Raw genomic sequence first — 55,108 nt, 5'->3', positions numbered from 1 at the left:
CGGCACCTCCTGGACGCACAGCACGTCGGGGGCCACGGCACGGACGATGCGTGCGGCCGCCGCTCGGTCGTCGCGCAGGTCGTGGAGGTTGTAGCTCATCACCCGCAGCGTGTGCGGGTGCCGGCTCGGCCCCACCGGTCAGTGACCGGCGCGGGCCAGCTCGGCCGCGCCGATCAGGCCGGCGTCGCTGCCGAGCACCGCTCGCACGATGCGCGCCTCGGGACGGTAGCCGCGCCCGGGCAGCTGCCGGCGGAAGGCCTCGCGGGCGGGGCCGATGAGCATCTCGTCGGCCGCGCTGACGCCGCCGCCGATGACGAACAGGCCGGGGTCGAACGCCGATGCGAGGTTGGCCAGGCCCACCCCGAGCCACTCGCCGATGTCGGCCAGCAGCTCCCGGGCGGTGGGGTCACCGTCGCGGGCCGCCTCGGTGATGAACGGACCGGTGAGGCCGCTCGAGTCACCGCCGAGCCGGGCGAGCAGGTCCGCGACGACCGGGGACCCGGCCTCGATCATGGCCCGGGCCTCCCGCACGAGGGCGTTGCCGCTCGCGTACTGCTCCCAGCACCCGCGGTTGCCGCACTCGCAGCGCACACCGCCCGGCATGATCTGCATGTGGCCGAACTCGCCGGCGATGCCGTGGCGGCCCCGCTGCACCCGGCCGTCGATGATGAGGGCGCCGCCGATGCCGGTGCCGAGCGTGATCACGACGACGTGCGACTCCCCCCGAGCGGCACCGAAGGTCGCCTCGGCCCAGGCCGCGGCGTTCGCGTCGTTGTCGACCGTGATCGGCAGGTCGATGCGCTGGGACAGGGCTGCGCGCAGGGGCTCCTTGCGCCACGAGAGGTGCGGCGCGAAGACGACGGTGGCCCGGTCCTCCGCGACGAAGCCGGCCGCGCCGATGCCGACGGCCACGACGTCGCTGGGCTCCACCCGGTGCAGCAGCTCCTGCACCGACTCGACGATGGTGTCCTCGACCACCGACGGCGAGGTCGAGCGGTGCGGGGTGTCCCGGCGGGTGCGATGGAGGATGGTCCCCGACTCGTCGACGACCCCGCCGGCGACCTTGGTGCCGCCGATGTCGATGCCGATGGCCAGCCGCCTGCTCATGCCCCGCCCTCCGGTCCTGCGCCGTCGTCCCCGTCCTTGGCCGCCTGGCGCTCGCGCTGCGCCGTCGCGAGGTCGTGCAGCGCGGTGGCCGCGAACCCGACGAGGTCGGCGACCTTCTCGATGGTGTCCGGGTTGACCTGTTGCACGAACGCGACGAGCTGGCACACCGGGCAGACCCGGCAGGCGCTCGGCGTCGTCCCGCCGCAGGTGCACGGTCGCGTCGCGCCGGGCTTCCCGTCCTGGCCGCGGTCGTCGCGGTCATTCCGGCGGTCCTCGCGGTGGTCGCCACCGCGCTCGTCACGGTGGTCGTGGTCGGCAGAGCTCGCGTGGGGGCCCGAGTCGGCGGCCGGCATACCCGGGAGGCCCGACCAGCCGCCGCGGGAGAGCAGGTCGACGAGCAGCGCCGCCTCCTGCGCGACGCTCCCGACCGGAGGCGCGTCAGGTCCTCCGGCCGGAGCAGGCGGGTGCTCGGAGGGGTCGATGGGCGTCACGCGCGGTCGGAGGCCTCGACGCGCTTCTTCAGCTCCTTGAGCGCGGTGTCGACGATGACCTTCTCGGCCCTGCGCTTGAGCAGGCCGATCATCGGGATCTTCACGTCGACGGCGAGCCGGTAGGTCACCTTCGTGCCCGTGCCGTCGCCCACCAGGGTGTAGGAGCCGTTCATCGTCTTGAGCACCTGCGCCGAGACCAGTGACCACGACACGACGCCCGTGCCGTCCTCGACGACGTCCCAGTCGTAGTCGAGGACGTAGGTGTCCTTGATGGCGCCTGCGTCGAGCGTGAACTGGACCTGGTCGGCCCAGCCGTCACCCTCCTCGGCGAGCACCGTCACGTCCTTGACCTCGCCCGCCCACTCGGGGTAGGCCTCGAAGTCCGCGATGACGTCGAGCACCTCGCCGGGGGGTGCGTCGATGACGATGGAGGACTCCGTGCGATCGGCCATGCGCGGAAGGCTATCGCGTCGTCCCCGGCCGCACCGGTCCCGCCGCCGGCGTGCCCCGTCGCCGCCACCGCGGCTGCGCTGCGTGACAGGATGGCAGGACGGCAGCCGGAACCGACGGACCTCGTCCGCACCTGACCCGCCTGTGACCATGCTGACGTACCACGCACGGTTACCCGTCGGTATGGTGCAGCCCAGGTTCCCGCCCCCACGAGGAGTGACAGTTGAAGGACAACGTCGTCGCACCACTCGCCCCTGTCACAACCGAGGGCAGCCTCGCGGACCTGCCCGGTCGCAACGCGGCCGAGTCGCCCGCCGAGACGGCGTTCTCCCGCAAGACGCCCTCCGGTGGGTGGACGCACCTGACCTGGTCGCAGTTCGCCGACGACGTCACGGCCGTCGCCAAGGGCCTCGTCGCCGAGGGCGTCGCCCCCGGCGACCGGATCGCCCTCATGTCGCGCACCCGCTACGAGTGGACCCTGCTCGACTTCGCCGCCTGGACGGCCGGGGCCGTGCTGGTGCCCGTCTACGAGACCTCCTCCCCCGAACAGGTCCAGTGGATCCTCTCCGACTCCGATGCCCGGCTGGTCGTCGTCGAGACGCCCTCGCACCGGGGCGTGGTCGACCAGCTGCGCGGAGACCTCCCCTCGCTGGGCCCCGTGGTCACCATCGAGGAGGGCGGTCTCGACGCGCTGCGGGGCAAGGGCTCGGAGGTGTCCGACGACGAGCTCAGCGCACGCCGGGCCGGCCTCGACCGCCGCTCCGTCGCCACGATCATCTACACCTCCGGCACGACCGGGCGGCCCAAGGGCTGCGAGCTGACGCACGGCAACTTCCTCGACCTGGCCGAGAACGCCATCCAGAAGCTCGGCCCGGTCGTGCTGACCGACAACGCCTCCACGCTGCTCTTCCTGCCCCTCGCGCACGTCTTCGCGCGTTTCATCGAGGTGCTGTGCGTGGCCGGCAAGGCGCGGATGGGTCACTCGGCCGACATCAAGACGCTCCTCGACGACTTCGCCGGCTTCCAGCCGACCTTCGTGCTCGCCGTGCCCCGCGTCTTCGAGAAGATCTTCAACTCCGCCGAGGCCAAGGCGTCGGCGGAGGGCAAGGGCAAGATCTTCCTGCGGGCCGCGACGGTGGCCATCGCCTACAGCGAGGCCCTCGACGCGGGAGGCCCCGGGCTGGGCCTGCGCCTGCAGCACGCCGTCTTCGACCGCCTGGTCTACGGCAAGCTCCGGGCCGCCATGGGTGGCAACGTGCGCTACGCCGTCTCCGGCGGCGCTCCCCTCGGCACCCGGCTCGGGCACTTCTACCGCGGCATCGGCGTGGTCATCCTCGAGGGCTACGGCCTCACCGAGACCACCGCACCCGTCGCGGTAAACACCCCGGACAAGATCAAGATCGGCACCGTCGGACCGCCACTGCCCGGCACCGGCATCCGAATCGCCGAGGACGGCGAGGTCCTGCTCAAGGGAGTCGGTGTCTTCACCAGCTACCACGGCAACCCCGCCGCGACTGCCGACGCAATCGTCGACGGCTGGTTCCACACCGGCGACGTCGGTGAGCTCGACGACGACGGCTACCTGCGCATCACCGGCCGCAAGAAGGAGATCCTCGTGACGGCCGGTGGAAAGAACGTCGCACCCGCCGTGCTGGAGGACCGGCTGCGTGCCCACCCGCTCGTCTCGCAGTGCATCGTCGTCGGTGACCAGAAGCCGTTCGTCGGTGTGCTCCTCACCCTGGACGAGGAGATGTGGCCGCTGTGGTCCAAGAGCCACGGTTTGGAGGGCGTCAGCCTCGAGCAGGCCCGCACCCATCCGAAGGTGCTCGAGGCGCTGCAGGAGGCGGTCGACCGCGCCAACGAGGCAGTGTCCAAGGCGGAGTCGATCCGCAAGTTCGCGGTGCTCGCCGGCGACTTCACCGAGGCGAACGGCTACCTCACCCCGTCGCTGAAGCTGAAGCGCAACGTCGTCATGAAGGACTTCGGCGACGAGGTCGAGAAGCTCTACGCCTGAGCCTCAGCGCAGCAGCCGGGCGATGCGCGCCTGCCACGCGCGGACGACGGCGGCACGGTCGGTGTGCAGCACGGCCTGCAGCGCGTCGTCCACGGCCGCCTCGCCGTCACCGACCCGGTCGGTCCGCACGTCGAGGCCGCCGGCCGCAGCTTGGTAGAGGCGTACGACGGCGGCCGTCCCATGGGCATCCGCCAGGGTCCGCAGCGCGAGCAGTGAGAGGCCGTATGCCGACGGCAGCGAGGCGGTGCCCGGCTCGAAGTCGGCGTCGGCCGGGAACATACGCGGAAGTCCGGCAGACCTCGCGTGCCGCAGGGCTGGGGCGACGATCTTCCCCTCGGGCAGGTCGATCGGTGCGTACGCGACCAGCTCCGCAAAGCCCTCGGACAGCCAGAGGGGGACGGCCTGCGTCGTCGCTGCTCGCACGGTCACGTGGGTCAGCTCGTGCGTCATGACGACGTCGCGTCCGGCAGGCTGCAGCGACGTCCAGGCGCCCGGGACCAGGACGATGCGGTCGGCGCCGGCGTGCTGTCCGGGGGTCAGCGGGCCTTCCGTGGCCGCGGCCACCTCTCCGAGATCGGCGGAGGTCCGACCGAGCAGGCGGGCGGCATCCGCGTCCGTGGCAGGAGCCACCCACACCGCGGGCCGGGCCGATCCCCAGACAGCCGCGACGCGTGCGGCGGCGGTCGCGGCTCGTGCGGCGACCTCGTCGACCCGGGCCGGGGAGCCGACGGCCAGCACCATCGCACTCGGGGACCGTCGCACGACCAGGCCGTCGAGGTCCCACGGCTGTGGTCGCCCGGAGGGGGCCCACCCGGACACCACGAGCCGCGTCGGAGCACCGGGACCGGCCTTGAAGGTGAGGTCGAGGTCGAAGGCCCGTGGCGCCGTGTCGAACCCGCGCAGCCGGTACGTGAGGCTGGCCCGCGCGTCCCACTCGACCGGGACGGTCCGGGGCGCAGGAACCGGCGGGGTGCTCTCCTCCAGGTCGGTCACGACGAAGTCGCCGGCGCCCATCCGGGTCATCCGGTCGAAGACGGCGGCCTGCGTGCGGCGAAGGGAATCGTCCGCGGCGCCGTCGAGTGCAGCGAGCCAACCGGTGCGGTCGGAGTGTTCGAGGGCAGCGAGGCGTCGGCGGACGAGGTCGGCGACTGCGCTCTGTCGGGCAGCCGCCCACTGCGAGGGGTCGATGTCGCCGCCTGACGTGGACGCGGTTTCCGTCGGCGGGGCCGCGGCGCTCGCAGTGCCGACGGCTGACGTGGTGGCGGTGGGTGCCGGGGCGTCAGGAGATACCGACCACGAGGTGCACGCCGTCAGCGACAGGATGAGCGCGGAGACCACTGCGATTGACCGCCCGGACCGAGGACGACAGGTGTCACTCCGCATCGCGTCATGGTGTCACGGCGTCCGGCCTGGGTCGCGCCGCACAGCGTGCACTGGGCTCGCCGCGCCCTCACACCGCCCGACGGGTGGCGTGACCGGCGGCGTGACCCGCTGACGTGACCTCGGCTCGCGCGGCGTTGGCAACGGCCGTGGTGACGAGTCCTGCCGCCAGGAACGCGGAGACGGCGCGCCGCTCGGCCCGGTCGAGCGGCACCGTGCGGGTGTCGAACCGATCTCCTTCGTGAGGGTCGGGTCCGGACGCACTGGCGCCGGGGCGCATGGGAATCGCCGTCAGCGCGGTGACCATGCAGTCCGCGCAGTGGACGTCCCGCACGGGGCAGGTCTGGCAGTCGACGAGCATCCTGGTCCACCTTTCGTCTCTCCTTGCGATCTGTCAGGAGAGACGCTAGGTCCAGCCACCGACAGCCCCCGCGGGGACGACCCGCTGCCCCGAGAGGGCGGTGGACGAGGATGCCTGCAGCGCAGTGCCGCCCGGCCGCGCCTTCACGCCGTTGTCGGTGGCCCGGCATACGGTCCAGGGCATGCAGGCGATCCAGTCCACGTTCGACGACCTCGGCACCTCCCTGGCCGACGTCACCTTCGTCGTCGTGGACCTCGAGACCACCGGCGGCACGCCGGCACAGTGCGGCATCACCGAGATCGGCGCCGTCAAGGTCCGGGCCGGTGAGGTGCTCGGCGAGTTCCAGACCCTGGTCAACCCGTCGGAGCCCATCCCGGCGTTCATCTCGGTCCTCACGGGCATCACCGACGCGATGGTGCGGGACGCGCCACGCATCGACAGCGCCCTGCCCGCGTTCCTCGAGTTCGCCGCCGGCAGCGTGCTGGTGGCCCACAACGCCGGCTTCGACATCGGCTTCCTCAAGGCGGCTGCGGCACGCGTGGGGGCCGCCTGGCCGGGCTTTCCCGTGCTCGACACGCTGCAGCTGGCGCGGCAGCTCGTCGTGCGCGACGAGTCCCCCAACCACCGGCTCTCCTCCCTCGCCCAGGTCTTCGGCTCGCCGACCACGCCCGACCACCGTGCACTCCACGACGCGCGGGCCACCGTCGACGTCCTCCACGGGCTCATCGAGCGGGTGGGCAACCTCGGGGTGCACACGTTCGAGGAGCTCTCGAGCTACAGCTCACGGGTGACACCGTCCCAGCGCCGCAAGCGGTTCCTGGCCGACCCGCTGCCGAGCGCCCCGGGCGTCTACCTCTTCAAGGACGGCAACGACCGGGTCCTCTACGTCGGGACGAGCAAGGACATCCGCGCGCGGGTGCGCACCTACTTCACCGCCTCCGAGCAGCGCAGCCGCATGGCCGAGATGGTGCGGCTGGCCCAGGTGGTGCACCCGGTCGTCTGCCAGACCGCACTCGAGGCGCAGGTCCGCGAGCTGCGCCTCATCGACGAGCACAAGCCGCGGTTCAACCGCCGCTCCAAGCACGGCCAGTCCGGGGTCTGGGTCAGGCTGACGCACGAGCGCTTCCCACGGCTGTCCATCGTCAAGAGGGTCAGCGACGACGGCGCCCACCACATCGGGCCGTTCAGGTCCCGCGCCACCGCCCAGGCTGCGATCGACGCCGTCCACGAGGTGGTGCCCCTGCGCCAGTGCACCGGGCGGCTCACCGGTCGCGGCACCGCCTGTGCGCTCGCCGACATGGGGCGGTGCGGCGCTCCGTGCACCGGCGCCCAGAGCGAGGGCGACTACGCCGTGGTCGTCGACGACTGCCGCGCCATCTTCGCGGGCGACGCCCGCCCCACGGCCGAGCTGCTGCAGGGCCGTCTCGAGGAGCTCGCCTCGCAGGAGCGCTTCGAGGACGCCTCCCGCGTGCGCGACAGGTTTCTACAGCTCGTGCGCGGGGCTGCCCGGGCGCAGCGGCTCGCCCCGCTCGTCCGCTCCCCCGAGGTCGTCGCGGCACGCCGCAGCGACCTCGGCGGCTGGGAGCTGGTGAGCATCCGCCACGGCAGGCTCGCCGGCACTGCCGTGAGCCCGCGCGGGGCCGACCCCATGCCCTACATCGATGCCATGCAGGCCACCGCCGAGGTCGTGCCCACCCCGCGACCCGGTCACCCGCCGGCCCTGACCGAGGAGACCGAGATCCTCCTGCGCTGGCTCGAGTCTCCGGGAGTGCGCATCGTCGAGCTCGACGGGTCGTGGACCTGCCCGGTCGGAGGCGCGGGCCTGATCCGCAGCCGGCTCGAGCCCGCTGTGGCCTCCGCGCACGACGCCATCGGGTTCGACAACGACGTGCCGGCCGCGAGCGCAGGACCCCGCCGGCACGGCGCACGCGCACACCGGACCGGCAGCGCCCTGCGCCGGGCGGTCTAGCCCCGGCTAGGGTGGCTCCCGTGATCACCGCCATCGTCATGATCAGCTGCGAGGTCGACCGCATCCCCGAGGTCGCCGAGGCCGTCGCGGACATCCCCGCCGTCTCGGAGGTCTACTCGGTCACCGGCGACGCGGACCTCATCGCCATGGTGCGGGTCAAGGCCCACGAGGAGTTCGCCGACGTCATCGCCGATCGCCTCAACAAGGTCCAGGGCATCGTCGGCACGTCGACGCACATCGCCTTCCGCACCTACTCCTCGCACGACCTCGAGGCGGCGTTCAGCCTCGGCCTCGAGGAGTAGCCCGCACGCCGAGGGGCGGGGCCCGTCTCGGAGGCCTTCCCTCCTCCCGCCGCCTGCGTTCGGGAGCGCTGCGGCCCGGCTGCGCTCAGCTTCGGGTCGCCGCGACCCAGCGGTCGAGCAGCGCGGCCGCGGCCCCGCTGTCGATGGCCTGGGCGGCGACATCCATGCCAGCGCGCACGTCGGCCTCGAAGTCGGTCTGGGCCGGCCCGGAGTCGGGTCGGGTCAGCGCGAGCGCGATGCCGGCGTTGAGCAGCACCGCGTCACGCACCGCGCCGGACGCACCCGAGAAGACGTCGCGGACGACCCCAGCGTTGTGAGCCGCGTCGCCGCCGCGCAGCGCCTCGATCGGGTGCAGCGCCAGGCCGAGACGGGTCGGGTCGAGCGAGCGCTCCGTCACGACGCCCTCCCGCACCCACCAGACGTGCGTCGTCGTCGAGACCGTGACCTCGTCGAGGCCGTCGTCACCGCGGAACACGGCAGCATCCTTGCCGCGATCCGCGAAGACGCCAGCCAGCAGCGGCGCCATGCGGGCGTCAGCGCAGCCCACAGCCGCATACGTCGGCTGCGCCGGGTTGGTCAGCGGGCCCAGGAAGTTGAAGGCGGTGCCGATGCCCAGGTCCCGTCGCGCCACGGCGGTGTGACGGAAGGATGGGTGGAAGGTCTGCGCGAAGCAGAACGTGATGCCCGCCTCGGACGCCACCTCGACCACGCGCTCGGGCGGGAGCGACAGGTCGACCCCCAGTGCCTCCAGGACGTCGGCCGAGCCCGAGGACGAGGACGCTGCCCGGTTGCCGTGCTTGACGAGGCGCACCCCGGCGGCAGCCACCACCATCGAGGCCATGGTGGAGATGTTGACCGTGTGCGCCCGGTCGCCACCGGTGCCGACGATGTCGAGGCTCGGGCCGGGCACCTCGATGCGCCGCGCGTGCGCGAGCATCTGCTCGGCCAGACCGAGCATCTCCTCGACGCTCTCGCCCTTGGCGCGCAGAGCCACGAGGAAGCCGGCGACCTGGGACGGTGACGCCTCCCCCGTCATGATCTGGGACATCGCCCACTCGGTGGTCGCCCGGTCGAGGTCGTGGCCGGCGATCAGGGCGCTGAGGAGGGCAGGCCAGGTCGCGGGAGCGTCTGCCGGCATGCTCAGGCCGTCGGCACGCCCGGTCGGGCGAGCGTGGCAACAGCCGACGTCAGCGCGATCGGATCGAGAGGGTGCGGGACGGCGAGGTCGGCCTGCGACCAGGCGGCGAGCCAGCTGTCCTGCGGGCGACCCGTCAGCACGATGATCGGGGGGCACCGGAAGATCTCGTTCTTCAGCTGCCGAGCCAGGCCCAGGCCGCCCACCTTGGCGGCCTCACCGTCGAGGATGAGGATGTCGAACCGGTCGTTGTCGACCGCGCTGATCACGGCGTCGGCCGTGGCGCACTCGTGCCAGCGCACGACCTCCACGTCACGCGCAGGACGGCGACCGACCGCGGCCCGCACGGCGTCGCGGGTCGTGATGTCGTCGCTGTAGAGGAGCACGCTGACCTGGGCCACCGGGCGGCTCGAGCCGGTCGAGCCGGTCGTCGCGACGGTGTTGGACGTGCCCTGCGCTGCGCTGTCGTTCGAGGCGGTCATGCGCCCGATGCTACCGGGACCCCGAACACCTCCCTCACGCACCTCGCCGCGCCGATCGCGTGCCTCCTCCGGGGGTCCCGGCGCACCCGGAACAAGCGGTCACACCTTGAAGGTGGCACCTGTTCGAAACCCTCGCGCGGGGCATGGGAGGGTAGGCACCGGACGGCCTCGGCGGCTGTTCAGGGTTCGTGTCGAAACGGTCACGAACCCTCTACACCTGCGCGACCAGGCGTTCCCTTCGGGGGGGCGCTCGCGTAGCCGGACCTGAATGTGGGAATAATGTCCAACGTGGCGACAGCATCGGCAGTTCCTTCAAGCACCGTGGCGAATTCGGCCCATCACGGGCCCGCGACCCGGCCCAACATGGTCGCCGTCGGCACCATCGTGTGGCTCTCCAGCGAGCTCATGTTCTTCGCGGGCCTCTTCGCCGTGTACTTCCAGCTGAAGTCGGTCCGCGGCGACCTCTGGGCGACCCACACCGAGAAGCTCAACGTGACCTTCGCGAGCATCAACACGCTCGTGCTCGTCATCTCCTCGGTGTGGTGCCAGCTGGGTGTCTGGAAGGCCGAGCGCGGCCAGAAGGCCCGCACCGGCCGGCTGCTCGACCTGCGCGGCTGGGGCATGCGCGAGTGGTACGTCCTGACCTACCTCTTCGGCGCCTTCTTCATCTCCGGCCAGGTCATGGAGTACTCCGAGCTGACCCGCGACAACATCACGCTGAGCTCCGACGCCTACGGCTCCGTCTTCTACATGGCGACCGGCTTCCACGGTCTGCACGTGACCGGCGGCCTGATCGCGTTCCTGCTCATCATCGCCCGCACCTTCACCACGCGGCGCTACACCCACGCCAACGCCACCGGCGCTGTCGTGACCTCCTACTACTGGCACTTCGTCGACGTCGTGTGGATCGCCCTCTTCGCGACGATCTACATCCTGCGCTGAGCCGGCGCATGAGCACGCAGACGATCTCGAACACCCTCTCCACGGACGACAGGAACCAACAGTGAACGCCTTGGCCGCCCGACGCCGACACCCCGCCGCGATCGCGGTGCTGCTGCTGCTGGGCCTGCTCGTCACCGGTGGCGCCTACTCCTTCTTCGCCCCGAAGGACGCCAACGCCGCGGCTCCCACGGCCGACGTGACGGCCCAGGGCAAGGACCTCTTCGTCGCCAACTGCGCCACGTGCCACGGTGTGCAGGCCCAGGGCACGAAGTCCGGCCCCTCGCTCGTCGGTGTCGGCGCCGCCTCCGTCGACTTCCAGGTCGGCACCGGCCGTATGCCGCTGCCCGGCCCGAACGTGCAGGCGCCGGTCAACAAGGTGAAGTTCGACGACCAGCAGATCGCCGCACTCGCCGCCTACGTCTCCTCGCTCGGCCCCGGCCCCTCGGTCCCGGACTCGAAGTACACGACGGTGATCCAGCCCGGCACGCCGGAGAACAACAAGGCGATCGCCGAGGGCGGCCAGATCTTCCGCGTCAACTGCGCCATGTGCCACAACTTCGCGGGTGCCGGCGGCGCCCTGACGCGCGGCAAGTACGCCCCGTCGCTGCAGAACACCTCGCCGAAGCACATCTACGAGGCCATGGTCACCGGACCGCAGTCGATGCCGGTCTTCAACGACATGAACATCTCGCCCGAGGCGAAGCAGAAGGTCATCTCCTACCTCAAGGCGCAGGAGTCCGAGACCAACGTCGGCGGCCTCACGCTCGGCAACCTCGGTCCGGTCTCCGAGGGCCTGTTCGCCTGGGTGTTCGGCCTGGGCATCCTCATCGGCTGCGCCGTCTGGCTCGGCAAGAAGGCCGCATGAGCCCCCGCCGCGACGGCTCGCTCACGAACGACGACAGGACCACTTCCCGATGAACGACCACGAGACCACGGAACCCGCACCGGGCGCCTCCCTCGTCCCGGCGAGCAGCCACGAGAGCGACGTCCTCCCGGCGTACCTCATCCCCGACCAGGACCGGTTCGAGAACCCCGGCCTGCCGCCGCACGTGCACCGCGCCGCGGACGACGACCCGGCGGCCGCCAAGCGCGCCGAGCGCCAGGTCGCCACGATGTTCGGCCTGTCCATGGTGGCCACCCTCGTCTTCCTCGTGAGCTACTTCGCGATCCCCGACGAGGCGACCTTCTTCTTCCCCGGCATCGGCCTGGCCAAGACGCAGAACGTCGTCCTGGGCCTCTCCCTCGGCGTCGCGATCTTCCTCATCGGCATCGGGGCGGTCCACTGGGCCAAGACCCTGATGTCCGACGTCGAGATGGTCGAGGAGCGTCACGAGCAGGCCTCGACGCCCGAGCAGCGCGCCAAGGCGGTCGCCACGGTCAGCGAGGGCGTCGCCTCGACGCAGATCTCGCGTCGACCGCTCATCAAGTACTCCCTGGGCGGTGCCCTGGGCCTGTTCGCACTCCCCCTCGGCCTGCAGGTCGTCGGCTCCCTCGGACCGGTCAACGTCGGGGAGCTCAAGGAGACGATCTGGGATCCCAAGTACAACGACGGCAAGCCGATCCGGCTCATGCGTGACCCGGAGATGACGCCGATCCGCCTCGAGGAGGTCACGAACGGCTCCGTCTTCCACGTGATGCCCGAGACCCTCCAGAAGTACCTCGACGAGGGCAAGGACGTCCTCGAGGAGAAGGCCAAGGCCGCCGTCATCCTGATGCGCCTCGACCCGGACCTCATCACGGTGCAGAAGGCCAAGGACTGGGGCGTCGACGGCACCGTCGCCTACTCAAAGATCTGCACGCACGTCGGTTGCGCCGTGGGCCTCTACGAGCAGACCACGCACCACCTGCTCTGCCCGTGCCACCAGTCGACCTTCGACGTCACGGAGGACTGCAAGGTCATCTTCGGCCCGGCCCGTCGGCCGCTGCCGCAACTCAAGATCACCGTCGACGACGCGGGCTACCTCGTCGCCCCCCAGGGCTTCCTGGAGCCCGTGGGACCGAGTTTCTGGGAGCGTGCCCGATGAGCACCATTCACGAGTCCCGTCCCGCCGACGCCCTGCGCGCCGGCGACCGTCAGGCCGACGAACGAGCTGCCGCCGAGAAGCCTCTGGGAGGCATCGCCGGCTGGATGGACGACCGCCTCGGCGCCGCCAAGGGCGTCTCGTTCCTGGCCAAGAAGGTCTTCCCCGACCACTGGTCGTTCATGCTCGGCGAGATCGCGATGTACTCGATGATCATCTGCCTGCTGACCGGGGCGTTCCTGACGTTCTGGTTCGTGCCGAGCGCCAGCCCTGTCGTCTACGACGGTTCCTACGTCCCGCTGCAGGGCGTGACCGTCTCCGACGCGTACCGCTCCACCCTGGGTATCTCGTTCGACATCCGTGGTGGTCTGCTGATCCGGCAGATCCACCACTGGGCCGCCCTGATCTTCATCGTCTCGGTCTTCGTGCACATGGCCCGCGTTTTCTTCACCGGTGCCTTCCGCAAGCCGCGCGAGATCAACTGGGTCTTCGGCACGATCCTGTCGATGCTCGCCTGCATCGAGGGCTTCGCCGGCTACTCACTGCCTGACGACCTGCTCTCCGGCACCGGTATCCGCGCCATGAACGGCTTCGTCCAGTCGGTGCCCGTCATCGGCTCCTACATGGCCTACTTCATCTTCGGGGGCGCCTTCCCCGGCGAGGCGATCATCCCGCGCCTCTACTCGGCACACGTGCTGCTGATCCCCGCCATCCTCGTGGGCCTCTTCACGGCGCACATCCTGCTGGTCTTCGTGCACAAGCACACCCAGTTCCCCGGACCGGGCCGCACCAACCGCAACGTGGTCGGCTACCCGCTGCTCCCCGTCTACATCGCCAAGGCCGGTGGGTTCTTCTTCATCGTGTTCGGCGTGATCGCGCTGATCTCCGCCGTCGTGACGATCAACCCGATCTGGGCCTACGGGCCGTACGACCCCTCGGCGATCACCGCCGGATCCCAGCCCGACTGGTACATGGGCTTCGCGGACGGCGCGCTGCGCCTGCTCCCGGGCTGGCTCGAGTTCGAGACGTTCGGCTTCACCTGGAGCATGAACATCTTCCCCGGCTCGATCCTGCTCCTGCCGATCATGTGGGGCATCATCGGCGCCTACCCGTTCGTCGAGGCCTGGGTCACCGGCGACAAGCGTGAGCACCACCTGCTCGACCGCCCGCGCAACGCGCCCACCCGCACCGCGATCGGCGTCGCCGGCATCTCGATGTACGTCGTGCTCTTCATGGCGGCCGGCAACGACCTCATGGCCATCAAGCTGCACCTGTCGATCAACGACATCACGCAGATGCTGCGCCTGCTCTTCTTCATCGCACCGCCGATCAGCTTCTGGATCACCAAGCGCATCTGCCTCAGCCTGCAGCGCGCCGACCGCCAGAAGGTCCTCCACGGCCGCGAGACCGGCACGATCTGGCGCTACGCCGACGGTCGCTTCGAGGAGATCCACGCCCCGCTGACGCCCGAGGAGCGCTGGGCCCTCGTGCAGCACGAGGCCCCTGCTCCCCTGCAGCTGGCCGCCGCCACCGACGCGAACGGCGTCGACAACCCGGTGGCCCGCAAGCAGCGTCTGCGCGCGAAGTTCTCGAGGTTCTACTTCAAGGACCGGGTGCCGCCCGCCACCCCGGCCGAGCTCGAGGCCGCCCACCACGAGCACGACCACGCAGCCGCTCTCACCGGAGAGCACGAGGCGATCGAGGCTGCAGGTGCCGGCCAGGAGCGCGAGACCATCAAGGCCGACAAGCACCGCGGCTGAGGCCTCACCGCTCACGCACGGCCAACACGAGAGGGACCTCCCCAGGGAGGTCCCTCTCGTCGTGTCAGCGGGGACAACATACCGCTTGGGGCCGGCAGGCTCCCCCGCCCGTCCCCCGCCCGTCCCCCGCCCGCCACGGACCGGCCTGAGGGCCACGGACCTGCACCAGCCCTCCAGCCGCCTCGTGACAGACTCGGCCCATGCACCACCTGTCCGACGAGCAGTTCGAGGAGGCCGTGGGCGATGCCCTCGACGCCATCCCCGTGGAGCTCGCGCAGGCGATGAACAACGTGGTGGTCCTCGTCGAGCCCGAGCCGCCTGCGGACGACCCCGACCTGCTCGGGGTGTACGACGGCACGCCCCTGACCGAGCGCGGCAGCTGGTGGGACGCGGGGGCCCTGCCCGACCGCATCACGATCTTCCAGGGACCGCTGGAGCGAATGTGCTCCACCCCTGAGGAGCTGCGGGAGGAGATCGCCGTCACGGTCGTCCACGAAATCGCTCACCACTTCGGCATCGACGACGCCCACCTGCACGAGCTCGGCTGGGGCTGAGCGCCCGGTCGTCTCCCATCGGGGACACTTTCGACACTCGGCTGGGCCGGACTCTTCCCATCGGCACCCCTCGGGGCTACCGTCGAGGAACCGTCAACCGATCGGATGGAGGTGCGCGACGAAGATGGTGTCTCCCACACGATCGCACTGCGAGCCGCTCGGCCCGTGAAGGTTCACGACTGATCGAAGGGGAAGGCCCTAACGGCCTTCCCCTTCGCGCGTCCCCGCCCCCGGCCCCCGACAGTCCTGCGGCTAGGGTGCAGGAATGACGAGCTCCCCCGACAAGGTCGTGGTGACCGGCGCTGCCGGCAAGGCCGGCCGAGCCGCCGTCGCCGAGCTGCGCGCGCACGGCTATGACGTCTGCGCCACCGACGTGGTCCCGGCCCCGCACGGCCTCGATGTCCCTTTCGTCCGCGCCGACCTGACCGACCAGGGCCAGGTGGTCGACGTGCTGAGCGGCGCCGATGCCGTCGTGCACCTGGCCAACATCCCCGCACCAGGGCTGCGGCCGGCGGCGCGGACGCTGACCGAGAACACGACGATGAATGCCCACGTCTTCCTCGCGGCGCAGACTCTCGGTCTGGCCAAGGTCGTGTGGGCCTCCAGCGAGACCACGCTCGGCCTGGCGTTCGGTCCTGACACTCCCCCGCGATACGCCCCCGTCGACGAGGAGCACTACCCGCACCCGGAGTCGACGTACGCGTTGTCGAAGGTGCTCTCGGAGACCATGGCCGAGCACATCAGCGCCTGGAGCGGCATCCCCTTCGTCGGGCTCCGGTTCAGCAACATCTTCACCGACGAGGACTACCGCGCGGTGCCCTCGTTCCAGCACGACCCCACCGGCCGGATGTGGAACCTCTGGGGCTACATCGACGTGAGGGACGCCGCGGCGTCGTGCCGCAACGCCCTCGAGGCGGAGACGACCGGATCGGTGAACGTGATCATCGCGAACGACGACACGATCATGGAACGCCCCAGCGCCGAGCTTCTCGCTGAGGTGTTCCCCGACGTCGAGGTCAGGGCAGCTCTCACCGGACGCGAGACCCTGCTCTCCAACGCCTTGGCGCGACGCCTCATCGGGTTCGAGCCAAGGCACGGCTGGCACCGGGAGATCCAGGCCTGAGACACGCCAGAGGGCCCCGGTCGACGACCGGGGCCCTCTGCGCTCGTGGTGGGCCCGAGGCGGGCTCACGGCCGCGACAGGACGCTCAGATGGAGTACTCGCCGGAGAAGGACTCGAACACCCAGAGGCAGACGGCGACGATGGCGAAGAAGGCGCCGATGATGAACAGCCACCACCCCACGGCCAGTCCGGCGAACATGATCGCGCCGGAACCTGCGACCCACAGCGGGGTCCACGAGCTGGCCACGAAGTAGCCGTAGTTGCCCTCGGCGTCCTCGATCTCACCGGCGGCATTGTCCTCGGGACGCAGCGGCAGCTTCTTGCCGGTCATCCAGAGGTAGAAGCCGGTGAGGGCGAAGAGCAGCGCGCTCAGCGTCAGGGCCGTGGTGCCGATCGGCTCCCACTTGGACCAGAAGCCGTAGATCAGCGTCACCGGGATGAAGAAGCCGACCAGGTAGAGGAAGAGCTTGGTCTCGATGCGCATCGGTCAGTGCTCCCGGTTCTCGGTCTCGGTGGTGCCGCTGTGCGCACCGGGTGCCTCGTGCCCACCGTGCACGTCGGCCGGACCCATAACCTGCACGAGCGTGCCCTGGTCGGCGATCGGTGCGTGGCCCGCAGCAACCTCGGGGTGGTGCAGGTCGAAGGCGGGACGCTCGGAGCGGATCCGCGGCAGCGACGTGAAGTTGTGCCGCGGCGGCGGGCAGGAGGTGGCCCACTCGAGGGAGGCGCCGTAGCCCCACGGGTCGTCGGACTCCACGAGCGGGGCGTGACGCCACGTCTTCCAGACGTTGTAGATGAACGGGATCATCGAGGCGCCCAGCAGGAAGGCACCGAGGCTCGAGACGATGTTGGCCGCCTGGAACCCCTCCTCCGGCAGGTAGTCGGCGTAGCGACGGGCCATGCCCTCGACACCGAGCCAGTGCTGGATGAGGAAGGTGGTGTGGAACCCGATGAACAGCATCCAGAAGTGGATCTTGCCGAGCGTCTCGTCGAGCATCCGGCCGGTCAGCTTGGGCCACCAGAAGTAGAAGCCCGAGAACATCGCGAACACCACGGTGCCGAAGACGGTGTAGTGGAAGTGTGCGACGACGAAGTAGCTGTCGTTGAGGTGGAAGTCGAGCGCCGGGCTCGACAGGATGATGCCGGTCAGGCCGCCGAAGAGGAACGTCACGAGGAAGCCGATGGCCCAGATCATCGGGGTGGCGAGGACGACCTTGCCGCCCCACATCGTGCCGATCCAGTTGAAGAACTTCACGCCGGTGGGCACCGCGATCAACATCGTCATGACCGCGAAGAAGGGTAGGAGCACCTGCCCTGTCGCGTACATGTGGTGCGCCCAGACACTCGCCGACAGCGCGGCGATCGCGATGGTCGCGAAGACCAGGGTCTTGTAGCCGAAGATGGGCTTGCGGGAGAAGACCGGCATGACCTCGCTGATGATGCCGAAGAACGGCAGGGCGATGATGTAGACCTCGGGGTGACCGAAGAACCAGAACATGTGCTGCCACAGCATCGCCCCGTTGTTCTGCGGGTCGAAGATGTGCATCCCGAACCGACGGTCGCCACCGAGCGCGAAGAGCGCAGCGGCGAGGATCGGGAAGACGAGGATCGCCAGCAGCGAGGTGACCAGGACGGTCCACGTGAACACCGGCATCCGGAACATCGTCATGCCGGGAGCGCGCAGGCAGATGATCGTGGTGATGAAGTTGACCGCACCGAGGATGGTGCCGAAGCCGGCGAGGGCCAGGCCGAAGACCCACAGGTCACCGCCGAGTCCTGGCGTGTAGCTGGCGTCGGACAGCGGTGCGTAGGCGTACCACCCGAAGGACGCGGCGCCCTGCGGCGTCAGGAAGCCCGCCGAGGCGATGAGGCCACCGAAGAGGTAGAGCCAGTAGGCGAACATGTTGAGGCGCGGGAACGCGACGTCGGGGGCACCGATCTGCAGCGGCATCACGGCGTTGGCGAAGCCGGCGAAGAGCGGCGTCGCGAAGAGCAGCAGCATGATCGTGCCGTGCATCGTGAAGAGCTGGTTGTACTGGTCGACGTTGTCGACGACCTGCAGCCCCGGCGCCATCAACTCGGCGCGGATGAGCAGGGCCAGCACGCCACCGAAGAGGAAGAAGATGAACGACGTGATGAAGTAGAGGTTGCCGATGACCTTGTGGTCGGTCGTCGTCACCCACTTGACGAACGTCTGCCCCTTGGACAGGCGCGGCCGGGCGGCCCTCACGCCCGTGACGGGGGCCTCGCGGTTGAGCGTTGCTGAAGTCATCGGTTGCTCTCAGTCCGGGCAGGTGCAGGGATCTTCTGGATGTCGCCGGAGACCATGGACTCGCGGCTGACGTCGACGGGGATGAGGCCCTCGTTGCCGATGGACTTCAGGCGAGCCATCTCCTGGTCGTACTCGTTCTGCGGGACGACCTTGACCATGAACAGCATCTGCGAGTGGTAGGCGCCGCAGAACTCGGCGCACTTGCCCTGGAACGTGCCGACCTCGGTGGGCGTGACCTGGAAGCCGTTGGTCTTGCCCGGGATGATGTCCATCTTCATGATGAACGCGGGGATCCAGAAGCTGTGGACCACGTCGCGGGAGTTGAGCACGAACTGGACGCGCTTGTTGACCGGCAGGTAGAGCACCGGCATCTCGGCGCGCTTGCCGGTGGTGCCGTCGAGCTCGGTGTGGACGCCGGTCTCGTGGACGTCGGAGTCGACGTAGTTGAAGTCCCAGCTCCACTGCTTGGCGACGACGCTGATCGTCAGGTCCTTCTTGGTGCTCGTGTCGACGAGGGCCGACTCGTCGCGGGCCGTGTAGTAGAAGAAGACGGCGATCATGAACACCGGGATGACGGTGTAGAGGATCTCGAGCGGCACGTTGTAGCGCAGCTGCACCGGCAGGCTGCCGTCGTCGTCCTTGCGACGGCGGTAGCGGATGGCGGCGTAGAGGATCAGACCCCACGTGATGGCACCGACGGCCAGCACGGCGATCCAGCTGGGGATCCACAGGTCCGTCACGCGCCGGGCGGTGTCGGAGGCCGCCGGCGGCAGGAAGCCGTCGGAGACCTGCGTGTTGCAGCCGCCGAGGGCGAGCGCCGCGAGCCCCGCGATGCCGGCAGTGCCGACCAGGCGTCGGCGCCCGGTCCTCGCCACCACCGACGTCACCACGGGAGTGGCCGCTGGGGTGTCTTCGTGCTCAGGCACCAGGTGCACCTTTCGTTCAAGTACATGGGCGCGCGTCGCGCGCGTCGAGCTAGTTCGCGTCAATCCATAGGGCCAGCAGGACCCACGGCGCAACCCTACCGCCCCATTCGTCACGCCGTCCGGAGGGGGCGGCTAACGTTGCGGGGTGGCTAGTCACGATCCGGGCACGAACCCTGGACCCGATGCGTCGGCCTCCATGCAGACCCCCTTACCCACGCCCCAGCCGCCGTCCCGAGCCCGCGACGACGGGCCCGTCCCACCGCCTCGGCGGCTGCTCGACGCGGCCGCCGGCCCCCTCCACCCCGTGGCCCGCGAGACGCTCCGGGCAGCGGTCGAGGTCGGCTGGGCGGACCCCGACCGGCTGCACGCCGAGGGACGCCGGGCGCGTGCCCTGCTCGACCGTTCGCGCGAGGTGCTGGCCGCGGGCCTGGGGGTGCGACCGGCCGAGGTGAGCTTCCTGCCCAGCGGCCCCGCCGCCCTGGCCCGGGCGGTCGACGGGCTGGCGTATGCCGGCCGCCGGCGTGGTGCGCGCACCGTGGCCTCCGCGGTCGAGCACTCCGCGGTGCTCGTTCCTGCTCGCGCGAGGGCGGCCGCGGCTGACGACCGGTCACTGCTCGACGAGGTGGCCGTGGACGGTGCCGGGCGCGTGGACCTCGGGGCCTGGCGGGACGCGGTGGCCGCCCCCGGGACGGTGGTGGCGGCCCTGCAGAGCGCCAACGGCGAGGTGGGCACGCGCCAGCCGCTGGGCGCGGCTCGGGATCTCGCCGCAGCACACGGCGTACCCCTCGTCGTCGACGCCATGGCGGGCCTGGGCCGCGACGACGTTCCTGTCGACTGGGACGTGCTCGTCGGTGATGCCCGGTCGTGGGGCGGACCTCCCCTCGGCCTGCTCGTCGTGCGTGAGGGCGTGCGGTGGCAGTGGGCCGACGCCCGCGCCGACGTGGAGCACGGCCGAGCCGAGGTCACCCCCTGGGTGCCGCTGGCACTGGCTGCGGCCGAGGCCTGGCAGCAGAGCGCCTCGACCCGCTCCGAGGACGAGCGCACGACGCGCTCCCTCGTCGCACGGATCCGCGCCGCCGCGGCCGAGGTGCCCGATACCGAGGTCGTCGGCGACCCGGAGGACCGGCTGCCGCACGTGGTGACCTTCTCCAGCCTCTACGTCGACGGCGAGGCCGTGGTCGGGGCCTTCGACCGCGCCGGTTTCGCCGTCGCGAGCGGGTCGGCGTGCACCTCCAGCACCCTCGAGCCCAGCCACGTCCTCGCCGCCATGGGCGTGCTGACCCACGGCAACGTCCGCGTCACCCTGCCACTGCCCGCCGCCTCCCCCGCCGTCGCGGACGACGTCGAGGCCTTCACGGCCGCTCTGGCGCCCACCGTCGCGGCCGTGCGGGCCGAGCTGGGCGTGGCGGGCCTGTGACGGCCGAGACGGTGCTCGATGCCCGCGGCGAGCGCTGCCCGCTGCCGGTCATCCGCCTGGCCACGCTCGTGCGCGAGAGCCCGGACGTGGCTGTGGTCGTGCTGCTCGCAACCGATCCCGCGGCGGCTCACGACGTGCCCGCCTGGTGTCGGATGCGGGGGCACCGCTACGTCGGCGCGCGCCCGCAGGCCGACCACACGGCATACGTCGTCGAGGTGGTCAGGCCCAACACGGTGGCAGCGGGGCACTGAGCACGGTCGGCAGGACCGCGAGGTACTCCTCGCGCGGCACCTCCCGCACGCCGAGCGTGGCCAGGTGCGGCGTCTGCCACTGGACGTCGACGAGGCGCCGCGGGTCCCCGTCGGCCAGGAGCAGGTCGCGCAGGCCCACGAGGGCCACCTTGGAGGCGTCGCGCTCGTGGTGGAACATCGACTCACCGGCGAAGAGACCGCCGATCGCGACGCCGTAGAGCCCACCGACGAGCCGGCCGTCCTGCCACGCCTCGACGGAGTGCGCCCACCCGGCCTCGTGCAGCTCGACGTAGGCTTCGATGACCGACGGGGTGATCCATCGGCCGTCCCGGTCGGGGGCCGCGCACGCCTCGACGACGCCGAGGAAGTCGGTGTCGACCCGGACCTCGAAGTGCGGCAGCGCCTTGCGCAGCGAGCGGCTCACCCTCAGCTCACGGGGGCGCAGCACGCCCCGCGGGTCGGGCGACCACCACCCGATCGGCTCGGCCCCGTGGTCACCGATGCCCATCGGGAACACGCCGACGGAGTACGCCTCGTAGAGCGTCGCCACCTCCAGGTCGGCGCCGATGCCCACCAGGTCCTCGCCGGCCGGCACGCGGTCGAGCCCGAAGTCCCAGGAGGTCGACGGTGGTGGCGTGGGCACGGCCGTGGCGTCAGGGGCGGGGGCAGGAGATGTGGGGCTCGATCTCGTCCGCGCAGTCCTGGCCGTACGCCTCGGCCATCCTCTCGAGGAAGCGCTTCTTGCCGAGGGCGTACTCCTGCGTGCCGACCGTCTCGATGACGTAGGTGGCCAGCATCGAGCCGAGCTCCGCGCAGCGCTGGACCGGCAGCTGCACGGCGAGCCCGGTGAGGAAGCCGGCGCGGAAGGCGTCACCGACACCCGTCGGGTCGGCCCGGCGCACCTCGCGGGCCACCTTGACCTCGACCGGCTCCTCGCCGCGGACCCGGACGGTGACGCCGTCCTTGCCGCGGGTCTTGACCTGCACCCGGACGCGCTCGGCGAGCTCGTCCTCGCTCCAGCCGGTCTTCTGGCAGGCGAGGTGGCTCTCGTACTCGTTCGTGAAGAGGTACTCGGCACCGTCGATGAGGCGCTCGATCGTCGGGCCGTCGCAGAAGGCGAGCTGCTGCGACGGGTCGGCGGCGAACGGGATGCCCCGGGAGCGGCACTCGTCGGTGTGGCGCAGCATCGCCTCGGGGTCGTTGGCGCCGATGACGACGAGGTCGAGGCCGCCGACGCGCTGGGCCACCGGGGCCAGCTCGATGTCGCGGGCCTCGGTCATGGCGCCGGCGTAGAAGGTGGCGATCTGGGCCATGTCACGGTCGGTCGTGCAGATGAACCGGGCGGTGTGCTGCGACTCGGAGTAGTGCACGGCGTCGCAGTCGACGCCGTGTCGCTCGAGCCAGCTGCGGTAGTCGGTGAAGTCCTCCCCGACGGCGCCGACGAGCAGCGGTCGCTGGCCGAGGTTGGCCATGCCGAAGGCGATGTTGGCGGCCACCCCTCCGCGACGCACCTGAAGGTCCGAGGTGAGGAACGACAGGGAGATCTTGTCGAGCTGCTCGACGACGAGCGAGTCGGCGAAGAGACCGTCGAAGGTCATCAGGTGGTCGGTGGCAATGGAACCGGTGATCGCGATCTGCACGGGACGAACCTACCCGGCCCGGGGGTCGCCCCGACCATCGCGCGACGATCGCGCGACCACCCGCCCTCGCCGCCCGGGTATGCGGAAGGGCCCGACCGTGGCGGTCGGGCCCTTCCGTCAGGTGCTGCCTGCAGGCGAGCGGCGCGGGCCGCTCAGCTGAAGGAGTCGCCGCACGCGCAGCTGCTGCCGGCGTTGGGGTTGTCGATCGTGAAGCCCTGCTTCTCGATCGTGTCGGCGAAGTCGATCGTGGCGCCCTCCAGGTAGGGGGAGCTCATCCGGTCGACGACGACCTCGACACCGTCGAAATCGCGGACGAGGTCGCCGTCGAGGCTGCGCTCGTCGAAGTAGAGCTGGTAGATCAGGCCGGAGCAGCCGCCGGGCTGCACGCCCACGCGCAGGCGCAGGTCGTCACGGCCCTCCTGCTCGAGCAGGCTCTTGACCTTCGAGGCCGCGACGTCCGTCAGGACGACGCCGTGGGCGGGAGCCTCGGTCTGGGCTCCCGTCTGAGCCTCGGCGGGAGATGCGTTCGTCTCGACACTCATGTGTTGGTCCTTCACGTCGTGGAGCACGGGTCTGGAGTGACAACCCGTGCAGCGCCGGATGTGTTCCCGGGCGCCTTCCCACCATACGTCCGGCACGAGGGCAAAGAGTGCAGCTCCCCCACCGGAGGCGCCCCGCTGCTCAGGAGGCGGACGAGGGCGACCACGTCCGGGCGACCCTGGCGGTGCGGTCGGAGAGCCGGGCGGCGGGGTCGGCAAGCGCGGCGGCCACCTGGTCGGGACGCTCCGCGACGGCATACACGCCCGACAGGCCGGCAGACATGGACTCGCGGCGGCCGACGAGCGACTGACCGGGGACGGCGACGACCGGGACCCCGACGCGTGCCGCCGCCTCGGCCACCCCCACGACGACCTTGCCGCGCAGCGACTGCCAGTCGAAGGTGCCCTCCCCCGTGACCACGAGGTCGGCGGAGGCGACGAGGTCGGTGAAGCCGACGGCGTCGAGCACCGCCTCGACGCCCGAGACCCGCCGGGCCCCGAGCAGGTGCAGGGCGTAGCCCAGACCGCCGGCCGCGCCGGCGCCGGGCTCCCGCTCGGGCTTCAGGAGCGCTCCGGTGAGCAGGTCCTTCGCGGGCGGCCGCACCCGGGCGACGACGCTCGCGAAGTGGCCGAGCGCGTTCTCGAGCCGCTGGGCGTCCTCCTCGGAGGCTCCCTTCTGCGGCCCGAAGACGGCGCTCGCACCCTTGAGGCCGAGCATCGGCGAGTCCACGTCGCTCGCGATGACCAGGTCGATTCCGCGCAGGCGGTCCCGGGCGGCGTCGAGCCCGGCGACGTCCTCCGGGCCCGTCGCGCCGAGGGCGAGGCCGCCGCGGCCGAGCCGCTCGACGGGTCCGACCCCGAGGGCGGCGAGCAGACCGGCTCCCGCGTCGTTCGTGCCGGAGCCGCCGAGCCCTACGACGACGCGCCGGGCCCCGGCGTCCAGCGCGGCGAGCACGAGCGTGCCCACTCCCGTGGTCGTCGTCCGCGTCGGGTCCCGCTCGTCCAGGGCGAGCAGGTGCAGGCCCGAAGCCTGCGCCGACTCCACGTATGCCGTCCGCCCGCCGGCGCCGGTCGTCAGCAGGATCGAGCCGGGCACCTCGCGTCCGAGCGGGTCGGTGGTCACCACCGCGTGCACCTCGCCGGAGAGGGACTGGGCGAGGACGTCGACGAAGCCTGGGCCACCGTCGGAGAGCGGCATGAGCGTGAGCCGGTCGGTCGGGGCGCTTCGGCTCCAGCCCTCGGCGATGGCCGCAGCGGCCTGGCTCGCAGTCAGGGTGCCGGTGTAGCTGTCGGGGGCGATGATGACGTGCACGGGCGCATCCTCCCACTGGCGGTCCGGGCGGTCGGCGCGGCGGCATACGATCTGACCATGACCAGCGACACGGCCACGGCCGCGGCACCGGGCACGGCACCCGCTCCGCTCCCCCTCCTCGTGCTCGGCCACGGCAGCGACCTGCACACCGAGCGCGGCGTCGAGTGTCCGGGCGAGCTGCCCTCCCCCTCGGACCCCGACCTCGTCGAGCGCGCGCGGGCCGCCAAGGCCGCCCTCGGCGACCGTGTCTTCGTCCTCGGACACCACTACCAGCGCGACGAGGTCATCGAGTTCGCCGACGTCACCGGCGACTCGTTCAAGCTCGCCCGCGACGCCGCCGCGCGTCCCGACGCGCCGTTCATCGTCTTCTGCGGCGTTCACTTCATGGCGGAGTCGGCCGACATCCTCACGAGCGACGAGCAGACGGTCATCCTGCCCGACCTCGCCGCCGGCTGCTCCATGGCCGACATGGCCGCCATCGCCCAGGTCGAGGACTGCTGGGAGCAGCTGGCCGCCGCGGGTGTCGCCGAGGCGACCATCCCCGTGACCTACATGAACTCCTCCGCCGCCATCAAGGCGTTCACCGGCCGCCACGGCGGCACCATCTGCACCAGCTCCAACGCCGCCACGGCCCTCGAGTGGGCGTTCGAGCAGGTCGGCGGCGTGGACGGCACGGGCAAGGTGCTCTTCCTGCCCGACCAGCACCTCGGCCGCAACACCGCGGTGCGCGAGCTCGGCCTCTCCCTCGACGACTGCGTCATCTGGGACCCGCACCGGCCCAACGGGGGTCTCACCCGGGACCAGCTCGAACGGGCCCGGATGATCCTGTGGCGCGGGCACTGCTCCGTGCACGGACGCTTCTCCGTCGACGCGGTCGAGACCGCGCGTCGCGAGATCCCGGGCGTCAAGGTGATCGTGCACCCCGAGTGCCGCTACGAGGTCGTCGAGCTCGCCGACGAGGTGGGGTCGACCGAGAAGATCATCCAGACGATCGCCGCCGCACCGCCCGGCACCTCCTGGGTCGTCGGCACCGAGCTCAACCTCGTGCGACGGCTCGCCCGGCAGTTCCCCGACCAGCGCATCGCCTTCCTCGAGAAGAACGTCTGCTACTGCTCGACGATGAACCGCATCGACCTGCCGCACCTCGTCTGGGCCCTCGAGTCGCTCGTCGAGGGACGCGTGGTCAACCCGATCCGCGTCGACGCCACGGTGGCCGCCGAGGCCCGCGCGGCCCTCGACCGGATGCTCGCCCTGCCCGGCAAGACGCACAAGGACTGACCGGGTGGCGTACCCCGGTCGTCCACCGCGCGGCACGGAGCGCGTGGCCGTCGTCTCGGACGTCCACGGCAACGTCTCCGCGCTGCGGGCCGTGCTGGCCGACATCGAGGCCTGCGGCATCGGGCGAGTGGTCAACCTCGGCGATGTCGTCGGCAAGGGCCCGCGCGGCGCCGAGTCGGTCAAGCTCTGCCGCGAGGCGTGCGAGGCCACCGTCCGCGGCAACTGGGACACGTTCATCTCGGCGAAGGACCGACAGCCGTGGGAGCACGGCCAGTGGGTCCGCGACGAGCTCGGCGACGACGAGATCGCCTGGCTCTCCGGGCTGCCCAACACCTACGAGCTGGTCATGAGTGGGCGCCGCATCCGGCTGTTCCATGCCTCCCAGACGAGCGAGTTCCACCGCGTTCACGTCCGCCACACGCAGGAGCAGTTCCGCGGGATGTTCACCAACACGCAGTTCACGGGCGAGTTCACGGCAGGCGGTGCGTCGCCGGCGAGCGCTCCCGACGTCGTCGGCTACGGCGACATCCACAGCGCCTACCTCGAGGTCGACGAGGGCCTGACGCTCTTCAACGCTGGGGCCGTCGGCAACCACCTCGACGCCCCGAGCGCGCCCTACGCGATCCTCGAGGGAGTCCCGGACTTGCTCGAGCCGGCGCCGTTCTCGGTGTCGTTCCGCCGGGTGCCCTACGACATCGAGGCGGAGATCGCGGTCGCCCTCGAGCTCGGCATGCCGGAGGCCGACGCCTACGCTCTCGAGCTGCGCGACGGCATCTTCCGTGGGTCGGCACGCACGGCCGACTGACGCGTGGGGGTGGGGTGACGGCATACGGAAGCGCCCGGGGGCCGGTACGGCTCCCGGGCGCTCGCGTGCGTACGCGCTCGCCTCAGCGGGTGGGTCGCAGCGCTCCCAGCCGGGCGAGGAAGACGGCCTCGGCCACGCAGACCTTCTCGAACTCCCCGAGGTGCAGCGACTCGTTGGCGCCGTGGGCGCGGGTGTCGGGGTCCTCGACTCCGGTCACGATGATGGAGGCGTCGGGGAAGCGGGCCACGAAGTCGGAGATGAACGGGATGGACCCGCCGACGCCCATGTCGACCGGCTCGGTGCCCCAGGCGTCGGCGAAGGACGCGCGCGCCTCGTCGTAGATCGGGCCGTCGGCGTCGGCGGCGAAGCCAGAGCCGTGCTCCTCGAGCTCGACCGTGACCTTGGCGCCCCACGGGGCGTGCTCGAGCAGGTGCTGCTTGAGCAGCTCGAACGCCGCGGCCGGGTCCTGGGTCGGGGCCAGGCGCATCGAGACCTTGGCCGCGGCCTTGGCGGCCAGCGTGTTCGACGCCTTGTCGACCGACGTGACGTCCATGCCGATGGTCGTGATGGACGGCTTGTTCCACAGGCGGGTCAGGATCGAGCCGGTGCCGATGAGGTCGACGCCGTCGAGCAGCCCGGACTCCTCACGGAAGCGCGCCTCGTCGTAGTCGAGCTCGGCCGCGGTGCCCTCGTCGAGGCCTCCGACGGCGACGTCGCCCTTCTCGTCGTGGAGCGAGGACAACAGCCGGATCAGGGCCGTGACGGCGTCGGGCGCCGCGCCGCCGTACATCCCCGAGTGCACCGAGTGGTCGAGGGTCTGCACGCGCACCACCGCGCGCACACCGCCGCGCAGCGTCGTCGTGAGGGCCGGCTCGCCGATGGCCCAGTTGCCGGAGTCGGCGATGACGATGGCGTCGGCGGACAGGCGGTGCCCGTGCTTCTCGAGGATCTGGGGCAGGGAGGCCGAGCCGTACTCCTCCTCCCCCTCGACGAAGACGGTGACCCCGACGGGCAGGTTGCCGGCGTGGGCCCGCAGGGCCGCGACGTGCGCCATGACGCCGGCCTTGTCGTCGGCGGCGCCGCGACCGTAGAGCCGGCCGTCACGCTCGGTGGGCTCGAAGGGCGGGGTGTCCCAGTCGGCGTCGTCGCCGGGCGGCTGCACGTCGTGGTGGGCGTAGAGGGTGACGGTGGGCGCGCCCTCCGGTCCGTCGATGTGCCCGATGACGGCAGGGCGGCCGCCCTCGACGACGATCTCGACGTCGAGGCCCTCCCGGCGGAGCAGCTCGGCGACGGCCTCCGCGCTGCGGGCGACCTGGCTCTGGTCGAACGAGGACGCCGAGACACTGGGGATGCGCACCAGCGCCTCGAGGTCGGCGCGGACCTCTGGCATCAGGCCTGCCACACGGTCGCGGATCTGCTGGATCTGGTCGGGGGTGAGCACGTCGTCAGTCACCTGCCCGACCCTACCCACGAGCAGGCCGGTGCCGTCGCCGGTCTGATCACCCGCGTCGCGGGTCCGCCTTGGGTAGGTTCGCCGGGTGGGAGACAACACCTTCCTTGCGGGGCAGCAGCACTGGCTCGAGCGGCTCGGCAACCTGCGCAACGTCGTGCGCCAGGAGCTGGTGGCGCGCCAGCTGTCCGCCCACCTGTCCGCCCGGCCGCTCACGGTCCTCGACGTCGGGGCGGGCCAGGGCACCCAGGCACTGCGCCTCGCGCGGGCCGGCCACGTCGTGACGGCGGTGGAGCCGGACCCGCGCATGCGGGCCGTCTTCACCGAGGACGCCGCGGCCCTGGACGAGGAGGACCGCGCCCGGGTGTCGCTGGTGGACGCCGACCTCGCGGGGCTGTCGGACGCGACGCGCGGGACGGCATACGACGTCGTGCTCTGCCACGGGGTGCTGATGTACCTGCCCGAGAGCAGGGCCGCCGTGGCGGCGCTCGCGGCACGGCTCGCCCCCGGCGGGCTGCTCTCGATCGTCACCCGCAACGGCGACGCGATGGCCTGGCGCCCGGCCGTGCGGCACGACTGGCCGGCGGCGCAGGCGATGCTCGACGAGCAGCGCCGCGCGGCGCAGGAGGGGCGGGATGCCCTCTACCGCAACGAGATCGGGGTGGACGCCCGGGCGGACAGCCTCGCGTCGTTGCATCGCAACCTCGAAGCGGCCGGTCTGCACGTCGACGCGTGGTACGGCATCCGCGTCGCGAGCGACGACGTCCCGCTGGACGCCGCGACCCCAGGCCCCGAGGAGCTGTCGGTGCTGCTCGAGGTCGAGGAGCGTCTGGGCTCGACCGACCCGTACCGGGCGCTCGGGACGCTGGTGCACGTCCTCGCCCGCGCCCCACGCCGAACCCCGTAGGGCAGCGGCTGACGCGGGCGCTCGGGCGTGCTTGCATCGGGTGGTGGACGGAGACGACCGCGTCACCCAGGCCCTCGATGCCGTCCCCCGTGAGGCGTTCCTGCCACCCGGGGCACGCTCGCGGGCGCGGGACGACGTGGCGATCCTCATCGGGCAGGGGCAGACGTGCTCGCAGCCGAGCACCGTCTCGGCGATGCTGCACCTGCTCGACGTGCGACCGGGCCAACGCGTGCTGGACATCGGTTCCGGCTCGGGGTGGACCACGGCCCTGCTCGCGCACCTGACCGGCTCCGGTGGCAGGGTGCTCGGTGTCGAGCTGGAGCCCGAGCTCGTCCGCTGGGGCGCTGCCAATCTCGCTCGCTGCCGTATGCCGTGGGCCTCCATCCGCCCGGCCCTGCCGGGTGTGCTCGGCGACCCCGACCACGGCCCGTGGGACCGCATCCTGGTCTCCGCCGCAGCGCCTGCGCTTCCGCAGTCGCTCGTAGACCAGCTCGTCGAGCGCGGCCGGATGGTGGTGCCGGTCGCCGGGACGCTGACCCTGGTCGTGCGCGAAGGCGGCTCGTTGACCACCAGCTCGCACGGGCACTACCGCTTCGTGCCCCTTCGCGGCGTTCCGCCCGGCGGCTGAGGGCCGGGCAGCCGCGACGGCCTTGCGCGATGCGGGGCCTGGGCGCCCTTCGGCTTAGAGTGTCCCCGTGTTCGGACGCAAGAAGACCCTCAACGACGAGCTCGCCCCCACGGCGCCGGCCGACCCGGCCCGCCCGGGCGCGAAGAACCGGCCCACGCCCAAGCGGCGCGAGCAGGAGGCCCTCAACAAGCGTCCGCTCATCGTGACCGACCGCAAGGCGGCCGGCGCGCGCGACAAGACCGCGCGCCGCGAGGCGATGGCCAAGCAGCGCGCCGGCATGATGACCGGCGACGAGCGCTACCTGCCCGCCCGCGACAAGGGCCCGCGCCGGCGCTTCATCCGCGACTCGGTCGACTCCCGGTGGAACATCGGCGAGTTCATGCTCCCCGTCATGCTCATCGTGCTGCTGCTCAGCTTCGTGCGCCAGAGCTGGGCCCTGCTGCTCGTCTTCGTCCTGGTCTACGGCCTCATCCTCGTGGCCATCGGCGACGCCCTGCTGATGTGGCGCCGCACCCGACGCAAGATCGAGGACAAGTTCGGCTCGGCCGAGCGCGGCGACGCGTGGTACGCGATCATGCGCGCCTTCCAGATGCGGCGCACCCGGATGCCGAAGCCGCAGGTCGACCGCGGCCAGCGCCCCGCCTGACGGTCCGCCTCAAGCCGCCCAGACACACGCCCCGGACGCCGGGCAGCCCCCTGCAGGGCTGCCCGGCGTCCGACGTCTGCCGCGCGGTCAGGCCTGCAGGTCGGCGAACGCGAGCGGTGCCCGCGTGACGGCATACGTCGCGAAGTAGAGCTTGTCGACCGATCCGTCCGCGGCCCGCACGACCTCGAGCAGCTCGCCGCGCTCGCGGCCGTCCACGGCTCGGAAGCGGTCGGTGCCGTCGGCGGCGTACCGCGTCTCGGACAGCGGGTCGTCGTCGGCGAGGCGCGACCACAGCTGCCCGTCACGGACGAAGAACGTGATCGGCGAGCCCTCGGACCACCAGAGGCCGAGGAGGGGCTCGAACTCGGGCCGGGGCGCTTCGGGGACCCACGCGGCCGCGAGCGACGGCTCGGCGTCGAGGACCGCCTCCACGAGGTCGGTGGCGAGCTTCAGCGTCAGCGCACCCGACGTGGCGTTGGCGAACACGACCGCCCCGACGCCCTCCTTTCGGCGCACTCGCAGGCCGGTCAGGAAGCCCGGCATCGCGCCGCCGTGGCCGACGTAGACCCGGTCGCCGCGGCGGCCCATGCCGAAGCCCAGGCCGTAGGCGCCGCTCCACCAGTCGACGTCGGTCATGATGATCGGCCGGCACATCTCCTCGACCGTCTCGGGCCGGACCACCCGGTCGTCGGGTGCGGCGACATAGGCGGCGTAACGGCTCAGGTCGGCGACCGTCGACCAGAGCCCACCGAAGGGAGCCGTCGCGCCCAGGGGGAAGAGCGGCTCCTCGCGGACCGTCCCGGCGTAGGGGTCGACCTGGTAGCCGAGAGCCCGGTCGTCGGCGGGTGTCAGGCCGGTGCGCGTCATGCCGAGCGGGTCGATCACGCGTTCGCGCACGACGTCCTCCCAGTCGCCCCCGGCGACCCGCTCGACCACCTGGCCCAGCAGCCCGTAGGCGAGGTTGGAGTAGTGGAACGCGTGGTGCGGCGGGAGCACCTGCTCGGCCTGCTCGACCCCCGCGAGGAACTCCTCGCGCTCCGGGGCGGTGAGGCTCTCCCAGATGTTGCCGACCGGCTCACGCTGCAAGCCCGAGGCGTGGGCCAGCATCTGCCGCAAGGGGACCCGGGCGTGCCGGGTGCCGGGCAGGTAGGTGTCCAGGGTGTCGTCGAGCGAGAGCAGACCCTCGTCTCGCAGCGACATGACGGCCAGGGCCGTGAACGTCTTGGTGACCGAGCCGATCATGAACTGCGTGTCGTCGTCGGCGGGCACGGTCTCGGCCCCGAGCCGAGCGGAGCCGACGTGCGCCGACCAGACGAGGTGACCGTCGCGGACCACGCCGACGCTCACGCCGGGGGCGCGCCACGAGCGTTGCGCGGCCACGACGCGACCGAGGAGGTCGCGCTCCAGCCCGTCCGACAGCGTCTCGCTGGAAGAGGCGGTCACTCCGCTGCCCTCAGGCTCATCGGGCCGTAGACGACGGTGTCGCCCTCGCGCAGGGTCACGGCCTCCACCCCCGCCTCGAGCAGCTCGCGCCACGACTCCCCGAGGTAGCTCTCGGCGTCGCTCTGCGTGGGAAAGCCCGCGGTCGCGAGCCCCTCCCCCTGCATCGGGTTGCCGTGGGCGTCGAGGAACAGCCAGGACCAGTCAGCGCTCATGCCCGCCACCCTAGTTGGCGGCCCGTTTGACGCGGCGAGGGCTCGCGTGCGACGGTTCGCCCTACCGAAGGACGATGGGGCAAGCCGGTGGGAATCCGGCGCTGACCCGCAACCGTTACTCCGCCCCGTGCCGCCTGCCGGCTCGGGCGGACAGCCGGAAAACCCACGTCCGAACGGCTCCTTTGTCAGTCTGTCGTGGAATGCGGACCGGAGTCACCCCGCCGGGCCGGCTCCAGCCAGCGACCCGACATGGTGTCCGACCGCGAGGAGGGAACCATGTCCACCATTCGTCGCGCCCCCATCCGGGTGCTGCTCGCCGCCGTCGTCGCGGCCTGCCTCTCTGCCCTCACGCTGGCGCCGGCCCAGGCCGCCGCCTACCGCTACTGGGGCTTCTTCCAGCTCGAGAAGGGCACCTGGGCCTACGCCCAGAAGGGCCCGGACCAGACGGTCCCCAAGGACGGCGCCGTCGACGGCTGGCGGTTCGCCGTCGCCGACGAGTCGGCGACCCGCTTCCCGCGCGCCGAGCTCACGTTCGACCAGCTGTGCGGCACGACGCCGGCCCAGAGCGGCAAGAAGCGGGTGGGTCTCGTCCTCGACTTCGGCCGTCCCGCGGACGCCCCGGAGGGCGCCACCCCGCCGCAGCCCAAGGCGTCGTGCGCCGTCGTGCCCACCGACGCGACCAGCGCGGCCGTCCTTGCGACGGCCGGCGACGTGCGCGCCGAGAAGGGCCTGGTCTGTGGCGTCGACGGCTACCCCGCGAGTGACTGCGGAGGCGCGGTGAAGGACGTCAGCGCCGCGGCGAAGGCCAAGGACGAGCCGGTCACCATCGCCGCACCGTCCGCAGCCTCGTCGGCGGGCGCGTCGCCCGGCGCGCCCGCCTCGTCGAAGGCCTCGGACGTGGCATCGGCGCCGACGTCGGGCACCTCCGGCGGGACGGTCGCGGCATACGTCGTCGTGGCGCTCCTGCTGCTCGCCCTCGTCGCCTACCTGCTCGTGCGCTCACGTAGCCGCCGGAACGTCTGAGAGGCGGCGTCAGCGTGCACCCGCGCCGTGCGAGGCTCCAGCACCCCGCAGCCTGGTGGCTGTGGGGGCTGGGCCTTGCCACGGCGGCGTCGCGCACGACCAACCCGCTGCTGCTGGTGCTGGTCATCGGCGTGTGCGTCCTCGTGGTCAGCGAGCGCCGGGACCCGGCCACACCCAACCCCCTGCCGGCCTTCCTGGCGATCGGCGGGGTCGTCATCGCCTTCCGGGTCGTCGTGACGGCCGTACTCGGCAACGGCGTCACGGGCACCACGGTGGTCGTGACGCTGCCGAGCGTGCCGCTGCCGGAGTGGGCCGCCGGCATCCGCCTCGGCGGGCCGGTGACGCTCGAGTCCCTGCTGTATGCCGCCTACGACGCCCTGCGCCTGGCTGCCGTCCTCGCGTGCCTCGGCGCCGCGAACGCCCTCGCGAGCCCGCGACGACTGCTGCGCTACCTGCCGGCGACGCTCTACGACGTCGGCACCGCCGTGGTCGTCGGGCTCACCTTCGCGCCCCAGCTGCTCTCCGACGCCCGGGAGGTCCGCGCGGCCCGCACGCTGCGTGGCCGCGACGGCCGAGGGCTGCGTGAGATGGGGCGCCTCGCGGTCCCCGTGCTCGAGACCGCCTTCGAGCGCTCCCTCGGTCTCGCCGCCTCCATGGAGTCGCGTGGATACGGTCGTGCGGTGACCTCGACCGCGACCAGCCGTCGCACCGCCACCGGACTGGCCCTCGCCGGCCTGGTCGGCGTCCTCGCCGGGCTCTACGGGCTGCTCGACGCGTCCGCCGGCGGCGTCCTCGGGCTGCCGGTGCTCGTGCTCGGCATGCTCCTCGCCGCGGCGAGCCTGCTCGTGGGCGCCTCCCGCGACCCGCGGTCGGGACATCGACGCGACCGCTGGACGTGGACCGAGACCGTCACCGCGCTCGCCGGGACACTCCCGGCTGCGGTGCTCGTCGTGGCGTCGGCCCGCGGCTGGTCGGGCGTCACCCCGAGCCAGCAGGCGCAGCTGCCCGCGGTCCCCCTGCTCGCCGTCCTCGCCTTGCTCGTCGCGGCCGTCCCCGCCTGGGTCACGCCGCCCCCCAGGGAGGCCACCGCATGATCACCTTCGAGCACGTGTCGGTGCAGTATGCCGGCGCCCCGGCTCCCAGCCTGCACGACGTCACCCTCGAGATCCCCGAGGGCGAGCTCGTCCTCGTCGTCGGGCCCACCGGCAGTGGCAAGTCGACGCTGCTGCGCACCATCAACGGCCTCGTCCCCCACTTCAGCGGCGGCACGCTCACCGGACGCGTCAGCGTCGACGGGCTCGACACCGCGGAGCACCGTCCTCGCGACCTGGCCACCGTAGTCGGGCTCGTCGAGCAGAACCCCTCGTCCACCTTCGTCACCGACGTCGTCGAGGACGAGGTCGCGTACGGCATGGAGACGATGGGGCTGGACCCCACGACGATCCGCCGACGGGTCGAGGAGACGCTCGACCTGTTCGGCCTCACCCCGCTTCGTGCCCGGTCGCTGCGGGCCCTGTCGGGGGGCCAGCAGCAGCGCGTGGCCATCGCGGCGATGTTCGCGGCCGGGTCGCGAGTGCTCGTCCTCGACGAGCCGACCTCCGCGCTGGACCCGGTGGCGGCCGAGGAGGTGCTCGCGTCACTGCACCGCATCGTGCACGACCTCGGGGTCACGGTCGTGCTCGCCGAGCACCGGCTCGAGCGCGTCGTGCACCACGCCGACCGCGTCCTGCTCATCGACGCGGGCCACGTGTCCGAGCTGCTCGACCCTGCCGAGGCCATGCTGCGCTCGCAGATCTACCCGCCCGTCGTGGGCCTCTCCCGGCTCGCCGGGTGGTCGCCCACCCCCCTGTCGATCCGCGACGCCCGGCGCCGGGCCGCGACGCTGCGCGAGGCGCTCGTCGACACCGCTCCCAGCGCCGTGACCGACCGCCGGGCCACCGGGCCGGGCGATGCCCTCAGCCTGACCGGCGTGCGCGTGTCGCGCGGGAGCCGGGTCGTGCTCGAGGGCCTGGACCTGGCGGTCGCCCGCGGCTCGGTGACGATGCTGATGGGCCGCAACGGCGCCGGCAAGTCGACGCTGCTCGGTGCGGTCGCCGCCCAGCACGGGCTCGCCGGGGGCAGCGTGCGCGTCGGGGCGACGCGGCGCGACCCGCACGCGCTGTCCGCCCGCGAGCGCATCCACGCCGTCGGGCTGGTGCCACAGCAGCCGGAGCTGCTCCTCTACACCGACTCCGTTGCTGCCGAGTGCGAGGCGGCCGACGCAGACTTCGGCGCGACTCCGGGCACGGCGTGGGCCCTGCTCGACCGCATCTCCGGCGGCATCTCCCCCGACACCCATCCGCGGGACCTCTCCGAGGGGCAGCGCCTCGAGCTCGCGCTCGCCGTCATCCTGGCCGGGTCGCCCGAGCTCCTCCTCCTCGACGAGCCCACCCGCGGGCTGGACTACGGCGCGAAGAAGCGGCTCGGGGAGGTGCTCACCGGCCTCGCCGAGCGAGGCACCACGGTCGTGCTGGCGACCCACGACGTCGAGCTGGCCGCCGAGGTGGCCGACCGCGTGGTCATCCTCGCCGACGGCGAGGTCGTGACCGACGGCCCCGCACGCGAGGTGCTCGCGTCGTCACCGGCCTTCGCCCCCCAGGTGACGAAGGTGCTGCTGCCCCAGACGTGGCTGACCGTCGCCGAGGTCGCAGGCGCCCTGGCGAGGATCGCATGACCGGCCGGCGGGTCATCCCGCTGCGCTGGCCGGCCGCAGCGGCCGTGTGCCTGGCCGGCCTCGTCGGCCTGGTCGCCTTCACCTGGCCCTTCTTCGTCAGCAGCGACGTCGCGCGCGACCACGGCCACGACGCCCCCTGGTTCTTCGCCGTCCTGCTCGGCCTGCTCGCCGTCGTCTGCCTCGCCGAGGTGACGGCCGGCCGGCTCGAGCCCAAGACCATCGCCGTGCTCGGGGTGGCCGCCGCAGCCGGCGGTGGGCTGCGCCTGCTCAGCGCCGGCACCGCAGGTCTCGAGCCGATGTTCTTCGTCGTCATCGTCGCCGGCTGCGTCCTCGGACCCGGCGTCGGCTTCGTCGCCGGCGCGCTCGCCGTCACCACGGGGGCACTGCTGACGGGTGGGGTCGGACCCTGGCTGCCCTTCCAGATGATCTGCGCCGGCGGCATCGGGCTCGGCGCCGGGCTGCTGCCGGTACGGGCCGGGAGCCGCGCCGAGCGATGGGTCCTCGCCGCCTACGCCCTCGTGACGGGGCTGGCCTTCGGGGCCTTCATGAACCTGTGGTTCTGGCCGTTCGTCGGCGCCGGCGGACCGGCCGGGATGAGCTTCGTGCCGGGCGCCCCGCTGTCGGAGAACCTGGCGCACTACGCCGTCTTCTACCTGGCCACCTCGCTCGGCTGGGACCTTCCCCGTGGCGTGCTCAACGCCCTGCTGGTCCTGCTCGCCGGGCCGGCGCTGCTGCGGGTCTTCCGCCGCGGTGCCCGGCGCGCGGCGTTCGGCGTGCCGGTGCACTTCGAGCCCACGGTCCCGACAGGCACCTCGGCCACCTCGCCCACCTCGGCCACCCCGACCGACGCTGCCGCTTCCGCCGCCTCTGTGGCCTCGACGCCCTCGGACTCCACGGGCTCCACCGCCTCCACAGCCCACACGGAGTCGCGAGGCCTGGCATGAGCCGGCACGAGGTCTCAGGCCTGCCCGGCACCGCCCGGGCGTGGACCACGACGCTCGTGACCGGCCCGGTCCGCAGCGGCAAGAGCCGGCACGCCGAGGACCTGCTCTCCCACCGGTCGGGCGTCACCTACGTCGCGACCGGGCAGCCGGTTGCCGACTCCGGCACGTCGGGGCCTGCAGGACCGGACGATGCGGAGTGGCGTCGCCGGGTCGAGGGTCACCGGCAGCGCCGCCCGTCCTCGTGGCGGACGCTCGAGACCACCGACGTGGCCGGCGCCGTCTCCGCCGCGACAGGGCCCGTCCTCGTGGACTGCCTGGGCACCTGGCTCACCGCCGTGGTCGACGAAGTGGGCTGGGACGACCTCGAGGCAGCTGCGGCGGCCGTCCGGCAGGAGGAGGACCGCCTGGTCGAGTCCCTCTGCGCGGCAACGCTGCCCGTCGTGGTGGTCACGAACGAGGTCGGCTGGTCACTCGTGCCGACGACGGCTTCGGGCCGGTTCTTCCAGGACGAGCTCGGGCGCCTCAACGCCCGCGTCTCCTCGGTGGCGCGCCACGTGCACCTCGTCGTCGCCGGCCGCGTCCTCGACCTCAGCGACTCGCCCGTCGTCCCCGTCGTCCCCGTCGTGCCCATCACGCCCGGTGACCCCGACGTTCGAGGCGAGACCCGCGACCACGCGTCCGGCACGCGCGATGCGTGACGCCTGGCGCTTCGCCGTCGGCACGTTCACGGCGCTGCCGGTCCGTGCGCCGGAGCACGTCGACCGTCGTGTCACGGGTCTCGCCATGCTGCTCGCACCGGCGACGACCGTGGGCGCCGGTCTCGCCTGGGTCGTGCTCGCCCTCGTCGTGGGCACGGGCCTGCTGCCTGCGGCAGTCGCAGCCACCCTCGCGCTGACCGTGACCACACTGCAGTCCCGGGCCCTGCACCTCGACGGCCTCGCCGACCTGGCCGACGGCCTGACGTCCGGCCACGACCGGGAGCGCTCCCTCGCGGTGATGCGGCGGGGCGACACCGGACCGGCCGGGGCCGCCGCCCTCGTGCTGGTGCTGCTCCTCGACGCCGCCTGCCTCACGACCCTTCTGCGTGACCCCGTGGGGACCGCGCTGGCGGTCGTGGCGCTCGCCGCAAGCCGGCTCGCGTGCGCCGTGTGCGCGCGGGACGGCATACCCCCCGCTCGTCCGGAGGGTCTCGGCCAAGGGGTGGCCGGCACGGTCGGCCGCGCCCAGCTGGTCGCTGCGTCGGTCGGCGTGGCGACCCTTGCGGCCCTTGCCGGCCTGCTCGCGGCCCACCTGGCGCGCCACGGCTCGAGCACCTGGTGGCTCGGCGCGGCCCTGTCCGCGGCGGTCGTGGTGGCCGCGGTGGGTGGCGCGCTCGCGACGCGCCGCCATGCCGTGCGCCGCCTCGGCGGTATCACCGGCGACGTCATCGGTGCAGCCATCGAGGTGTCCCTGGCCGTGGGCCTCGTCGCGGCCACGATCGCGCTGTCGCTCGCCTGAGCGGCGAGCCAGAGGCCGAGCGTCGGCCCCGGCGCGGCCTGCGCGCCGGGGCCGCTCGTCGATCAGGCCTGGCGGGTCTGCACCTGCACGAACGGCGGCTTGACCACCGTCGCCGGCAGCGTCCGGCCGCGCACGTCGATCTCGACCGTCGCCCCGTCGGCGATGCCCGGGGCGAGCAGCGCCAGGGCAATGCCCTGCTTCAGCGTGGGAGAGAACGTGCCGGAGGTGACCTCGCCCGCGGCGGCGCCCTCGAAGGACACGGTGCAGTGGGCCCGCGGGATGCCGCGTCCCGTGACGAGCAGGCCGCGCATCAGACGCGTCGGGTCGGCGCGCTCGGACTCCAGCGCCGGCTTGCCCCAGAAGGTGTCCTTCTTCCAGCCGACGGCCCAACCGGCCCGCGCCTGCACGGGCGAGATCTGCAGCGAGAGGTCCTGGCCGTGGAGGGGGTAGCCCATCTCGGTCCGCAGGGTGTCGCGGGCGCCCAGCCCGCAGGGCTTGCCGTCGAAGGGGGTCATCGCCTCGAGGAGGGCGTCCCAGAGCGCCGGCGCGTCGTCCCAGCGCGGGACGAGCTCGTAGCCGCGCTCGCCGGTGTAGCCGGTGCGGCACACGATGACGGGCCGGCCCTGCCAGTCGGCCTCGACGAAGGACATGTAGTCGTGCCCGGTGGGCAGCCCGAGCGACTGCAGCACCTCGTCGCTCTCCCGCCCCTGGACGGCGATGACGCCGTAGTCGCGGTGCAGGTTGGTGACGGTGATGCCCTCCGGCGCGGCTGCCTGCAGACGGCGGACGACCTCGGCCGTGTTGGCGGCGTTGGGGATGAGGAAGACGTCGTCGTCGGACTTCAGGTAGACGATGAGGTCGTCGACGACACCGCCCGACTCGTCGCAGCAGAGGGTGTACTGCGCCGAGCCCGGCTGGATGCGGCGCACGTCGTTGGTGAAGCAGGAGTTGACGAAGTCGGCGGCCCCCGGACCGGTCACCGACGCCTTGCCGAGGTGGCTGACGTCGAAGACCCCCACGCGCTCGCGCACCGCGGTGTGCTCGGCGACGACGCCGCCGCCGGGGTACTCGATCGGCATGTCCCAGCCGCCGAAGTCGGCCATCTTGGCGCCGAGGGCGACGTGGCGGTCGTGCAGGGGTGAGGTCAGCGGGGAGGTCGTCCCCGACGTCGCTGTCGTCATGGGCGTCAACCTACCGCCACCGGGTATGCCGTCCGCGCTCGTTACTATCGAACGCTGCCACTCGCACCACCCGCCCCGAGGACGCGCTGCGACGTGCGCCCGGAAGCACCTGACACCAAAGGAGTCCTTCGTGGCCAACCTCACCATCTCGAACCGCTCGGCGGCCGACACCGCAGCCGACGCCCTCGTCGTCGCGCTGGTCGCCGCCGACCCGTCCGGGGAGGGCACCGCCGCCCTGGCGCCCGGTCACGACCTCCCCCGCAAGGCGCTCTCGCACCTGACCTCGGTCGTCGCCGACCTCGGACTCGCAGGCAAGGTCGGCGAGGTCACCACCCTCGCCGCCGTGCCCGACGTCTCCGCGCGTCTCGTCGTGCTGGCCGGCATCGGCCAGCTGAAGGCCGACTCCACGCCGGACCCGACGGCTCTCGAGGACGTGCGCAAGGGGATCGGTGCGGCGATCCGGTCGCTCAGCAAGAAGGAGAAGGTCGCCGTCGTCGTGCCGGGCACGTCGGTCGAGCTCGTGTCGGCCGTGGCCGACGGTGCGGCGCTCGGGGCATACGCCGTCTCCAAGGCCGGCACGACGAGCACCGACGCCGTCGAGACGGTCACCCTGGTCGGGCCGGCCGACTCGACCTCGCGCAAGGTGGTCAAGCGGGCCGCTGCCATCGGTGAGGCGGTCGCCTACACCCGCGACCTCGTCAACCTGCCCCCGAACCTGCTCTACCCCGAGACGTTCGTGGACTCCCTCGCCGAGAAGTTCAAGGGCACCAAGGTCAAGCTCAAGTCCTACGACATGAAGGCGCTGCGCGCGGGCGGCTTCGGCGGGACGGTCGGCGTCGGCCAGGGCTCGGCCAATGACCCGCGGATCGCCGTCCTCAGCTACAGCCCGTCCCGCCCGAAGGCCTCGATCGCCTTCGTCGGCAAGGGAATCACCTTCGACTCCGGCGGCCTGTGCATCAAGCCGGCGAACGGCATGCTGACGATGAAGTGCGACCTGGCCGGTGCCGCTGCCGTCGCCGGTGCCGTCCTCGCCATCGCCGAGCTCGGCCTGCCCATTGCCATCACCGGCTACCTCGGCCTCGCCGAGAACATGCCGAGCGCCACGGCGCAGCGCCCCAGCGACGTCGTGACGATGCGCGGCGGCAAGACGGTCGAGGTGCTCAACACCGACGCCGAGGGCCGCATGGTCCTCGGCGACTGCATCGCCCTGGCCTCCGAGTCCTCGCCCGACGCCATCGTCGACATCGCGACGCTCACCGGGGCCCAGGTCGTGGCACTCGCCAACACCGCTGCCGTGATGGGCAACGACGACGCGTTCCGCACCCGGGTGCTCGACGCGGCCACGGCCGTCGGCGAGGCGATGTGGCCGATGCCGCTCCCGAAGGAGCTGCGACCGGCCCTCGAGTCGATCAACGCCGACATCGCCCACAAGGGCGGGGCCGAGGGCGGCATGCTCACGGCCGGGATCTTCCTCAACGAGTTCGTCGGCGAGGGCATCCCGTGGAGCCACCTCGACATCGCCGGGCCCGCCTTCAACGACAAGGCGCCCACCGGCTACTGGCCCAAGGGCGGCACCGGCTTCGGCGTGCGCACCCTGGTCGGGCTCGCCGAGTCCTACGTCTGAGGACCCCCGTACGCCGAGAGGCCACGTTCCCGCCGGAACGTGGCCTCTCGTGTGTGCGGCCTGCCGTCAGCCGCCGGACTTGCGGCGGAACATCTGCTGCGCCTTGGCCGGGCCGTGGCCGCCGCCGTGCACCTTGGTGCGGTCGTGGTCGTCGGAGACGTCCTTGCCGCCGTGGGCGTGCTTCTTGTCGAGGGCGGCCCGGAACTTGGCCTTCATCTCCTCGCTCGGTCCGCTGGGCGCATCGTCCTGCTTCGCCATGTCGAGAACCTCCTGTGTCGCTGTGGCGCCGTATCCGGCCGGAGTGGACATGCCCGACCCTGTCAGCGAACGTCGCCGCGGTCCACTCGTTTGCCCCGAGCCGTATGCCGTGTCGTGGCGGTGTCGTGCTGGTGTCGTGGCGGCGTCGCGGTCAGGCGTCTCCCTGGCGCCGACGCTTGTTCCACTCTCTCATCCGGTTGGGGTAGCCGGTCTGGTTGACGTCGTAGACGGGGATGCCGAGTCGCTGGCTGACCTCGAAGCCCTCCTTCGGCGAGCCCACCGCGCGGCGGGTCCACTCGCCGTCCCAGGCGATGAGCACGATGGTCGTCGTCGTGACGCTCGTGGCGGGCTCGACGTAGGCCTCGACCCCGAGGTGCGAGTCGACGAAGGAACGCAGGTGCTGCTCGACCGCCTTGCGGTCGATCTGCATCCTCGGCCCGTCGGAGCGGACGGCACGGCCCGCTCCGGTGCGCCCCCCGCGCCGTGAGAACCAGCCCATGGCGGCACTGTACGTGCTGGAGCCGTGCACCGGGCCGGAGCACGCCGGCAGCCGTGACCTGCCTGTGACGTCCTTCGCGATCAATGACAAGATGCTCTTGCACCCCCAGCCTCCACGGTCGCCCGCATGCCCTGCCTCCCCCGGCCTGCTGCCTGCTGGACCGCGGGAGCACGCAACTCACCCGAAGGAGCACATGCACATGCCGGCTGATGCCGCAGGCGACTACGACGTCGTCATTCTCGGTGGAGGGTCCGGCGGCTACGCCTGTGCCCTGCGGTCGGCGGAGCTCGGGCTCTCGGTCGCGCTCGTCGAGAAGGGCCGGCTGGGCGGCACGTGCCTGCACCAGGGCTGCATCCCGACCAAGGCGCTGCTCCACGCTGCGGAGGTCGCCGACGTCGCCCGCGACGGAGCCTCTTTCGGCGTCAAGACCACCTTCGAGTCGGTCGACATGTCGGGTGTCAACGCCTACAAGGACGGCGTCATCGGCCGCCTCTACAAGGGCCTGCAGGGTCTGGTGAAGGCCGCGAAGATCGACTACGTCGAGGGCACCGGCGCCCTGGACGGCCCCCACACCGTCGTCGTCGGCGAGCGCCGTCTCACCGGCCGCAACGTCGTGCTCGCCACGGGCAGCTACGCCAAGTCGCTGCCCGGGCTCGAGATCGGCGGCCGCATCATGACGAGCGAGCAGGCCCTGTCGATCGACCACGTCCCGGCGCGCGTCGTCGTGCTCGGCGGCGGCGTCATCGGTGTCGAGTTCGCCTCTGTCTTCAAGAGCTTCGGCTCGGAGGTCACCATCGTCGAGGCGCTCCCGCGGCTGGTGGCGGCCGAGGACGAGGCCATCAGCAAGCAGCTCGAGCGCTCGTTCCGCAAGCGCAAGATCACCTTCAAGACCGGCGCGCGCTTCGCGGGGGCGACGCAGCAGGGCGAGGTCGTCACCGTCGCGCTGGAGTCGGGCGAGACCATCGAAGCCGACCTGCTGCTCGTGGCCGTCGGCCGCGGGCCGGTCACCGAGGGCCTGGGCTTCGAGGCGGCGGGCGTCACCGTCGACCGCGGCTTCGTGCCCACCGACGAGCGCCTGCGCACCGGCGTGCCGGGCGTCTACGCCGTCGGCGACATCGTGCCCGGCCTGCAGCTGGCGCACCGCGGCTTCGCCCAGGGCATCTTCGTCGCCGAGGAGATCGCCGGCCTGGCGCCGGCGCCCATCCAGGAGAGCGGGATCCCGCGCGTCACCTACTGCGACCCCGAGATCGCGAGCGTCGGGCTCACCGAGGCGCAGGCCCGCGAGACCTACGGCGACGTCGCAACCTACGAGTACAACCTCGGCGGCAACGGCAAGTCCCAGATCCTCGGCACGCAGGGCTTCGTCAAGCTCGTTCGCCAGGTCGACGGACCGGTCGTCGGCGTCCACATGATCGGTGCCCGGATGGGCGAGCAGATCGGCGAGGCGCAGCTCATCGTCAACTGGGAGGCGCACCCCGAGGACGTCTCCGGTCTCATCCACGCACACCCCACGCAGAACGAAGCACTCGGCGAGGCACACTTGGCCTTGGCGGGTAAGCCCCTGCACGCACACGCTTGAGCCAGAAACTGGGAAGAGGAGAAAACACGTCATGTCAGAACGCGTGACCATGCCGGCCCTGGGTGAGTCAGTCACCGAGGGGACCGTCACCCGCTGGCTGAAGAACGTCGGTGACCGCATCGAGGTCGACGAGCCGCTGCTCGAGGTCTCGACCGACAAGGTCGACACGGAGATCCCCTCCCCCGTGGCGGGCACCCTGCAGGAGATCCTGGCTCAGGAGGACGACACCGTCCCCGTCGGCGCCGACCTCGCCGTCATCGGCGACGGCGCCGCTCCCTCGGGCGGCGGCGACGCGCCCGCCGCCGAGCCGGCTCCGGCGCCCCAGGCCGAGGCCGCTCCCGCCCCCGAGGCGCCGAGCGTGGACCAGGAGCCGCAGCCCGCCACGAGCGAGCCCGAGGCCTCCCAGGCCGCGCAGCCGCAGGCCGGTGCGTCGTCGTCCGAGGGTGGCGAGGGCCAGACGGTCACCATGCCGGCACTCGGCGAGTCCGTCACCGAGGGCACCGTCACGCGCTGGCTCAAGGCCGAGGGTGACGAGGTCGCCGTCGACGAGCCGCTCCTCGAGGTCTCGACCGACAAGGTCGACACCGAGATCCCCTCCCCCGTCGCCGGAACGCTGACCAAGATCCTCGTCCAGGAGGACGACACGGTCCCGGTCGGCGCCGACCTCGCCGTCATCGGTGGCGGAGCACCGGCCGCTGCGCCGGAGCAGCCCGCCCAGCAGCCAGCACAGCAGCCAGCACAGCAGCAGGCCGAGCCGGAGCAGGCCGCGCCGCAGCAGACGCCCGAGCCCGCCCGCGCCGAGACGCCCGCCCCTGCCGCGGCTGCCTCCCAGGCGACCGAGGAGACCCGGGTCGAGGCCGCCGGCAAGCCCGCCGACGCCGAGCGCCCGCCGGCCCAGCAGTCCCCGGAGGCTCCTGAGGCCCCCGCCGCAGCACCGGCCTCGGCGTCCTCGCGTGACGACGCCGCCGCCTACGTGACGCCGCTCGTGCGCAAGCTCGCTTCTCAGCACGGCGTCGACCTGGGCTCGATCACCGGCACCGGTGTCGGCGGACGCATCCGCAAGCAGGACGTGCTGGACGCTGCCGAGGCCGCCAAGGCCCCGGCGCCCGCCCAGCAGCCTGCCGCCCCGGCCCCTGCCGCTCCTGCAGCCTCGGCCACGCCCAGCGCCCCGGCTGCAACCGCCGCCGTCTCGCCCAAGCGCGGCACACGGGAGAAGATGAGCCGCCTGCGCAAGGTGATCGCCACCCGCATGGTCGAGTCGCTGCAGGTCTCCGCCCAGCTGACGACGGTCGTCGAGGTCGACCTCACCAAGGTGGCGCGCCTGCGCGCCCGGGTGAAGGACGAGTTCGAGGCGCGCGAGGGCACCAAGCTCAGCTTCCTGCCCTTCCTCGCCCTGGCTGCCACCGAGGCGCTCAAGGCGCACCCGATGGTCAACGCGAGCATCGAGGGCGACGAGGTCGTCTACCACGGCACCGAGAACCTCTCGATCGCCGTCGACACCGAGAAGGGCCTCATCGTCCCGGTCGTCAAGAACGCCGGCGACCTCAACATCGCCGGGCTCGCCCGCGCGATCGCCGACGTGGCGGCCCGCACGCGCAGCAACAAGATCACGCCCGACGACCTCGCCGGTGGCACCTTCACCATCACCAACACCGGCAGCCGCGGCGCGCTGTTCGACACGCCTATCATCAACCAGCCCCAGGTCGGCATCCTCGGCACGGGCGCGATCGTCAAGCGTCCTGTCGTGGTCACCGACGCCGACGGCGGCGAGACCATCGCGATCCGCTCGATGATGTACCTCGCGCTGTCGTACGACCACCGGATCGTCGACGGAGCCGACGCCGCACGGTTCCTCGCGACGATGAAGGCCCGCCTCGAAGAGGGCCAGTTCGAGGCCTGAACCTCGCCGTCGCTGACCGAACGAGGAGAAGCACATGACGAAGCGCGTCGCCATCACCGGCTCGTCCGGCCTGATCGGCGGCGCGCTTCGTCGTCGCCTCACCGACCGCGGCGACGTGGTCGTCCGCGTCGTGCGGCGCCAGCCCTCGGGACCCGGCGAGGTGCAGTGGGATCCCTCCCGCGGCACGCTCGAACCGGGAGCCCTCGAGGGCGTCGACGCCGTGGTGAACCTCGCCGGCGTCGGCATCGGCGACAAGCGCTGGAACGCCGAGCACAAGCGGGAGGTCGAGCGCTCCCGCACCGACGCCACGGGCACCGTCGCGCAGGCGCTGGTCGCTCACCACGAGCGCACCGGCGAGACGGTGCGCCTCGTCAACGCCTCGGCCGTGGGCTACTACGGCGACCGCGGCGACGAGCGCCTCACCGAGACGAGCGCGCCCGGCACGGACTTCCTCGCCGGGGTCGTGGTGCGCTGGGAGGGCGCTGCGCAGTCAGCGGTGGAGGCCGGCATACCCGTCGCGTTCACCCGGACGGGACTCGTGATGGCCCCCGACGGCGGCGCGTTCCAGCAGGTCGTGATGCTCGGCCGCCTCGGCCTCGGAGGCCCGATGGGCTCCGGCCGGGAGTGGTGGCCCTGGATCACGCTCGTCGACGAGGTGCGCGCCATCACGCACCTGATCGACCGCCCCGATCTCGTCGGGGCCTTCAATCTCACCTCCCCCGGGGTGGCGCGCCAGCGGGACATCGCCGCGGCGATCGGCCACGCCCTGTCGCGTCCGGCGCTCGTGCCCGCGCCGCGCTTCGCACTGCGTGCCGTCGTCGGTGAGTTCGCCGACTACATCACCGCGAGCCAGCGCGTCGAGCCGGCAGCCCTGCTCGCCTCAGGGTTCACCTTCGAGCACTCCGACCTCGAGCCTGCCGTCAGGTGGCTGGTGCAGCGCTGATCGAGGCCAGCCGCCAGCCCTGGTCGCCGCGCGCGAGCGTGAAGTCGAGCTCGCGGCCCGTGTCGGCCGGCTCGGCCCTCCTCGTCTGCCCCCCGGTGACGACGACGTATGCCGTCCAGTCGACCCGGGCGCGCAGCACGGCAGCCGTGGGTGAGCCGGACACGAACCGGGCCTCGGCCACCTCCAGCCCGAGGCGCTCCCACCCGGTGTCGGCCTTCACCAGTGCCTCGACGAGCTCGCGGTCACTCGCCAGGCTCGCCGAGCCGGGTGCGTGGACGGCCTCGAGGGCTCGGGCGTCCCGGGCCGTGAGTGCCGATGCCCGACGGTCGCTCAGGGTCTGGAGCAGGTCCTCGGGCCGGCGCGAGGGGCTCACCGGGTCGCGGAGCAGCGCATCCGCCCCAGCGCTCGCCGCGGCTGCTGCGGGGGCGGTCGGGACGCTCTTCGAGGGGGCGACGGCGCCTGCCGGTGCGCCGGTCTCCGCAGCTTTGTCCGCCGTCGGCGACGCAGCAGACGTCACAGGCACGGGCACGGTCGTGACCCCCGCGACGGGGTGCCCGCCCGCCTGGGCGGCGGCGAAGGCCCAGCCGGCGACCCCGAGCAGCGGGACGGCCACCAGCGCCGCGGCGGCGGGGCGCGACCACCGGCTCGACCACCGGCGTGAGGGCAGCCAGGTCGGCCGGGTCAGCCGGCGCCGTCGGCGGTCGACCGGCGCGCTCGCCGACTCGGCGTTCGCGTCGGCGCGCAGGCGGTGCGTCAGGGCCGCGGCCGGGTCCGCGTCGACGACGACCTCCACCGGCTGCGCCGGGGCGGCGTCGTAGAACAGCCGGGCGAGCTCCGCCGCACCGGGACGGCGCTCGGCGTCGGGGTCGATGGCCGCGGCCACCACCGGGCCCAGCTCGGCCCCGACATGGCTGACGACCGTCTCGAGGTCGAGCCGGGTCATCGTGTCGGGCGCCCCGTTGCCGGTGAGGCAGAACCACGCGACTGCGCCCACCGCGTACACGTCGGCGGCTTCACCGGGCTCGGCGCCCAGGCGCACCTCGGGGGCGACGAAGCCGGTGGTGCCGTAGACGGCACCCGGGACGGTTCCGGCGACCCGCGCCGCACCGAGGTCGAGCAGCACGGGTCGCCCGTCGGGAGTCACCATGACGTTGGACGGGGAGATGTCGGCGTGGACGCCGCCCGCCGCGTGCAGGTGGGCGACGGCCTCGCAGACGGGTGTCAGCACGGTGACGACCTCGCCCGCGCGGAGGTGGCCACGGCTGCGCACCATGCCGCCGAGCTGCGCGCCGGTGACCCGGTCGAAGACCAGCGCGTCGCGGCCGTCGGCCAGCGGGACGACCGACCTCAGAGGGACGAGGTGCTCGTGCTGGACCGCCAGCAGCACCTGCTGCTCGACCAGCGCCTCGTCCTCGTCGAACACGTCGCGGGCGTGGTGCGGCACCTTGATCGCCACCGGACGGCCGGTCGGGTCGGTGCCCGACCACACGACGGCAGAGGCACCGGCGCCGAGGACTGCGTCGACGCGGTGTCCGGGGATGCGTGGGGGGTCGGTGTCTCCGGGCTCGTTGCTGCTCACCCGTTCATGCAAGCAGGGCGCCCGCCGCGCGCGGGCCCGTCATCCACAGGGACGGCAGGCCCGGTCAGGGCGTCTGGCCGGGGGTGACCACCTCGACGACCCGTCCGTCGCGGGCGCTGATACGTGCCGCGTCGAGGACGGCGAGGACGTGGACGGCGTCGCGCGGGTCGACCGGCATGGTGGCCTGCGGGTCCGAGGAGGTCAGCGCCGCCGCGACCGCACGGTAGAAGTTGGCCTGGTCGGCGTCGGTGACGACCGGACCGGGCACACGCTCCTCGCCGCGCACGATCCAGCCCACGGCGTTCCCCTGGTTCTCGAACTCGCGGAAGGCGCTGACGTCGTCGAACTGCCGCCCGATGACGTAGGCGCCGCCGGAGCCGCTGACGCGCGCCCGTGGCCCGGGCGCGCCGTTGACCGAGCTGGACATGACGTGGCTGACCACACCGGAGGTGTGCCGGCAGGCGAGGAAGGTGTCGTCCTCGGCGACGGTGGTGCGGGCGTCGACCTCGGCGTAGACGGACTCCACCTCGCCGTGCAGCAGGACCGCCTGGTCGACGAGGTGTGTCTGGAGGTCCAGCAGCAGGCCGCCTCCCTGCTCGGCGGGCACCTGCTCCCGCCAGCGCTGCTTCGGCACGGGCCGCCAACGGTCCCAGCGGTATTCGGCGCGCCAGATGTCACCGATAAGCGCGTCGTCGCGGACGGTGCGCAGGGCCGCGAGCTCGGGATCGAAGCGGCGGTTGTTGAAGACCGTCAGCGGCACCCCGTGGTGGACCGCGAGGTCGACGACGTCGAGTGCCTGGCTGGCCTCGACCGCGAGCGGCTTGTCGACGACGAGCGGCCGGCCTGCCTCGATGACACGCTCGGCCTGCTCCGCGTGGACGCCGCTCGGAGAAGCGAGCACCACCAGGTCGAGGCCCTCCACTCCCAGCAGCGTCTCCAGGTCCGGGACCACCTCGGCGTGGGGCAGGTCGGCTCGCACCTCGTCGGCCCGCGTCGCGTTCGACGTCGACACCGCGGCGACGGTCAGGCCAGCGCGCTCGATGAGCGGCGCGTGGATGCCGCGGCCGGCCGAGCCGTAGCCGACGAGTCCGACACGCAGTCCGGCTCCGGCACTGGGGCGAGGGGCTGGGGGCGGCTCTGTGGCAGGCATTCCGGCATCGTATGCCGCCCGGCGTAGGCTGCTCGCATGCGCTTCGTCCACCTCGGCCTCGACCCCGACTTCGTCGACTACGAGCGGGCCTGGCAGATCCAGCGCGAGACCCACGCGAAGGTCGTGGCCGGCGAGGAGCCCGACACCGTCTACCTCCTCGAGCACCGGGCCGTGTACACGGCCGGCAAGCGCACCGAGCCGCAGGAGCGTCCCAAGGACGGCACGCCGGTCATCGACGTCGACCGGGGCGGCAAGATCACCTGGCACGGTCCGGGCCAGATCACCGGCTACCCCATCGTCCGGCTCCCCGCCCCCATCGACGTCGTCGGCTACGTCCGGCACATCGAGGAGATGATGATCCGCGTGTGCGCCGACTTCGGCGTCGAGGCCGGCCGGGTCGAGGGCGAGAGCGGCACGTGGATCGCCGAGGACGACCGCGGCCCGCGCCGCAAGATCGGCGCCATCGGCATCCGCGTGAGCCGCCAGGTCGCGATGCACGGCTTCGCCTTCAACTGCAATCCCGACCTGTCGTGGGGCGACGTGATCATCCCGTGCGGCATCGTGGGCGCGGGTGTGACGTCGCTGTCCTTCGAGCTCGGCCGGGACGTGCCCGTCACCGAGGTCCTCCCCCACGTCGAGAAGCACCTCGCCGACATCCTCCCGACGCTGCGGCCCAACCAGCGTGTCCTGACCTGACCGTCGGCTCTCGCCCCTAGGGTGTGCTCACAGCCGACTCTCAGGGGGAGAAGCCGATGGACGTCGCCGTCCGCACCGTCAACCTGCGCAAGACGTATCTGAGCCGGGGGTCGCGGCGCGTCGCCGTCACCGGCCTGTCGATGTCGGTGCCCCTGGGCGGGGTCCACGGGTTCCTCGGGCCCAACGGCAGCGGCAAGACCACGACGATCCGCATGCTGCTGGGCCTCGTCCGCGCCGACTCCGGCACCGCCGAGGTCTTCGGCGAGCGAGTGCCAGGCCGGCTGCCCCAGGTCATCGACCGGGTCGGTGCCATCGTCGAGTCGCCGAAGTTCTTCCCGCGCTTCACCGCCCGGCAGAACCTCGGCCTGCTCGCCGGCGCCATCGGCACCCCGCGTCACCGCATCGACGAGGTCCTCGAGGCCACGCACCTCGCCGACCGCGGGCACGACCGGTATGCCGGCTTCTCCCTCGGCATGAAGCAGCGCCTCGCGATCGCCGCCACCCTGCTCAAGGACCCCGACCTGCTCATCTTCGACGAGCCCACCAACGGGCTCGACCCCGCGGGCATCCGCGAGGTGCGCGACACGATGCGCAGCCTCGGCGCCCAGGGCAAGACGCTCCTCGTCAGCTCGCACATCCTGGCGGAGGTCGAGCAGGTCGCCGACACCGTGTCGATCATCGGGCACGGCAGGCTGCTCGCGGAGGGCCGCGTCGCCGACATCCTCGGCGGTGCGGGTGTCGCGCAGGTTCGCGTCGGCGTGGCCTCCCCTGACCGCGCCGCGCAGGTGCTCGAAGCCGACGGCTTCGCGGTCACCCGCGATGGCGACCACCTCGTCGTCGGCGCCGGCGACCCCTCGACCGTGACCCGCTCGCTGGCCGGGCACGGGCTCTACGTCGCCGAACTCGTCCCGGTGCGGCCCGACCTCGAGTCCGCGTTCCTGGCCCTGACGGCCGAGGAGGGCCTGGGCAGTGACGCCGACCGCGCCGCGGGCAGCGTGCAAGGAGGTGCGGCATGAGCGAGACGCTGCTCACACCCGACTCGCGACCCCGCGTCGACGTGCGACCGCAGGGGACCTCGTTCGCCGGTCTCGTGGGCGTTGAGCTGCGCCGGCTCTGGTGGCGCCGGCTCACCAAGGTGGCCGTCGTCGCCGTCGTGCTCTTCATCGGGGCCACCGTCTACAACGCCTACAACGAGAGCTCGCCCGAGCGGATCGCCCGACAGCTCGACAACTACCGGTCGATGCAGCAGGAAGCGCCGCGGATGCTGGAGCAGTGCCGCACCGCGCAGGCGGAGGAGCGCGACCGCAGCGGCGACCAGTCCGTCGACTTCGGTTGTGACCAGCAGCGCCCGCCGACGCTCGAGGACATGGGGCTCGTCCTCCCGGACGCCGACACGATCACCGGGGGGATCGCGAAGTCGGGGGCCCTGCTACTGGCCTTCGTCGCCCTCCTGCTCGGCGCGAGCTTTGTAGGAGCCGAGTTCGCGACCGGCTCGATGGGCACCTGGCTCACCTTCCAGCCGCGGCGCCTGCGGGTTGCCGCCAGCAAGCTGGCTGCCGTCGCGATCGGCTCCGCCGCGATCGCAGCGCTCGCCCTCGTCCTGGCCAACCTCGGAGCCCGGATGGTGTCGGTCGTCAACCGACCCGGCGCCGACGTGAAGCTGCCGAGCCCGCCGGCGCCCGACGAGCCGCTGGCGCTGCTCGGACTGCGGGTCGTCGCACTCGTCGTCGGTGCGGGCCTCGGGGGCGCCGCCCTCGGTCTGCTGCTGCGCCACACCGCCGCCATCATCGGCTTCGTGCTCGGCTACGGCGTCGTCGTCGAGGGCTTCGCCGTCAACGGCCTGCTCCAGGGGCGCCTGCAGCCCTGGTCGGTGATGAAGAACATCGAGGCGTTCGTCTCGAAGGGCGCGACGTACTACGCCGAGACCTGCACGGCCTCCCGGTGCGACTACCAGGAGCACGTCCTCACCTACACCCACGGCTGGGTCTTCCTGCTCTGCGCCCTCGTGCTCGTGCTCGTCGTCGGGCTGGTCGCCTTCCGCCGGCGCGACGTCGGCTGACCCGGTCACCCGGCGACACGGCATACGACCCTTTTCGTATGCCGTGTCGCCGACCTCGGGAGCGCACCCGGGCTGTCCAGGGTTGTCGGCAGGTGGGCGTAACCTGTGCGGAGCAGCCAAACCCACCTAGGAGCCCGTGTGTCTGTCGTTCCCGACGGCCGTCGTCTGCTGCGCGTCGAGGCGCGCAACGCCGAGACCCCCATCGAGCGCAAGCCGTCCTGGATCCGGACGACCGCCAAGATGGGCCCGGAGTACACCGCCCTGCACTCGATGGTCAAGAGCGAGGGCCTGCACACGGTGTGCCAGGAGGCCGGCTGTCCCAATATCTTCGAGTGCTGGGAGGACAAGGAGGCGACCTTCCTCATCGGGGGTGACGTCTGCACCCGGCGCTGCGACTTCTGCGACATCGCCACGGGCCGTCCCACCGCGCTCGACCTCGACGAGCCGCGGCGCGTCGCCGAGTCGGTGCGCCAGATGGGCCTGCGCTACTCGACCGTCACCGGCGTCGCCCGCGACGACCAGCCCGACGGCGCGGCGGGCCTCTACGCCGAGACGATCCGCCAGATCCACCTGCTCAACCCCAACACCGGCGTCGAGATCCTGCCGCCCGACTTCGGGGCCAAGCCCGAGCTCGTCGGCCAGGTCTTCGACGCCCGGCCCGAGGTCTTCGCGCACAACCTCGAGACGGTGCCGCGCATCTTCAAGCGCATCCGCCCGGCCTTCACCTACGACAAGTCGCTCCAGGTCCTGACGATGGCGCGCGAGGCGCAGCTCGTCACCAAGAGCAACCTCATCCTCGGCATGGGCGAGACCGACGTCGAGATCGAGGAGGCCATCCGCGACCTGCACGACGCCGGCTGCGACATCCTCACGATCACCCAGTACCTCCGCCCCTCCAAGCTGCACCACCCGATCGACCGCTGGGTCAAGCCGGAGGAGTTCGTGCACTGGTCCGAGGTGGCCGAGCAGATGGGCTTCAAGGGCGTCATGGCGGGCCCGCTGGTGCGCTCGTCGTACCGCGCCGGGCGCCTGTGGGCGACCGCGATGCGCAAGTGGGGCCGCGAGATCCCCGAGCACCTCTCGCACCTCGCCGAGGCCGCCGGCTCCCCCGCCCGCCAGGAGGCGGCGTCGTTGGTGGCGCGCTCCCAGACCGCCGTATCCTGAGCACCATGGCACGCAACAACAAGGACGGCGACGCGAGCTCGCCGGAGAAGAAGCAGGGACGGCTCTCCCAGATCCGTGACGTCTACCGGATCTCCAAGCAGGCTGACCCGGCCATCGGCTGGTTCATGCTGCTGGCGTTCCTCGTGGTCTTCGGGGTGCTCCTCATCGTCGGCTTCGTCGTCAAGCTGCCGTGGATCTTCGGCATCTTCGGCGTGCTCTTCGGCATCCTCGCCGCCACGATCATCATGAGCCGCCGGGCCGAGCGTGCCGCCTACAGCCAGATCGAGGGCCAGGCCGGCGCCGCAGGTGCGGCGCTCACCTCGATCCGCCGCGGCTGGTACACCGACCGCGAGCCGGTCGCCGCCGACGTCGCCCGTCCGGGCGACATCAACTCCGCCGCCATGGTCTACCGCGCGCTCGGCCGGCCCGGTGTCGTGCTCGTCGGTGAGGGCCCGACCGGTCGCGTGCAGAAGCTGCTGGCCGCCGAGAAGAAGCGCGTCGAGCGCGTCGCCCCGGGCGTCCCGGTGACGACGCTCCGCGTCGGATCCGGTGACAACGAGGTGCCCCTGCCCAAGCTCGCGAGCAAGGTGCAGCGGCTCAAGCCCCAGATCACCAAGGACGAGATGGCGATGGTCAACAAGCGCCTCAAGGCCCTCGGCGGGATGCGCGCACCGCTGCCCCCGGGCGTCGACCCGACCCGCGCCCGCATGGACCGCAGGGCCCTGCGCGGCAAGTGACCTGACATGTGCGGAAGGGCCGGCTCCCCGAGGAGCCGGCCCTTCCGCATACGTGCTCTGTCAGCGCAGGCGCACGATGACGGTGCCGGGCACCTTGTCGTGCAGGCCTCGCCCGTCACGGTCCCAGATCACGGCCGGGATGAAGACGCAAAGCAGGATCGTGCGCGTGATCGCCTGCACCGGCAGGACGCGCCCGATGCCGCCGAGCGAGCGCACCTGTAGGCCCATGATGCGGTGCCCGATCGTGAAGCCCACCGTGCCGACGAGCAGCAGGTGCATCACGGCGAACACGCCCAGCACGACGAAGCTCTGCGAGCCCGAGGCAGGCGGCTGCGAGAAGGGCAGCGGCACCCCGAACAGTCCCCGGGCGATCACCGAGGCGATGGCCCAGTCGATGAGCACCCCGACCAGACGGATGCCGAAACCGGCGATCGAGCCCGGGCCCATCCGCGGTAGGCCGAGGTCCTTGCCTCGGTAGTCCTCGTCAGGGGTCGTGCGTGCTCGCGGGCCCTGCAGCCACGAGCCCATGTCCTTGCGGTCCACCACGGGTCCAGCGTACGGCTCGGCGGCGCACCGCCCCTCACCCGGCCCGGAGCCGCCGTAACACCGGCGAAACATCGGGGTCATGGCCGAGAAATCGGCACTCGGTAAGGTCGAGACCGACAGCACGGGGCCGTCCTCCATGCCCGCCGCTCCCCCGCGGCCGGATCCAGAGGTGCGACCTCGCCCCATTTCAGGAGGTTGGATGTTCAGCTCAGCCGATGAGGTCCTCGCGTTCATCAAGGACGAGGACGTCAAGTTCGTCGACATTCGGTTCTGCGATCTGCCCGGTGTCATGCAGCACTTCAACGTGCCGGCTGAGTCGGTCGACGAGGACTTCTTCACCGTGGGCCAGATGTTCGACGGGTCCTCGATCCGCGGCTTCCAGGCGATCCACGAGTCGGACATGAAGCTCGTGCCGGACCCCGCGACCGCGTTCGTCGACCCGTACCGCGCCGAGAAGACGCTGGTCATGAACTTCTCGATCCTCGACCCCTTCACGGACGAGCGCTACAGCCGCGACCCCCGCAACATCGCGAGCAAGGCCGAGGAGTACCTCAAGTCCACCGGCATCGCCGACACCGCCTACTTCGGCGCCGAGGCCGAGTTCTACGTCTTCGACGACGTGCGCTTCGAGACGAAGCAGAACGCCGGCTACTACTTCATCGACTCCGTCGAGGCCGCGTGGAACACCGGTCGCGAGGAGGAGGGTGGCAACAAGGGCTACAAGACCCGCTACAAGGGCGGCTACTTCCCCGTCTCCCCCGTCGACCACTTCGCGGACTTCCGCGACAAGATCTGCCTCGAGCTCAAGGAGGTCGGTCTCAACGTCGAGCGCAGCCACCACGAGGTCGGCACCGCGGGCCAGATGGAGATCAACTACCGCTTCAACACGCTGCTGCACTCCGGCGACGACCTGATGAAGTTCAAGTACGTCGTCAAGAACTCCGCCTGGCGCCAGGGGCACACCGCGACGTTCATGCCCAAGCCCCTCTTCGGTGACAACGGCTCGGGCATGCACACGCACCAGTCGCTGTGGAAGGACGGCGAGCCGCTCTTCTACGACGAGCGCGGCTACGGCGGCCTGTCCGACATCGCGCGCTGGTACATCGGCGGCCTGCTCAAGCACGCCCCCTCGCTGCTGGCGTTCACGAACCCGACGGTGAACTCCTACCACCGCCTGGTCCCGGGCTACGAGGCTCCGG

The 55,108-nt window shown here is 71.9% G+C and carries 56 protein-coding genes and 1 riboswitch (2 of these 57 running past the window's edge); of the genes, 32 read left to right on the top strand and 24 right to left on the bottom strand.

Going from position 1 to position 55,108, the window contains the following annotated elements; all coding sequences use genetic code 11:
• The 4 genes in view from AB0316_RS07505 to AB0316_RS07490 are tightly spaced (at most 39 nt apart) and all read right to left on the bottom strand, a layout consistent with a single transcriptional unit that may run on beyond the window.
• Positions 1–99, bottom strand: the 5' end (the start) of a protein-coding gene (locus tag AB0316_RS07505) for an endonuclease/exonuclease/phosphatase family protein (RefSeq protein WP_366271882.1). The gene continues 585 nt to the left of window position 1, outside the view; 99 of the gene's 684 nt are visible here — the first part of the coding sequence; it begins with the start codon at positions 97–99; its stop codon lies beyond the left edge, outside the window.
• Positions 100–138: 39 nt separating this feature from the next.
• Positions 139–1,107 (bottom strand): ROK family glucokinase, encoded by a 969-nt coding sequence (locus AB0316_RS07500; protein WP_366271880.1) that lies wholly within the window; start codon positions 1,105–1,107, stop codon positions 139–141.
• Positions 1,104–1,598, bottom strand: coding sequence for a hypothetical protein (locus tag AB0316_RS07495; protein WP_366271878.1), 495 nt, complete (start codon positions 1,596–1,598; stop codon positions 1,104–1,106). The genes AB0316_RS07500 and AB0316_RS07495 overlap by 4 nt, the downstream gene beginning before the upstream one ends.
• On the bottom strand, positions 1,595–2,050 hold the full coding sequence (locus AB0316_RS07490) for an SRPBCC family protein (RefSeq protein WP_366271876.1): 456 nt from the start codon (positions 2,048–2,050) through the stop codon (positions 1,595–1,597). The genes AB0316_RS07495 and AB0316_RS07490 overlap by 4 nt, the downstream gene beginning before the upstream one ends.
• 221 nt (positions 2,051–2,271) lie before the next feature.
• Here AB0316_RS07490 and AB0316_RS07485 point away from each other — a divergent pair, with 221 nt between their 5' ends.
• Positions 2,272–4,062, top strand: coding sequence for an AMP-dependent synthetase/ligase (locus tag AB0316_RS07485; RefSeq protein ID WP_366271874.1), 1,791 nt, complete (start codon positions 2,272–2,274; stop codon positions 4,060–4,062).
• Between the two features lie 3 nt (positions 4,063–4,065).
• Here the strand turns inward: AB0316_RS07485 and AB0316_RS07480 are convergent, their stop codons facing one another.
• Both AB0316_RS07480 and AB0316_RS07475 read right to left on the bottom strand, forming a co-directional pair.
• On the bottom strand, positions 4,066–5,400 hold the full coding sequence (locus tag AB0316_RS07480; protein WP_366271872.1) for a hypothetical protein: 1,335 nt from the start codon (positions 5,398–5,400) through the stop codon (positions 4,066–4,068).
• A gap of 112 nt (positions 5,401–5,512) precedes the next feature.
• The gene (locus AB0316_RS07475; RefSeq protein ID WP_366271870.1) at positions 5,513–5,803 is read right to left on the bottom strand and encodes a hypothetical protein; all 291 of its coding nucleotides are present in this window, start codon (positions 5,801–5,803) and stop codon (positions 5,513–5,515) included.
• Positions 5,804–5,984: 181 nt separating this feature from the next.
• On the opposite strand from AB0316_RS07475, the gene AB0316_RS07470 reads away from it, so the two are divergent.
• Both AB0316_RS07470 and AB0316_RS07465 read left to right on the top strand, forming a co-directional pair.
• Entirely contained in the window at positions 5,985–7,772 is a 1,788-nt protein-coding gene (locus tag AB0316_RS07470; RefSeq protein WP_366271868.1) for a DEDD exonuclease domain-containing protein, read from the top strand.
• 20 nt (positions 7,773–7,792) lie between these two features.
• Positions 7,793–8,074: an Lrp/AsnC ligand binding domain-containing protein gene (locus AB0316_RS07465; RefSeq protein ID WP_366271866.1), complete on the top strand. Its 282-nt coding sequence runs from the start codon at positions 7,793–7,795 to the stop codon at positions 8,072–8,074.
• 85 nt (positions 8,075–8,159) lie between these two features.
• Here the strand turns inward: AB0316_RS07465 and trpD are convergent, their stop codons facing one another.
• Positions 8,160–9,212 carry an anthranilate phosphoribosyltransferase gene (trpD, locus tag AB0316_RS07460; RefSeq protein ID WP_366271864.1) on the bottom strand — a complete coding sequence of 351 codons (1,053 nt, stop codon included), beginning with the start codon at positions 9,210–9,212 and terminating at the stop codon, positions 8,160–8,162.
• A gap of 2 nt (positions 9,213–9,214) precedes the next feature.
• Positions 9,215–9,691, bottom strand: a complete 477-nt coding sequence (locus tag AB0316_RS07455) for a response regulator (protein ID WP_366271862.1) — start codon at positions 9,689–9,691, stop codon at positions 9,215–9,217.
• 279 nt (positions 9,692–9,970) lie between these two features.
• Here AB0316_RS07455 and AB0316_RS07450 point away from each other — a divergent pair, with 279 nt between their 5' ends.
• The 6 genes from AB0316_RS07450 to AB0316_RS07425 all read left to right on the top strand — a co-directional run bounded on the left by AB0316_RS07450 (position 9,971) and on the right by AB0316_RS07425 (position 16,091).
• The gene (locus AB0316_RS07450; RefSeq protein ID WP_366271861.1) at positions 9,971–10,633 is read left to right on the top strand and encodes a heme-copper oxidase subunit III; all 663 of its coding nucleotides are present in this window, start codon (positions 9,971–9,973) and stop codon (positions 10,631–10,633) included.
• 61 nt (positions 10,634–10,694) lie between these two features.
• Positions 10,695–11,498 (top strand): cytochrome c, encoded by an 804-nt coding sequence (locus tag AB0316_RS07445; protein WP_366271860.1) that lies wholly within the window; start codon positions 10,695–10,697, stop codon positions 11,496–11,498.
• 49 nt (positions 11,499–11,547) lie between these two features.
• Positions 11,548–12,657 carry a Rieske 2Fe-2S domain-containing protein gene (locus tag AB0316_RS07440; RefSeq protein WP_366271858.1) on the top strand — a complete coding sequence of 370 codons (1,110 nt, stop codon included), beginning with the start codon at positions 11,548–11,550 and terminating at the stop codon, positions 12,655–12,657.
• Complete coding sequence (locus AB0316_RS07435) at positions 12,654–14,414, top strand: ubiquinol-cytochrome c reductase cytochrome b subunit (protein ID WP_366271856.1); 1,761 nt, start codon at positions 12,654–12,656, stop codon at positions 14,412–14,414. Before AB0316_RS07440 ends, AB0316_RS07435 begins: the two co-directional genes overlap by 4 nt.
• 200 nt (positions 14,415–14,614) lie before the next feature.
• Positions 14,615–14,968 carry a metallopeptidase family protein gene (locus tag AB0316_RS07430; protein ID WP_366271854.1) on the top strand — a complete coding sequence of 118 codons (354 nt, stop codon included), beginning with the start codon at positions 14,615–14,617 and terminating at the stop codon, positions 14,966–14,968.
• 265 nt (positions 14,969–15,233) lie between these two features.
• Positions 15,234–16,091, top strand: a complete 858-nt coding sequence (locus AB0316_RS07425; protein WP_366271852.1) for an NAD(P)-dependent oxidoreductase — start codon at positions 15,234–15,236, stop codon at positions 16,089–16,091.
• An 85-nt stretch (positions 16,092–16,176) separates the two neighbouring features.
• Here the strand turns inward: AB0316_RS07425 and AB0316_RS07420 are convergent, their stop codons facing one another.
• Genes AB0316_RS07420 through coxB form a run of 3 tightly spaced genes read right to left on the bottom strand, consistent with a single transcriptional unit; the run spans position 16,177 to position 19,289 of the window.
• Complete coding sequence (locus AB0316_RS07420; RefSeq protein ID WP_366271850.1) at positions 16,177–16,575, bottom strand: cytochrome c oxidase subunit 4; 399 nt, start codon at positions 16,573–16,575, stop codon at positions 16,177–16,179.
• A gap of 3 nt (positions 16,576–16,578) precedes the next feature.
• A complete protein-coding gene (gene ctaD, locus AB0316_RS07415; RefSeq protein WP_366271849.1) occupies positions 16,579–18,363 on the bottom strand; it encodes a cytochrome c oxidase subunit I in 1,785 nt (594 codons plus the stop codon).
• Entirely contained in the window at positions 18,360–19,289 is a 930-nt protein-coding gene (gene coxB / locus AB0316_RS07410) for a cytochrome c oxidase subunit II (protein ID WP_366271848.1), read from the bottom strand. The genes ctaD and coxB overlap by 4 nt, the downstream gene beginning before the upstream one ends.
• A 196-nt stretch (positions 19,290–19,485) precedes the next feature.
• Between coxB and AB0316_RS07405 the strand changes: the two genes are divergently transcribed.
• Complete coding sequence (locus AB0316_RS07405) at positions 19,486–20,706, top strand: aminotransferase class V-fold PLP-dependent enzyme (RefSeq protein WP_366271846.1); 1,221 nt, start codon at positions 19,486–19,488, stop codon at positions 20,704–20,706.
• Positions 20,703–20,957, top strand: a complete 255-nt coding sequence (locus AB0316_RS07400) for a sulfurtransferase TusA family protein (RefSeq protein ID WP_366271845.1) — start codon at positions 20,703–20,705, stop codon at positions 20,955–20,957. The genes AB0316_RS07405 and AB0316_RS07400 overlap by 4 nt, the downstream gene beginning before the upstream one ends.
• Here the strand turns inward: AB0316_RS07400 and aat are convergent.
• From aat to AB0316_RS07380, 4 genes are all read right to left on the bottom strand, one after another.
• A complete protein-coding gene (gene aat / locus AB0316_RS07395; protein WP_366271843.1) occupies positions 20,926–21,600 on the bottom strand; it encodes a leucyl/phenylalanyl-tRNA--protein transferase in 675 nt (224 codons plus the stop codon). The two genes, AB0316_RS07400 and aat, sit on opposite strands and share 32 nt — an antisense overlap.
• Positions 21,601–21,610: 10 nt before the next feature.
• The gene (locus tag AB0316_RS07390) at positions 21,611–22,597 is read right to left on the bottom strand and encodes a carbohydrate kinase family protein (RefSeq protein ID WP_366271842.1); all 987 of its coding nucleotides are present in this window, start codon (positions 22,595–22,597) and stop codon (positions 21,611–21,613) included.
• A 152-nt stretch (positions 22,598–22,749) separates the two neighbouring features.
• A complete protein-coding gene (gene erpA / locus AB0316_RS07385) occupies positions 22,750–23,139 on the bottom strand; it encodes an iron-sulfur cluster insertion protein ErpA (RefSeq protein ID WP_366271840.1) in 390 nt (129 codons plus the stop codon).
• 139 nt (positions 23,140–23,278) lie between these two features.
• Positions 23,279–24,448 (bottom strand): glycerate kinase, encoded by a 1,170-nt coding sequence (locus tag AB0316_RS07380; RefSeq protein ID WP_366271838.1) that lies wholly within the window; start codon positions 24,446–24,448, stop codon positions 23,279–23,281.
• A 57-nt stretch (positions 24,449–24,505) separates the two neighbouring features.
• Between AB0316_RS07380 and nadA the strand changes: the two genes are divergently transcribed.
• Positions 24,506–25,726: a quinolinate synthase NadA gene (nadA, locus tag AB0316_RS07375; protein ID WP_366271836.1), complete on the top strand. Its 1,221-nt coding sequence runs from the start codon at positions 24,506–24,508 to the stop codon at positions 25,724–25,726.
• Between the two features lie 4 nt (positions 25,727–25,730).
• A complete protein-coding gene (locus AB0316_RS07370; protein ID WP_366271834.1) occupies positions 25,731–26,531 on the top strand; it encodes a metallophosphoesterase family protein in 801 nt (266 codons plus the stop codon).
• An 82-nt stretch (positions 26,532–26,613) separates the two neighbouring features.
• On the opposite strand, the gene AB0316_RS07365 is transcribed toward AB0316_RS07370, so the two are convergent.
• Positions 26,614–27,984: a dipeptidase gene (locus AB0316_RS07365; RefSeq protein ID WP_366271833.1), complete on the bottom strand. Its 1,371-nt coding sequence runs from the start codon at positions 27,982–27,984 to the stop codon at positions 26,614–26,616.
• 85 nt (positions 27,985–28,069) lie between these two features.
• Here AB0316_RS07365 and AB0316_RS07360 point away from each other — a divergent pair, with 85 nt between their 5' ends.
• The 3 genes from AB0316_RS07360 to AB0316_RS07350 all read left to right on the top strand — a co-directional run bounded on the left by AB0316_RS07360 (position 28,070) and on the right by AB0316_RS07350 (position 30,162).
• Complete coding sequence (locus AB0316_RS07360) at positions 28,070–28,888, top strand: methyltransferase domain-containing protein (RefSeq protein WP_366271831.1); 819 nt, start codon at positions 28,070–28,072, stop codon at positions 28,886–28,888.
• A gap of 43 nt (positions 28,889–28,931) precedes the next feature.
• On the top strand, positions 28,932–29,516 hold the full coding sequence (locus AB0316_RS07355) for a protein-L-isoaspartate O-methyltransferase (protein ID WP_366271829.1): 585 nt from the start codon (positions 28,932–28,934) through the stop codon (positions 29,514–29,516).
• 67 nt (positions 29,517–29,583) lie between these two features.
• Positions 29,584–30,162 carry a DUF3043 domain-containing protein gene (locus tag AB0316_RS07350; RefSeq protein WP_366271828.1) on the top strand — a complete coding sequence of 193 codons (579 nt, stop codon included), beginning with the start codon at positions 29,584–29,586 and terminating at the stop codon, positions 30,160–30,162.
• Between the two features lie 87 nt (positions 30,163–30,249).
• Here the strand turns inward: AB0316_RS07350 and AB0316_RS07345 are convergent, their stop codons facing one another.
• Both AB0316_RS07345 and AB0316_RS07340 read right to left on the bottom strand, forming a co-directional pair.
• On the bottom strand, positions 30,250–31,605 hold the full coding sequence (locus AB0316_RS07345) for a serine hydrolase domain-containing protein (RefSeq protein ID WP_366271826.1): 1,356 nt from the start codon (positions 31,603–31,605) through the stop codon (positions 30,250–30,252).
• Complete coding sequence (locus AB0316_RS07340) at positions 31,602–31,817, bottom strand: hypothetical protein (RefSeq protein ID WP_366271825.1); 216 nt, start codon at positions 31,815–31,817, stop codon at positions 31,602–31,604. The genes AB0316_RS07345 and AB0316_RS07340 overlap by 4 nt, the downstream gene beginning before the upstream one ends.
• Positions 31,818–31,851: 34 nt before the next feature.
• A riboswitch (cobalamin riboswitch) is annotated at positions 31,852–32,003 on the top strand.
• Positions 32,004–32,093: 90 nt separating this feature from the next.
• Between AB0316_RS07340 and AB0316_RS07335 the strand changes: the two genes are divergently transcribed.
• From AB0316_RS07335 to AB0316_RS07310, 6 genes are read left to right on the top strand one after another with little or no spacing between them, the layout of a single operon-like run.
• Complete coding sequence (locus AB0316_RS07335) at positions 32,094–32,840, top strand: SCO2322 family protein (RefSeq protein ID WP_366271823.1); 747 nt, start codon at positions 32,094–32,096, stop codon at positions 32,838–32,840.
• Between the two features lie 14 nt (positions 32,841–32,854).
• Complete coding sequence (locus AB0316_RS07330) at positions 32,855–33,934, top strand: energy-coupling factor transporter transmembrane component T (protein WP_366271822.1); 1,080 nt, start codon at positions 32,855–32,857, stop codon at positions 33,932–33,934.
• The gene (locus AB0316_RS07325) at positions 33,931–35,553 is read left to right on the top strand and encodes an ATP-binding cassette domain-containing protein (protein ID WP_366271820.1); all 1,623 of its coding nucleotides are present in this window, start codon (positions 33,931–33,933) and stop codon (positions 35,551–35,553) included. The genes AB0316_RS07330 and AB0316_RS07325 overlap by 4 nt, the downstream gene beginning before the upstream one ends.
• Positions 35,550–36,497 (top strand): ECF transporter S component, encoded by a 948-nt coding sequence (locus tag AB0316_RS07320; protein ID WP_366271818.1) that lies wholly within the window; start codon positions 35,550–35,552, stop codon positions 36,495–36,497. The genes AB0316_RS07325 and AB0316_RS07320 overlap by 4 nt, the downstream gene beginning before the upstream one ends.
• The gene (locus AB0316_RS07315; RefSeq protein WP_366271817.1) at positions 36,494–37,195 is read left to right on the top strand and encodes a bifunctional adenosylcobinamide kinase/adenosylcobinamide-phosphate guanylyltransferase; all 702 of its coding nucleotides are present in this window, start codon (positions 36,494–36,496) and stop codon (positions 37,193–37,195) included. The genes AB0316_RS07320 and AB0316_RS07315 overlap by 4 nt, the downstream gene beginning before the upstream one ends.
• The gene (locus tag AB0316_RS07310; RefSeq protein ID WP_366271815.1) at positions 37,188–37,994 is read left to right on the top strand and encodes an adenosylcobinamide-GDP ribazoletransferase; all 807 of its coding nucleotides are present in this window, start codon (positions 37,188–37,190) and stop codon (positions 37,992–37,994) included. The genes AB0316_RS07315 and AB0316_RS07310 overlap by 8 nt, the downstream gene beginning before the upstream one ends.
• Before the next feature lie 62 nt (positions 37,995–38,056).
• Here AB0316_RS07310 and gcvT read toward each other — a convergent pair whose 3' ends face one another.
• The gene (gene gcvT, locus AB0316_RS07305) at positions 38,057–39,175 is read right to left on the bottom strand and encodes a glycine cleavage system aminomethyltransferase GcvT (RefSeq protein ID WP_366271813.1); all 1,119 of its coding nucleotides are present in this window, start codon (positions 39,173–39,175) and stop codon (positions 38,057–38,059) included.
• 130 nt (positions 39,176–39,305) lie between these two features.
• On the opposite strand from gcvT, the gene AB0316_RS07300 reads away from it, so the two are divergent.
• The gene (locus AB0316_RS07300) at positions 39,306–40,799 is read left to right on the top strand and encodes a leucyl aminopeptidase (protein WP_366271811.1); all 1,494 of its coding nucleotides are present in this window, start codon (positions 39,306–39,308) and stop codon (positions 40,797–40,799) included.
• A 66-nt stretch (positions 40,800–40,865) separates the two neighbouring features.
• On the opposite strand, the gene AB0316_RS07295 is transcribed toward AB0316_RS07300, so the two are convergent.
• On the bottom strand, positions 40,866–41,057 hold the full coding sequence (locus AB0316_RS07295) for a DUF5302 domain-containing protein (protein WP_366271810.1): 192 nt from the start codon (positions 41,055–41,057) through the stop codon (positions 40,866–40,868).
• A 151-nt stretch (positions 41,058–41,208) separates the two neighbouring features.
• Positions 41,209–41,556 carry a hypothetical protein gene (locus tag AB0316_RS07290; RefSeq protein WP_366271808.1) on the bottom strand — a complete coding sequence of 116 codons (348 nt, stop codon included), beginning with the start codon at positions 41,554–41,556 and terminating at the stop codon, positions 41,209–41,211.
• Positions 41,557–41,755: 199 nt separating this feature from the next.
• On the opposite strand from AB0316_RS07290, the gene lpdA reads away from it, so the two are divergent.
• Genes lpdA through AB0316_RS07275 form a run of 3 tightly spaced genes read left to right on the top strand, consistent with a single transcriptional unit; the run spans position 41,756 to position 45,978 of the window.
• A complete protein-coding gene (gene lpdA, locus AB0316_RS07285; protein ID WP_366271806.1) occupies positions 41,756–43,135 on the top strand; it encodes a dihydrolipoyl dehydrogenase in 1,380 nt (459 codons plus the stop codon).
• 31 nt (positions 43,136–43,166) lie between these two features.
• Positions 43,167–45,035: a 2-oxoglutarate dehydrogenase, E2 component, dihydrolipoamide succinyltransferase gene (gene sucB, locus AB0316_RS07280; protein WP_366271804.1), complete on the top strand. Its 1,869-nt coding sequence runs from the start codon at positions 43,167–43,169 to the stop codon at positions 45,033–45,035.
• Positions 45,036–45,069: 34 nt separating this feature from the next.
• Positions 45,070–45,978: a TIGR01777 family oxidoreductase gene (locus tag AB0316_RS07275; RefSeq protein WP_366271802.1), complete on the top strand. Its 909-nt coding sequence runs from the start codon at positions 45,070–45,072 to the stop codon at positions 45,976–45,978.
• On the opposite strand, the gene AB0316_RS07270 is transcribed toward AB0316_RS07275, so the two are convergent.
• Together AB0316_RS07270 and AB0316_RS07265 are read right to left on the bottom strand one after the other, a co-directional pair.
• The gene (locus tag AB0316_RS07270; protein WP_366271800.1) at positions 45,956–47,557 is read right to left on the bottom strand and encodes a serine/threonine-protein kinase; all 1,602 of its coding nucleotides are present in this window, start codon (positions 47,555–47,557) and stop codon (positions 45,956–45,958) included. The genes AB0316_RS07275 and AB0316_RS07270 overlap by 23 nt on opposite strands.
• A gap of 64 nt (positions 47,558–47,621) precedes the next feature.
• Complete coding sequence (locus AB0316_RS07265) at positions 47,622–48,707, bottom strand: Gfo/Idh/MocA family oxidoreductase (protein WP_366271799.1); 1,086 nt, start codon at positions 48,705–48,707, stop codon at positions 47,622–47,624.
• A 36-nt stretch (positions 48,708–48,743) separates the two neighbouring features.
• Between AB0316_RS07265 and lipB the strand changes: the two genes are divergently transcribed.
• The 5 genes from lipB to AB0316_RS07240 all read left to right on the top strand — a co-directional run bounded on the left by lipB (position 48,744) and on the right by AB0316_RS07240 (position 53,363).
• The gene (lipB, locus tag AB0316_RS07260; RefSeq protein WP_366271797.1) at positions 48,744–49,403 is read left to right on the top strand and encodes a lipoyl(octanoyl) transferase LipB; all 660 of its coding nucleotides are present in this window, start codon (positions 48,744–48,746) and stop codon (positions 49,401–49,403) included.
• Between the two features lie 56 nt (positions 49,404–49,459).
• A complete protein-coding gene (locus tag AB0316_RS07255) occupies positions 49,460–50,419 on the top strand; it encodes an ATP-binding cassette domain-containing protein (RefSeq protein ID WP_366271795.1) in 960 nt (319 codons plus the stop codon).
• Complete coding sequence (locus tag AB0316_RS07250) at positions 50,416–51,462, top strand: ABC transporter permease subunit (protein WP_366271794.1); 1,047 nt, start codon at positions 50,416–50,418, stop codon at positions 51,460–51,462. Before AB0316_RS07255 ends, AB0316_RS07250 begins: the two co-directional genes overlap by 4 nt.
• A gap of 138 nt (positions 51,463–51,600) precedes the next feature.
• Entirely contained in the window at positions 51,601–52,626 is a 1,026-nt protein-coding gene (gene lipA, locus AB0316_RS07245; protein ID WP_366271792.1) for a lipoyl synthase, read from the top strand.
• A 5-nt stretch (positions 52,627–52,631) separates the two neighbouring features.
• Entirely contained in the window at positions 52,632–53,363 is a 732-nt protein-coding gene (locus tag AB0316_RS07240) for a DUF4191 domain-containing protein (protein ID WP_366271790.1), read from the top strand.
• A gap of 60 nt (positions 53,364–53,423) precedes the next feature.
• Here the strand turns inward: AB0316_RS07240 and AB0316_RS07235 are convergent, their stop codons facing one another.
• Positions 53,424–53,909, bottom strand: a complete 486-nt coding sequence (locus AB0316_RS07235; RefSeq protein ID WP_366271788.1) for an RDD family protein — start codon at positions 53,907–53,909, stop codon at positions 53,424–53,426.
• A gap of 199 nt (positions 53,910–54,108) precedes the next feature.
• Here AB0316_RS07235 and glnA point away from each other — a divergent pair, with 199 nt between their 5' ends.
• On the top strand, positions 54,109–55,108 hold the 5' portion of the coding sequence (gene glnA / locus AB0316_RS07230) for a type I glutamate--ammonia ligase (protein ID WP_366271787.1). It continues 425 nt past the right edge of the window; 1,000 of the gene's 1,425 nt are visible here — the first part of the coding sequence; its start codon is at positions 54,109–54,111; its stop codon lies beyond the right edge, outside the window.

The sequence above is a fragment of the Terrabacter sp. NPDC080008 genome (assembly GCF_040702505.1).
In the GTDB taxonomy this organism is placed as follows: Bacteria; Actinomycetota; Actinomycetes; order Actinomycetales; family Dermatophilaceae; genus Terrabacter.
This window is presented reverse-complemented; position numbering and strand designations above follow the sequence as displayed.

What these genes read in the sequence shown, in the direction of transcription:
- erpA (WP_366271840.1), bottom strand. Translation starts at nt 23,139, where the DNA reads ATGAGTGTCGAGACGAACGCATCTCCCGCCGAGGCTCAGACGGGAGCC.
- AB0316_RS07470 (WP_366271868.1), top strand. Translation starts at nt 5,985, where the DNA reads ATGCAGGCGATCCAGTCCACGTTCGACGACCTCGGCACCTCCCTGGCC.
- AB0316_RS07250 (WP_366271794.1), top strand. Translation starts at nt 50,416, where the DNA reads ATGAGCGAGACGCTGCTCACACCCGACTCGCGACCCCGCGTCGACGTG.
- AB0316_RS07500 (WP_366271880.1), bottom strand. Translation starts at nt 1,107, where the DNA reads ATGAGCAGGCGGCTGGCCATCGGCATCGACATCGGCGGCACCAAGGTC.
- AB0316_RS07310 (WP_366271815.1), top strand. Translation starts at nt 37,188, where the DNA reads ATGCGTGACGCCTGGCGCTTCGCCGTCGGCACGTTCACGGCGCTGCCG.
- AB0316_RS07265 (WP_366271799.1), bottom strand. Translation starts at nt 48,707, where the DNA reads ATGCCTGCCACAGAGCCGCCCCCAGCCCCTCGCCCCAGTGCCGGAGCC.
- AB0316_RS07240 (WP_366271790.1), top strand. Translation starts at nt 52,632, where the DNA reads ATGGCACGCAACAACAAGGACGGCGACGCGAGCTCGCCGGAGAAGAAG.
- gcvT (WP_366271813.1), bottom strand. Translation starts at nt 39,175, where the DNA reads ATGACGACAGCGACGTCGGGGACGACCTCCCCGCTGACCTCACCCCTG.
- AB0316_RS07475 (WP_366271870.1), bottom strand. Translation starts at nt 5,803, where the DNA reads ATGCTCGTCGACTGCCAGACCTGCCCCGTGCGGGACGTCCACTGCGCG.
- AB0316_RS07440 (WP_366271858.1), top strand. Translation starts at nt 11,548, where the DNA reads ATGAACGACCACGAGACCACGGAACCCGCACCGGGCGCCTCCCTCGTC.
- AB0316_RS07490 (WP_366271876.1), bottom strand. Translation starts at nt 2,050, where the DNA reads ATGGCCGATCGCACGGAGTCCTCCATCGTCATCGACGCACCCCCCGGC.
- lpdA (WP_366271806.1), top strand. Translation starts at nt 41,756, where the DNA reads ATGCCGGCTGATGCCGCAGGCGACTACGACGTCGTCATTCTCGGTGGA.
- lipB (WP_366271797.1), top strand. Translation starts at nt 48,744, where the DNA reads ATGCGCTTCGTCCACCTCGGCCTCGACCCCGACTTCGTCGACTACGAG.
- AB0316_RS07420 (WP_366271850.1), bottom strand. Translation starts at nt 16,575, where the DNA reads ATGCGCATCGAGACCAAGCTCTTCCTCTACCTGGTCGGCTTCTTCATC.
- nadA (WP_366271836.1), top strand. Translation starts at nt 24,506, where the DNA reads ATGACCAGCGACACGGCCACGGCCGCGGCACCGGGCACGGCACCCGCT.
- AB0316_RS07450 (WP_366271861.1), top strand. Translation starts at nt 9,971, where the DNA reads ATGTCCAACGTGGCGACAGCATCGGCAGTTCCTTCAAGCACCGTGGCG.
- AB0316_RS07455 (WP_366271862.1), bottom strand. Translation starts at nt 9,691, where the DNA reads ATGACCGCCTCGAACGACAGCGCAGCGCAGGGCACGTCCAACACCGTC.
- trpD (WP_366271864.1), bottom strand. Translation starts at nt 9,212, where the DNA reads ATGCCGGCAGACGCTCCCGCGACCTGGCCTGCCCTCCTCAGCGCCCTG.
- AB0316_RS07290 (WP_366271808.1), bottom strand. Translation starts at nt 41,556, where the DNA reads ATGGGCTGGTTCTCACGGCGCGGGGGGCGCACCGGAGCGGGCCGTGCC.
- AB0316_RS07435 (WP_366271856.1), top strand. Translation starts at nt 12,654, where the DNA reads ATGAGCACCATTCACGAGTCCCGTCCCGCCGACGCCCTGCGCGCCGGC.
- AB0316_RS07425 (WP_366271852.1), top strand. Translation starts at nt 15,234, where the DNA reads ATGACGAGCTCCCCCGACAAGGTCGTGGTGACCGGCGCTGCCGGCAAG.
- AB0316_RS07340 (WP_366271825.1), bottom strand. Translation starts at nt 31,817, where the DNA reads ATGAGCGCTGACTGGTCCTGGCTGTTCCTCGACGCCCACGGCAACCCG.
- sucB (WP_366271804.1), top strand. Translation starts at nt 43,167, where the DNA reads ATGTCAGAACGCGTGACCATGCCGGCCCTGGGTGAGTCAGTCACCGAG.
- AB0316_RS07335 (WP_366271823.1), top strand. Translation starts at nt 32,094, where the DNA reads ATGTCCACCATTCGTCGCGCCCCCATCCGGGTGCTGCTCGCCGCCGTC.
- AB0316_RS07405 (WP_366271846.1), top strand. Translation starts at nt 19,486, where the DNA reads ATGCAGACCCCCTTACCCACGCCCCAGCCGCCGTCCCGAGCCCGCGAC.
- AB0316_RS07315 (WP_366271817.1), top strand. Translation starts at nt 36,494, where the DNA reads ATGAGCCGGCACGAGGTCTCAGGCCTGCCCGGCACCGCCCGGGCGTGG.
- AB0316_RS07295 (WP_366271810.1), bottom strand. Translation starts at nt 41,057, where the DNA reads ATGGCGAAGCAGGACGATGCGCCCAGCGGACCGAGCGAGGAGATGAAG.
- ctaD (WP_366271849.1), bottom strand. Translation starts at nt 18,363, where the DNA reads ATGACTTCAGCAACGCTCAACCGCGAGGCCCCCGTCACGGGCGTGAGG.
- AB0316_RS07255 (WP_366271795.1), top strand. Translation starts at nt 49,460, where the DNA reads ATGGACGTCGCCGTCCGCACCGTCAACCTGCGCAAGACGTATCTGAGC.
- AB0316_RS07275 (WP_366271802.1), top strand. Translation starts at nt 45,070, where the DNA reads ATGACGAAGCGCGTCGCCATCACCGGCTCGTCCGGCCTGATCGGCGGC.
- AB0316_RS07325 (WP_366271820.1), top strand. Translation starts at nt 33,931, where the DNA reads ATGATCACCTTCGAGCACGTGTCGGTGCAGTATGCCGGCGCCCCGGCT.
- AB0316_RS07320 (WP_366271818.1), top strand. Translation starts at nt 35,550, where the DNA reads ATGACCGGCCGGCGGGTCATCCCGCTGCGCTGGCCGGCCGCAGCGGCC.
- AB0316_RS07430 (WP_366271854.1), top strand. Translation starts at nt 14,615, where the DNA reads ATGCACCACCTGTCCGACGAGCAGTTCGAGGAGGCCGTGGGCGATGCC.